This window comes from Stenotrophomonas sp. MMGLT7 (assembly GCF_021168555.1).
In the GTDB taxonomy this organism is placed as follows: Bacteria; Pseudomonadota; Gammaproteobacteria; order Xanthomonadales; family Xanthomonadaceae; genus MMGLT7.
In genome coordinates, this window is record NZ_JAJOZS010000016.1 from 51,734 (window position 1) to 106,253 (window position 54,520).

A 54,520-nucleotide genomic window follows, 5' to 3' on the forward strand; every position below is an offset into this window, starting at 1 on the left:
TTATGCAAGGGCGGGGGTGGCGGGGCGGTTGTATCCGCTACGGGGGGGGGGGGCAGCGGCCGCCGATGGCGGCCGCTGCCCCGCGAGGCTTCAGTTGCGGGCCGAAGCCGACACCGTCAGGCCGGAGGCATCGACGCTCTTCACGCCCTTGATGCCCTTGGCGACCTGTACCGCCTTGTCGTGCTCGGCCTTGCTCGGCACCACGCCGCTCAGCGATACCACGCCATTGACGGTCTCGACCTTCACGTCCGTGCCGGGGACGTTCTTGGTCGCCACCAGGTCGGCCTTCACCTTGGTGGTGATCCAGGTGTCGCTTACCGGCTCCTGCGACTCGGCCTTGGCGTCATGGTGACGCGGCGGGTCAGCCGCGAATGCCTGGCCCGCGCCGAGCGCGATGCCCAGGCCCAGCGCGATGGCGATCGGAGTACGGAAAATACGGTTGTGCTTGTTCATGTGGAATCCTCCCGTTGGGTGTGCGTGGAGTCTGTCCGTCTGCACGTACAAGCAGCGTGACCGGCGGATGGGCGGTCGGTGAAAGGAAAATGTCGCTGCGCCGACGCATCGGCAACAAGCGCGATCGGACCGATGCTAAAGCCATCTCCGCAGCGCCGGCAGAGCGAGGCTCATCGCTGCAACGGCGGTTCCTGCATCGCTCGCGATGGGCCGGCGTCGCCGCCCGCGCACTGTTGCAGCCGGTGCTCGACCCAGCGTCGGTACAGCGTCGTGTGCAGGTTGTGCAGTGCCAGTTCGAAGGCATACGGGGTACGCGGATTGCGGTCCAGCAGCCGCGCGATGTGATAGCCCACCGGTCGCGTCCCGCGTGGATGCACGTAGACGACGAAGCCCTGGTAGAACGGATCGGCTAGCAGGGCATCGATCTGCTCCAGCAGCGGCCGGTACTGCGCCGGCAACGCCGCGCGCAGCCGCGGGTCGCGCTCGTACAGCAGCCGTTCGAAGCGGCGCCGCGCATGGCCCGGCATCTGCCGCGCCAGCTCCCAGACGCGCCGGTTGACGCGGTCGTAGTGGGCAAAGCCGCCGTGCATCGCCAGCGCCTGCGCCGCGGCCTCGCTCACGTCGACCACGACGAAGTTCTCGGCCTGGTTGTTGATGTCGTCCAGATACGAACGATCGAACACGTGCTCGATGAAGCCAGGCGCCCCCATGAACGCCTGCCGTCCCATCTCCGAGGTGCGCACCGCCTTGCCGTCGGCCAGGAACTCGCCGGCGCTGCTGCCCAGCAGGATGCTGGCGGTGCCGTGCAGGGTGAGGAAGGTGCCGATGGACAGTTCGTCGGCGCTGAACTCCTGGTCGAAACCGGCGTCGCCGTAGAGTTCGCGCTGCGTCGCCAGTTGCGCCACCTGCCGACCCACCCCGCACTCGGAACGCACGTGGCCTACATAGAACGCATCCAGCGCCGCGGCGTTGCCTGCGGCCGGCCGGTAGCCGCGGCCGAAGCTCCTGAAGCGCTGCCATCCCTGCTGCGCGGCGCCGCGCGGGCCGAAGCCGATCCAGCCCAGCTGCAGCGCGGAAAATCGATAGCCCGGATTCCCCTCCAGGCGCGCGGCGGCGCGGCGGCTGGCGTCGCCCAGCTGGAAGGCGTAGGCGCAGATGCTGGCCGGATCCTCCAGCAATTCCCGCAGCAACTCCCGGCGCTGGGCCTCGTCGTAGTGGTCCGGGATCGCAAGGCGCAGGTCGCCGAGATCCTGCGCCTCGGCCAGCGAGGCGCGCGTGCATGGCTGGCCGCGGTGATACTGCGGGTCAGCACCACTGCTGCGGGAAAAGCGCCAACCCAGCTGCTCGAGGAACTGCTGCAGGCAATCGGCCGATGCCGGTGTCGATGCCTGCAGCGGCGCCGAGGACAGGACCAGCGCCAGACAGGCCGCGGCCAGCCACAGGGCCAGGCGCGGCCTGCGGGAACCTGCGCGGCGTGGCCCCGCAGGCCTCACGCCGGTCAGCGGCGCTCGCAGACCGTTTCGACGACGCGGTCGCCCTTGGTCTGTTGCTGCTGGCCCTGCACGTAGCGCCCGGTGGCACCGCCTGCGACCGCGCCGCCCACGGTGGCCAGCTTGCGGCCGTTGCCCTTGCCGATCTGGTTGCCCAGCAGGCCGCCGACCACCGCACCGGCGGCCGTGCCGGTGACGCGATTCGGGTCGCGGCTGTTCTTCTGCACCTCGACCTTGTGGCACTTCACCTGGGTACCATCGTTGAAGCGGCGGCCTTCGTCCTGCGGGCCGTAGGTCTGCGCAGAAGCCAGCGGCGCGACGAGCATCAGCGCCAATGCCATGCCGCAAACGGTATGGGTGTTCTTCATGTAGCACCTCCGGGTTGCCTGCGGCCCGCGCATATGGATGCACGGGCCTCGTAGCGGAGGATGCTGCTACCGACGCCGGGAACGGCCCGTGAAACGCAGCGCCGGCCATTCAGCAGGGAGCATGGCCCCGGCGTCACTGCTGCGGCGGCACCGGCGGCGCGGCGCCGGATTCGGCCGACGCCCCCGCCTGCGCGGCCGGCAGGTAGGACCGCAGCCGCTCGAAGAAATGCTCGTAGAACGTCCCGTCCTGGACGGTGCTGCTGGCAACGCGCACCAGCGAATCGTCGCTGCTGCCGAACGGCAGCGACACCGAACCGAAGGCGCCTACGCCCACGCTGGCCGAGTTGGCGCTCTTCTTCAATGCGTAGCGGTCCTGCAGCGCGCTGACGAACACCCAGCTCCTGTCCGCCCCCTGCGCCACGCAGGAAACGCGCAGGACGAGCTGCTCGTGCTCGTCGTCCTTGGGCTGGAAGTTCTTGCTCGCCTCCACGCTGCCGGCATCGGCCTTGGCGACGATGTAGCCCTGGCTCAGCAAGGCCTGGCGCGCTGCCTCGCACGCCTGCGTCGACGGCACGTCGATGCTGCGCGAGTAGGTGTCGCCGGAGTTGAAGGACTCGCGCGACAGCATGCTGTCGCCCTTGGCGCCGCCGCAGCCGGCGAGCGCGGTGACCGCGGCCGCGAGCAGGCCCGCGCGGATACAGCGTGAAGAAACCATGATCGTATCCATATGCCTGTAAGACATCGCCACGAGAATATCGCCAACCCCACCCATGCACGCGCTTGCGACCATTCCCCGCTTATCCGCCGGTTAGCCTATTCTCGCCTCCAACGGCGCGGCACCGGTCGCCTGCCAGCATCCCGCCGATGGATCCCGAAATGTCCACGACACCCCGTCTCCCCGCATGCAGGCCCTCGGTACGGCTCCTGCTCGCGGCCCTGCTGCTGTGCGCGACCCCGGCGATGGCCGCCGATGCGCTGCAGGTGATGTCGTTCAATGTCCGCACGCCGGTCGATCGCGACGGCGACAAGCGCTGGGAAGTCCGGCGCGAGGCGATGGTGGCGCTGCTGCGCGAGCGGCGCCCGGACGTGGTCGGCACCCAGGAACTGGTCCGCGAACAGGCCGACTATCTGGTCCGGCACCTGCCCGGCTACCGCTGGTTCGGCACCGGTCGCAGCGGCGACGACAGCGACGAGCACATGGGCGTGCTGTACGACCCGGCCAGGCTGGAGGTGATCGAATCGGGCGACTTCTGGCTGTCCGACACCCCGGACACGGCCGGCAGCATCAGCTGGGGCAACATCATGCCGCGCATGGTGACCTGGGCACTGTTCGAGCGCCGCAGCGATCGCCGGCGCTTCTATCTGTTCAATACCCACCTGCCCTACCGCGACCAGGACGAGCCGGCCCGCGTGCGCAGCGCCGGGCTGATCCTGTCGCGGCTGCACGCGCTCCCGGCCGGCATCCCGGTGGTGGTCACCGGCGATTTCAACACGATGCCGGCATCGCCGACCCACCGCGCCTTCACCGCGCAGTTGGCCGACGCACGCGAAAGCGCACGCCGTCGCGAGGGGCCGGCGGCGACGTTCAACGGCTTCGGCGACGAGGCACGCAACCGGATCGACTGGATCCTGGTGCGCGGCTTCCGCGTCGAACGCTTCGCCACGCTTGCCGACCGCCCGCACGGCATCCTGCCTTCGGACCACTTCCCGGTAGTGGCCGAGCTGCACTGGCCGGATTGAACCCTGCCACGCACAGGCTCGCCGCGCAGCCCGTTTTCCCTGCAGCTTATTGGAGCCGATACCGCCTCCTGTAGGAGCGACTTCAGTCGCGATGGGGCTCTACCGGCAAAGCCCCATCGCGACTGAAGTCGCTCCTACGTCGCTCCTGCACGGAATCGTGAGCAGCTTCCTAGCCTCGGGCCTGCGGCGCCATCGACACCGGGCCCAAACGAAAACGCGCCACCGTTGCCGATGGCGCGCCTGTCAGGGCCCAGGTCGAGGCGATCAACCACGTAGCCGGGTAAGCGCAGTGCACCTTGGGACAGCCGGCGCGTCCCCGCGATGCGGGGGCGGCCTTTGACCTAGCCAGGGCCAGGGCTTGCCGCCCCACGCGTCCGACGCGACGCGCCGTCTACGCGCCGACGCGCCGGAGCGGACGAAGCCGATCAGTCGGCCCAGCGGCCCGGTGCAGTGGACTGCGGCAGCACCTGCGCCGACAGCGGACGATCGTGCTCCAGCAGGTTCACCGCATCGGCCAGGATCGAGGCCGACTCGCGCAGCAGCGGATCCGGGCGCTTGTCGGCCAGCTTCTCGCGCGCGGCGTCCTTGACGATGTCGCGCTCGCTCAGCGCCAGGCCGTCGTCGCTGCTGTCGTCGGCCAGCGGATCCAGCGGCAGGCCCAGCTGCTTGCGGACCTCCTGGCGCTGCTTGCGCTGGTCGTCCTGCTTCTGCCGCTCGGCGCGGCGCTCGGCCTCGTTGAGCACGACGTACTTCTTGGCCGCTTCCTCGCGGAACTGGCGCACGTCCTGCTCCCACCACTGGAATTCCTTGTCCGAGGCGATGCGGCTTTCGTGCAGCGCGTCGAGCCGGGGCAGCAGCGGGGCGAAGTTGCCGTACTGGGTGTGCGGCACCGAGGCGATGCGGGTCCACGGCAGCGCGTTGTCGTAGGTGCTCTCGCCGAACTCGGTGGCATCGACGCTGGCCGGGAAGGCGATGTCCGGCACCACGCCCTTGTGCTGGGTGCTGGAGCCGCTGACGCGGAAGAACTGGGCGATGGTCAGCTTGACCTGGCCGAAGCGCGCGCCCTCGCTGCCCGGCCAGCGGTCCAGGTCGACGATGTTCTGCACCGTGCCCTTGCCGAAGCTGGTCTCGCCGATGACCAGGCCGCGGCCGTAGTCCTGGATGGCGCCGGCGAAGATCTCCGAGGCCGAGGCCGAACCGCGGTTGATCAGCACCGCCAGCGGGCCGTCCCACGCCACTTCCTGGCTGCGGTCGCCGTTGACGGTGACGCGGCCGCCGGACTCGCGCACCTGCACCACCGGTCCCTGCTCGATGAACAGGCCGGTCAGCTCGATCGCCTCGTCCAGCGAGCCGCCGCCGTTGTTGCGCAGGTCCAGCACCACGCCGTCGAGCTTGTCGGCCTTGAACCCGGCCAGCAGCTTGGCGACGTCGCGGGTGGCCGAGGCGTAGTCGGTCGCGTTGCGGCGGCGGCCCTCGAAGTCCTGGTAGAAGCCCGGCAGCTTGATGATGCCGATGCGGCGTGCGGGCTCGCCGTTCTGCCCGGGGATCTCCATGGTCTCGCCCTTGGCCGCCTGCTCGGCCAGGCGTACCTTCTGCCGGGTCAGGGTCAGGGTGCGGTGCGGGCCGTCCACGCCGGCCTCGGCTGGGATGTACTCCAGCCGCACCAGGGTGTCGGCCTTGCCGCGGATCTTGGCCACCACGTCGTCGATGCGCCAGCCGATCACGTCCTCGACCGGGCCGGACTTGTCCTGGCCGACGCCGACGATGCGGTCGCCCGGCTTGAGCACGCCGTTGACCGCGGCCGGACCGCCCGGGATGACCTCGCGGATCACCACCATGTCGTCCTGCTTCTGCAGCTGCGCGCCGATGCCTTCCAGCGACAGCGACATCTGCTGGTTGAAGTTCTCGGCAGTGCGCGGTGTGAAGTAGTCGGTATGCGGATCGACCGCGTTGGTGTAGGCGTTGAGGAAGAACTGGAACACGTCCTCGCTCTTGAGCTCGCCCACCGACTTGGCCAGGTTGGCGTAGCGCTTGTCCAGGGTCTTGCGGATGTCGGCCGACTGCTTGCCGGCCAGCTTCAGCCGCAGCCAGTCGTTCATCACCGACTTGCGCCACAGATCGTCGAGCTCGGCGCTGTTGGCCGGCCACGCCGCGTCCTTGCGGTCGTACTCGAACTTCTCGTCGCCGTCGAAGGCGAAATCCTGGTTCAGCAGCTTGCGCGCGAAGGCGATGCGATCGTTCACGCGCTGCTTGTAGATGGCGAACACCTCGAACGCCGGGTCCAGCTCGCCGTTGCGGATCGCCGTGCCGACCTGCGCCTGGAACGGCGCGAAGCGGTCGATGTCGGCCTGGGTGAAGAACTGCTTGCCGCCGTCCAGCGTCTCCAGGTAGCGCTTGAACACGTCCTTCTGCATCGCCTCGTCCATCGGCCGCGGGCGATAGGCATAGCGGCTGTCCGACAGCAGGCCGTAGACCAGCTTGGAGGTGGTGGACTGGTCGGCGGTGGCGGCCGACGGCAGCGGCGCGTCTGCGCGCGCCAGCAGCGCCAGGGGCGCCGTCAACGCGAGGGCGAGCAGGAACGCGGGGGCTTTGTATTTCATCGGGTTACTCTCGGCTACCGGCCGTGGGGAGGCTGTGCTGCATATGGACAACATGACAGTGCCTAAAGTTGCCGCACTTGTCATCTGCCGTTGCAGCCCAGCCTAGCGGCGTGCCTGTAGCGAAATGTGAACGGGTCCCGGCCGGAGTTCCTGCCCGCCGGCCACAAGGCAGGAACGAGCAGCTCCCTTCTCCCGCTTGCGGGGGAAGGTGGCGCGTAGCGCCGGATGGGGGAGCTTTTGCCGTGGCTCTCCCATGCTCCGAATAGCCCCCATCCGCCCTTCGGGCACCTTCCCCCGCAAGCGGGAGAAGGCGATCCCAGGATCGGATGCAGGTCAATGCGGCCGATGCTTCGGCCGCGCTCGCGACGCCGCCTCAGGCCACCACGCCCGCCCCGGCTGCCTGCCGGTCTGCGTGGTAGGACGAGCGCACCATCGGCCCGGAGGCGACGTGGTGGAAGCCCAGCTCGTTGCCGTAGACCTCCAGCTCCTTGTACTCGTCCGGCGTCCAGTAGCGCATCACCGGGTGGTGGTGCGGGGTCGGCTGCAGGTACTGGCCGATGGTGACCATCTCCACGTCGTGCTCGCGCAGGTCGCGCAGCGTGGCCCGCACCTGCTCCATCGTCTCGCCCAGGCCGAGCATGATGCCGGACTTGGTGGCGATGTCCGGGTGCTGGGCCTTGAACTTCTGCAGCAGGGTCAGCGACCACTTGTAGTCGGCGCCCGGACGCACGTTCGGGTACAGGTCCGGCACCGTCTCGATGTTGTGGTTGAACACGTCCGGCGGGTTGCTGGCCAGGATCTCCAGCGCCCGCTCCATGCGTCCCTTGCCGCGGAAATCCGGGGTCAGGATCTCGATGCGGGTCCCCGGCGAGCTGGCCCGGACCGCGCCGATGCAGTCGGCGAAATGCTGGGCACCGCCATCGCGCAGGTCGTCGCGGTCGACGCTGGTCACCACCACGTACTTGAGCCGCATGGCCGCCACGGTGGCCGCCAGGCTGGCCGGCTCGCCGGCATCGGGCGGCTTCGGACGGCCGTGGGCGACGTCGCAGAACGAGCAGCGGCGAGTGCAGACCTCGCCCAGGATCATGAAGGTGGCGGTGCCGTGGCCGAAGCACTCGTGGATGTTCGGGCAGCTGGCCTCCTCGCACACCGTGACCAGGCGGTTCTCGCGCAGCTTGGCCTTGAGGTTCTGCACCGCGTTGCCCGAGGGGATGCGCACGCGGATCCAGGTGGGCTTGCGCAGCACCGGGGCGTCGGCGAACTGCACCGGCGAGCGCCCGATCTTGTCCCCGCCGAGCTGTTTCACGCCCTGCTGGAGCTGGCCCTGCTGGAGCTGGCCGGCCGGCGCCGGGGCCGGCTCGGGAACGACCTGCAGGGGGATGGAACGTGCGCTGGGCTGGTTCATGGCGGTATCGGCTCGTTTCAGGCCCCGGCGTCGAGCCCGGGCAGTTCGGAAAGGGGTTGCAGGCGCAGGCCGAACTGGCGCGCCAGCTGTTCAAGCAGGACGGGCTTGACCGCTTCCATGCCGGAGGGACCGCCCAAGTCTAGCAGCGAGGTCACCCGCAATCCGGCGTAGCCGCACGGATTGATGCGCTGGAACGGCTCCAGGTCCATCGAGACGTTGAACGCCAGGCCGTGGAAGGTGCAGCCGTGGCGCACGCGGATGCCGAGCGCGGCGATCTTGGCGTCGGCCACGTACACCCCGGGCGCGCCCTCGCGGCGCGCGGCGGCGATGTTCCACTCGTCCAGCGTATCGATCACCGCCTGCTCGATGCGGCACACGTAGTCGCGCACGCCGACCTTCAGCCGGCGCAGGTCGAGCAGCGGGTAGACCACGATCTGGCCGGGGCCGTGGTAGGTCACCTGGCCGCCGCGGTCGACATGGATCACCGGGATCTCGCCCGGCGCGAGCACGTGCTCGGGCTTGCCGGCCTGGCCGAGGGTGAACACCGGATCGTGCTCGACCACCCACAGCTCGTCGGCGGCGGCCTCGTCGCGCGCGTCGGTGAAGCGCTGCATCGCGTGCCACACCGGCTCGTAGGCCTGGCGTCCCAGGTCGCGCACGAGGGCCGGATGCAGCGCCGGCACGGCCGTCACAGCGTCCACTTGACCTCTGGATGGTTGCGCAGGACTTCGTGGGCGGCGTCGTACTGCTCGCGGCTTTCGGCCCGGAAGCCGATCTTCACCGAGACGTACTTGCCGCTGGAGGAATGCCGCCAGCTCACGCGTTCCTCCAGCACGTCCACGCCGGAAGCGGCCAGCAGCCGCGGCAGTTCGTTCTCCAGCCCGATGCCGGCCGCGCCCATCGCGCTGAGCTCGAAGGTGCCGGGGAACTGGAAGCCATGCTCGGGGTTGTCGGATTTGATTTCCATCGCGTCATTATCGGGGTGCTCCGCGGCAAACCCAAGCGCAGCAGCGCCTGTGCTGGACCATGCGGGGCCATCGTCGCCGCCGGCCGGAGCCGCGGCAATGATCCGCATCAAATCCCCGTCGAAGGATGCCTCGCCAGCGCCGCGCGGGACCGGCACGCGGCGCCTGCACCGCTGCCCGGATCGCCCACGGCACCGGCGGCCTGTGCCGTGGAACACATCGATGCGATCATCTGCGCAGCATTCACCTCCCCAGGCCCCCGGGTTCTGGCACGATTCCCGCCCCGCGCACCGGCCGGCCGCCATGCGTCCGCCCCGCCTCGTCATCCGGAGAGATCCATGCGTCCCAAGCCCCGCCTGCCGCTCGCCCTGTTCGCTCTGCTGGCCGGCCCCAGCTGGACGGCCCTGGCGGCCGACCGCTGCGAACAGAGCACGCTGAACCAGCAGCCCCCGGCGGTGGCCTTCCGCGTGGACAACGACCTGTTCGGCGGCGAGCACCAGGACCAGGGCTACACCAACGGCGCCTCCCTGACCTTTGTCTCGCCCAACCTCACCGACTACACCGACGATCCGTGCCTGCCGCGGCTGGCGCGCGCGGTCAACCGCTACCTCGAGCGGCTGCACCCGGGACAGTTCCAGCAGCAGAACATGGTGTTCTCGATCGGCCAGGGCCTGTTCACCCCGACCGACTACACCCGCAAGGACCTGATCGAGGACGATCGCCCCTATGCCGGCGTGCTGCTGGCCAGCTTCGGCTACAACGTGCGCAACGAGACCCAGCTGCGCACCACCCAGCTGCAGCTGGGCGTGGTCGGGCCGGCGGCGCTGGGCAGGCAGGTGCAGAACGCCGTCCACGACCTGCTGGGCGACGACAAGTTCCAGGGCTGGGACAACCAGCTGCACAACGAGCCGGTGGTGCGCCTGGTGCACGAGCGCATGCGCCGCTGGCCCGGGGACTCGACGGTCAATGCCAGTGGCTGGGGATGGGACGCGATCACCCACTGGGGCGGCGCCGTCGGCAACCTGTCCACCCACGCCAACGGCGGCTTCGAGGTCCGCTTCGGCTGGAGGCTGCCGGACGACTTCGGCAGCTCGCCGCTGCGCCCGGCCGGCGAGAACACCGCGCCATCGAGCCAGAGCTGGGCGCCGGGCTGGTCGACCCACCTGTTCCTGACCACCGACGCACGCTGGGTGCTGCGCGACATCACCCTGGACGGCAACACCTTCCGCAACAGCCACAGCGTGGACAAGCGCCCGTTCGTGGCCGACATCGGCTACGGCCTGGCGCTGCGCCGCGGCCACTGGAAGTTCGCGCTGGCCCGCTACCACCGCACCCGCGAGTTCGACGGGCAGAAGGAGACCCCGGTGTTCGGCAGCTTCACCATCTCCCGCGCACTTTAGAAGTCGCAGCACGCGGACGCAGAAGAGCCGGCCCGCGGGCCGGCTCTTCTCGTTCGTGCCACCACCGGGGGATCAACGCCCGTTGAGCACCAGGTCGGCGATGATGCCGGTGGCGACGGCCACCATCAGGAAATCGCCGCGATCGTCGCGTATCCAGTGGTAGCCGCGCGGCGGCTGGCGCAGGCGATAGCCGCGGTAGTCGTTCACCACGTAGACAGGGCCGCGGTAATGGTCGTTGTAGCGCTGGCCGCGCGCCCAGCGCGGCGGCGGCGCCGGACGATAGTGGGCCACCGGCGGCCGCGCCGGGCGATAGGCCGGGCGCTGCGAAGAGTAGTGGCGCCGGTCGTCGCGGCCGCGCGAATCGCCACGGCGGTCATGGCCGCGGTCGTGGCCGCGCTCATAGCGGCGATGATCGCGATCGCGATCATTGTCGGCGAAGGCGGGCGCGGCCGCGCCCAGCGCCAGCAGCGAGCAAAGGACAACGAGGGGAAGGCGGTGGCTGCGCATATCGGCTCCGGCATCTGTGAGGTGACGATTGCCATGATGCGGTTGCTCACTGAACGCCTTCCGGCTGGAAACGGTTCCCTGGGCGCCGCGCCACCCCCTATTCATAATCCGCTTAGCCGGCCCTCCGGCGACTCAGGCCGGCAGGCGTTGCCGCTATAATCGCCCATCCCCTTTTCCCGGCCTTCCGTCCGTCTTCGCGGACGGGAGGCTGCGCCACGGAGTCTCCATGTCTTCGCAATACATCTACACCATGAACGGCGTCAGCAAGGTCGTGCCGCCGAAGCGCCAGATCATCAAGGACATCTCGCTGTCGTTCTTCCCCGGCGCCAAGATCGGCTTGCTGGGCCTGAACGGCGCCGGCAAGTCCACGGTGCTGAGGATCATGGCCGGCGTGGACACCGACTTCGAGGGCGAGGCCCGCCCGCAGCCGGGCATCAAGGTCGGCTACCTGGCGCAGGAGCCGCAGCTAGATCCCGAGCACACCGTGCGCGAGGCGGTGGAGGAAGGCGTCGGCGACGTGCTGCAGGCGCAGGCCGCGCTGGACAAGGTCTACGAGGCCTATGCCGAGGAAGGCGCCGACTTCGACAAGCTCGCCGCCGAGCAGGCGCGGCTGGAGGCGATCCTGGCCGCAGGCGATGCGCACACGCTGGAGCAGCAGCTGGACGTGGCCGCAGACGCGCTGCGCCTGCCGCCGTGGGACGCCAAGGTGGGCACCCTGTCCGGCGGCGAGAAAAGGCGCGTGGCGCTGTGCCGGCTGCTGCTGCAGAAGCCGGACATGCTGCTGCTCGACGAGCCGACCAACCACCTCGACGCCGAGTCGGTGGAATGGCTGGAGCAGTTCCTGCACCGCTACACCGGCACCGTGGTGGCGGTCACCCATGACCGCTACTTCCTCGACAACGCCGCCGAGTGGATCCTCGAACTGGACCGCGGCCGCGGCATCCCGTGGAAGGGCAACTACACCGACTGGCTGATGCAGAAGGAAGAGCGCCTGAAACAGGAGGACAACCAGGAGAAGGCCCGGCAGAAGGCCATCCAGAAGGAGCTGGAGTGGTCGCGGCAGAACGCCAAGGGCGGCCGCACCAAGGGCAAGGCACGCCTGGCGCGGCTGGAGGAGCTGCAGTCGGTGGACTACCAGCGCCGCAACGAGACCAACGAGATCTTCATCCCGCCGGGCGAGCGCCTGGGCAACAACGTCATCGAGTTCCGCAACGTCTCCAAGAAGTTCGGCGAGCGCCTGCTGATCGACGACCTGAGCTTCATCGTGCCGCCGGGCGCGATCGTCGGCATCATCGGCCCCAACGGCGCCGGCAAGTCGACCCTGTTCAAGATGATCACCGGGCAGGAAACGCCGGACTCGGGCGAGATCGTGATCGGGCCGACGGTCAAGCTGTCCTACGTCGACCAGAGCCGCGACAAGCTCGAAGGCAACCACAACGTGTTCCAGGAAGTCTCCGGCGGGCTGGACATCCTCAACATCAACGGCGTGGAGATCCAGTCGCGCGCCTACATCGGCCGCTTCAACTTCAAGGGCCAGGACCAGCAGAAGATGGTCGGCTCGCTGTCCGGCGGCGAGCGCGGCCGCCTGCACATGGCCAAGACCCTGCTGCAGGGCGGCAACGTGCTGCTGCTCGACGAACCGTCCAACGACCTGGACATCGAGACCCTGCGCGCGCTCGAGGACGCGCTGCTGGAGTTCCCGGGCAACACCTTCGTGATCAGCCACGACCGCTGGTTCCTGGACCGCATCGCCACCCACATCCTCGCCTTCGAGGGCGACTCGCACGTGGAGTTCTTCCAGGGCAACTACCGCGAGTACGAGGAAGACAAGAAGCGCCGCCTGGGCGACGACGCCGGCCCGAAGCGGCTGCGGTTCAAGGCGCTGAAGTAACGGCGCGGCGCGCCCGCACACCACGCGGGCGCCCTTTGCCAGGTCGTCGTCTCCGGGGGATCCATGGACGTCCATCCCGGTCACGGCACTGACCCGAGGCTTCGACCTGCACGGGAACGACTACCCCGCAGGTCATCGGCGGATAAAGAAGGGCGCCTCGCGGCGCCCTTCTTGTTTTCCAGCCGTCGCCTCGCGGAACCCTCCTTACTGAGCGTAAGGGGAAACCAGTACCTTCGGCTCGCGGCCCAGCGCGGCACCCAGTCGGTCCAGCACGAACCGCACGTAGATGTTGGCGCTGAACTGGTTGTAGTCACGCGCATTGTTGAGCAACAGCCGACCGCCCAGGAACAGCTGTGGCGCGATCTGCCACTCGGCCGCTCCGCTCAGGTTGTAGGACACCCCGGTCTTGCTCGACCCGCGATAGACCGGGTCGGTGTAGGACGAGGACAATCCGAGCAGCGCCGCCAGCGAAGCCGCGTCGTAGGCCGCCGCCTGCATCTGCGCGCTGGTCGGGAAGTAGTTGCTGTCGTCGGTGCTGAAATGCTGCACGCCGATGCTGGCGTCCACCTTCCAGTTGACCGTCTGGCTGGAGGAACGCCCGCTCCAGTGCACCGGGAAACCGACGTCGACATACTCCTGCGGGCTGAAATAACCGCCCTGCCCGTAGGTGAAGCCGGCCAGATTCTTGTCGTACTGCATCGCGGTGACGTTGAGTCCGGCAGTCAACGACTGGTTCTCGGTCTCCAGCGCATGTACGTACACGCCCAGGTCGACCTGGCGGTAGTCGTTGTCGGCCACGTTGTGGCCGACCAGGCGTGCAGCGGCCAGGTTGGCATAGCCACCCATTAAGCCGTTGTCCAGCGTCGCCGAGAGGCGTCCGCCGTTGCTGGTCACGCCACCCCATTGCAGGCCGCTGCGCGCATCCTCGGCACCGGCGAACGACAGCACGCTGTCGGTTACCGCACGCCGATACACCTGGCCGCCGTAGGTAAGGTGGTCGCCCAGTTCGCCCTTGTAGCCGATCCCGCCCACCACGCGCTGTTCCGGGAAACCCAGCGGCGTGCTACCGATGTCGGCGCTGAGCCCGCCATTGTTGTAGCCGACCGCCACGCCGACACCGCTGGCATTCTGGTCGAGCCGGCGCGACGCCGAGCCGGTAGCGGCCATCGAGTAGAGCGTTGAGGACAGCTCGGTCGCGGTTAGCGCGGTCGCCGCAGTGCTGCTGGCCAAGGCCTTGAGCGCCGCCAGGTCGGCCGAGGACAGGTCCTCGATCATCGCGTTGTTGTTGAGGATCGCCGTGGCGATGTCGCCGATCTTGGTGTTCGAGGCATTGATGCCCAGCAGATAGGAGAACAGCGGCTGCTCGTAGAGCGCTGCCAGAGTATCGTCGGCGTTGCCGTACTCCGAATAGAGTTCGCTGTAGAGACCGGTGTTGACCGCGTACTTGTAGAACAGGTTCCTGGTGGCATTGGTACTGCCTTCGGTCGTCAGCAGCTGATACAGGCTGCTGCTGACGTAATCGTCGACGACGGTCCTGTCGGCGGCCAGAGCATCGTTGAGCGCCGCAGCAGGTCCGGAACCGAACCTGCTGGCAGTGGCGTAGTCGGTGCGGACATCGCCCGCATCCACCAGCGTCGGCGTCACGTCGACCACGATCTTGCCTTCCCCGGCCGAGAACACCCCGTGCAGCAATGTCTGGATTTCGTCGAGCCGGCTCAGGCCGGCCTCGCCGTCGCGCGAACGGTAGGCCACGCCGGCGGACAACTCGTTGCTGTTGTCCGACTGTACCTGGCGCAACTCGTCGAGCAGACCGTTACCCGAACGCACTGCCGGCAGCGGCTGCGAACTCGCCGTCCGCGTGGCCGGCATGCTGGCCGACACATCAGCCGGCGCGGCCACGCGACGGCTCTGGCCGGGAATCGGCAGCGCGGCCGGCGCGGCGCTCACCGGTGCCGGCAAGCCATCGTCGCTGGCGACATAGCTCGGCGGCGCCACGGCAGGCATCGGCGTGGTCGCCGCTGCATAGGCAGGGGCCGGCGAAGCGGTGCCTTCGTAAGCCGGGAGCACAGCCGCCGACAATACCGCGCGCGAGCCACGGATCGGGCCGCTCATGCCGGCAAAGGGATTCAATGGTCGCGCCGCGGACGCATAGGCGGCACTTCCCTGTGCGGCGGGGAAACCATTGTCCAGTTGGCCGGCCTGGCGCTGCTGCGCTGCCAGCGCGGCGCGGAAATACTGTTCGGCCTTGCGATTCTTGCCGGCGCTGCGGTAGACGCGGCCGGCGGCTGCCAGCACGTCGGGCGAATCCGGCGCCTGCGAAAGCGCGCGCTGCAGATAGTTCTCGGCGTTGGACAGGTCGGACTGCGCCGCCGCGCTGTTGGCGGCGGCGACCAGCGCGTCCAGGTCGTCCGGGCTGCGCTGCAGGATCTGCTGGTAGAGCGCCAATGCCTGGCGCTGGTCGCCGGCGGCAGCGTACATGCGTGCCAACGCCGACAGCGCCTGCGGATTCTGCGGCTGCTGCACCAGGATCGGCGCGAGCGCGTCGTAGGCCCCCTCCAGGTTGCCCAACTCGCGCAACGCATCGACCTGGCGCAGGGTGTAGCCAATACGCAGCGATTGGTAACGCTGCAGCTGCTCGGGGGTCATCGTCACGTCGTGCAGCTGGCGCAGCACCGCCGACAGCTCCGCGTCCTGCTGCGCGCGCAGCAACACCCCGGCGTACTGCAGCCGGTCCTCGGTGCTCGGCGAGGACCCGGTCACGAGCCGCTGCGCCAGCGTCAGCGCGCGCGGTGCATTGCCGACATCGGCATAGGCGCCGGCCAGGGCCGCAAGCAGTTGCGGCTGGTCGAGCTGGTCGCCCAGCGCGGCCTCGGTGCGCGAAAGCAACATCTGCGCCTCGCCGGCACGTCCCTGCTGCTGCAGCAGTCTGGCCTGCCTGGCCTGCTGCTCCACCCAGGCGGTGTTGCGCAGCAGGGTCATCTCCGCAGTGCGGGAAGCCGGGGGGATGCGCTCCAGGCTGGTGTAGGCAGTGGCCCAGTCTCCGCTCTCCTGCGCCAGCAGCGCATTGGCGTACAGCGCCTCGGGCATGTCCCCGTGCACCGCGAGCAGCCCGTCCATCACGTTGCGTGCCTGGTCCGGACGCCCTGCCTGCTGGTACAGGCGTGCCAGGTCCAGGCGAATCCAGGGATCGCCAGGGCGTTCGACCATCGCCGACTCCAGTTCGGTCTGCGCGGTCACCGCATCGCCCGATTCCAACGCCTGGCGCGCCCGCGCGCGCTGCACGTTGGAACGCAGCATCGCCTCGCCGCCGGCCTGCTCCCGCTGCGCCGGGGACAGTCGGTTGAACAGTTCGCTGGCCTCCTGCATGCGGCCCTGGCGGCTGTACAGCGCCACCATTCCCTGCAGCGCGCTGGCGTTGTCCGCATCCAGCGCCAACGCCTTGCGATAGCTCGCCTCGGCGGCGCTGGCGTCGCTGGCCGACTGCAGCGCCCCGAGCGCGGCATAACCGGCCGGCTCGTTCGGCAGCAATCCCAGGGCCTGCTGCACCAGCCGCGTCGCTTCCGCCAGATCGCCGCTCTGCCCGGCGGCATTGGCCTGCTGCAACTGGTGCCAGTAGCGTGCCGAGTCGTAGGCCGACTTCCACTTGCCGCTGGCCGCGGCGGCCGGGCGCAGCAGTTCCACCGCCTCGGAGAAGCGCTGCTGGCGCAGCCGCACCGACCCCAATCCGCCCATCGCCTCGCTATTGCGTGGACTGGCCCTGAGCACCTGGGTGAAGCGGCGCTCCGCACCGGCCGTATCGCCGCCGTTGAGCGCCTTGAAGGCCTCGCCGAGCAACTCGCCGGTAGGATCGCGATTGGCGGCATTGCGCAACTGCTCGCTCAACGACTCCTGCTTGGCCTTGACCTCGGCATCGTTGGGATTGGCCGCCAGATAGTCCTGATACAACGCCGCATCGGCCGGGCCGGCGTTTAGCCACAGCAGCGCCTGGCGCAGGCTGGCGCGTGCCGGCCCGCCCACGGTGGCGTGCTGGCCCAGCGCTCGCAATTGCGCGATGCCTTCACGGCGCGTGGGCTCGCGATAAGTGAGCACCTGCGCCAGGGCCAGCGCCACCGCCGTGTCGTTGCCGTTGGCGGCCTACAGGCGGCGCAGGCCATCGCGCGCCTTCTCCCAGCCCTGCGGCGTCCCCGCCAGTGCCTGGTAGTACTCCAATGCCAGGTTGGCCGGCGGCTGATCGCCGCTGAACAAGGCCTCGTAGCTGCGCACCGCCTCGGGGTAGCGTCCGTTCGAGGCGGCACGACGCGCATTGCGCAGGTTGGCATCACCACTGCTGTCGCCGCCTTCCAGCGCGATGCGCAAACGCTGCGTCTGCGGTGCGTTGGGATAGCGCGACTGCAGGACCTGCAGACGCCTGCGTGCCTCCTGCAGCCGTCCCTGGGCCAGATCGACCATGCCCAGGCCGAGCAGCGCATCAGGCTGGGTGGGATCCACTGCCAGCAACTTGCGCCAGGCATCGGCGGCAAGGTCGTCGCGCCCCTGATCGTGCCAGTAGTTGCCCTGGTTGATCAGTTGCTCCGTGGCATTGGATTGCGCGTAGGCCGGAGCCAGTACGCACAGATCCAGCATGCCGGCCAGGTAGAGCGGTGTCAGTTTCTTGCGGAACATAGACTTCTCCAGGCGGGAACCAATTGCCCGTCTGCGGTAAAGCGATAGCGCCCCTCGTGCCAGCCCTTGCCGAACAGGACCAGGGTACGTTCGTAATACGGCAATTTCTCGGCGGCTGCGCTGCGCGCGGCCGGGATTAGCTGGGCTTGCGCCTTCGCCAGCGCATTCTCTCCCAGCGCGTCCAGATACGGCAGCAAGGCACCGGCGAAGCCGGTCGGGGCAGCACCCGTGCCCACGCCACGCTGGGTGTCCACCTTTTCGGCAAAGCTGCCCTGCGCGTTGAGCAGTTGCAGCGGTCCGGAAAGATCGTCCAGCAGCCGCTTGCGCAGCGGGTCGCGTGCATGGGTCATGCCGGCCCATAGGTACACGCGGATGGCATCGTAGCTGCCGACGTTGCCGCGTGCCGGATCCGGCAGGAACCGCTTGCCGTCCCATGCGATCCAGTCCGGGGCGAACCCCAGCGGGGCGCTGTCGTGGATCATGGCCGCAGTGCGGTCGGCCAGCTGCGTCCAGTTGCCTTGCGGATCGACCGTGGCGAAACGGCGCAGCAACGGCAGCGGCAGGTAGCTGGGATTGAGCGTCCAGCGGTTCTTGCCGGCGAAACCTTGCCGGCCCGGCAGCAGCATGGGCCCGAACCCGGGCAACTCGACCATCTCTTGCGCTCGCACCAGTGCCAGCATCTGCAGGCCCGAGCGCAGATAGCCCGGCCGGTTCCACAGGCGCCCGGCCTCGATCAGGCAATAGGCGATCCACAGGTCGGCGTCGGAGGCGCTGTTCTCGTCCAGCACCCGCCAGCTTCCATCCTCGGCCCGCCCCCACAGCCAGGCCGGCAGGGAACGGTCCGGGCGGCCGCCAGCGAGCTGGTGGCGAGCCCAGCCCAGCAGCTTGTCGAACAGCACTGGATCGTTGGCCACCAGCGCGAAGAACAGCGCGTACGACTGCCCCTCCGAGGTCGAGCGCTGGTCGGGCGTGGCGAAGTCGACGACGCGGCCATCTTCCTGGATGTGCCGGGCCAGGAACGACTTCCATTCCGCCCACGGCGTACAGGCAGGGGAAGCCGCGCCGGCACAGCCGCTACCGAACGCCGAAGCGATCGCCGTCGCAGCAATGGCCTGCAACAGCCGGCGGCGCCCTGGCAGCATGTGTTCGTCCATCGGCATGCTCATCGCTTCCTTCCCTCCTGCATCCGGGCCGAGGAGTGTCGGCGCAGCACCACCCGCGCGGCCAACGCCAACAGCAGGCTCAAGCCGATCACCAACAGCGCCAGCAGCAGCGGATGATCGGAGAAATACCAACGTATCCAGGTCGGCAGCGGCAGCTCGCCGACATAGTAGGTCTGGTTGCCGGCCAGGCTGGTGACCTTCTTGCCCTGCAGCAGCACCACGCTGCCCTGGAAATCCTTCAGCAGCTCGGGATCGGCCAGTGCGGTCTCCAGTCCGGAGACACGCTCGGCGTGTTCGGCCAGCACCGCGACCACGCTACGCCCGGGCTTGAGCGGGGATTCGAAGCCCATCAGCACCACGTCGCCGGGACTCGGCCTGACGCTCACCTCCGCGGTGGTCGGCAGATCGGTACGCCGTGCATCGAAGGACAGGAAAGGCGGAAGCCGGTCCAGCAACCAATCGCTGATCCGGAAGCCGCGCGCATCGGCCGTATCGGTGATCGGCAGCTTGTCCTCCCATTGCCGGAACAGCGGCTGCGAGCTGCGCGATCCGAACACCATCAGGTCGCGGTCGGCATGGCGGGCAACATCGGCGGGGCGGATGATCGTCGCATTCAGCGCGGGATAGCCACTGGCCGCGCCCAGCCGCCCCAGCGCGGTCAGTACGTTGGACACGTCCTGCTCACGGTACTGGTCCGGCAGCACCATCGCCGATTCGGACAGGTCTGCCAGGCGGGTAAAGGGATAGCCGGCGTTGGCGAAGGCCGCCAGGTTCGGCATCGCGATGTAGTGGTGGAACGAACTCAGGTCGATGCTCGAATCAGGATCGATGGCGCCTGACACGTCCGGGAACGTGTTCTTGCATTCATCGGCCTGCGGGCGGTCGAAGAAGAAATGGAACCGCAGCTGGCTGTTGGAGGAAAACGGCCCGGTCGGCAGGGTCAGCTTCTGCTCCACCGGCATCTTGCCGCGGGTGGCGAGGCTGTTCCACCAGCGCCGTGGCAGCGACTCGGCATAGGGCCGGCCATTGAGCGGCAGCGTGGCGACGAAGGATTCGTTGATGCTGATGTTGAGCGCGGACTTGTTGTTGGTTTCCGGCACCGTGTAGCGGTACTTCAGGGTCACCGGGATACCGTCACGGCGCCAGATGAAAAGGTCCGGCGGCAGTTGCAGGCCGATGCGGATCAGATCCGGGTGGTAGCCGCTCACGCTGAGCTGGCCGCTTTCCGGAACTAGGTCGCCGAAGCGCACAGGACGTTCGCTGGAGATCCAGCGCGGCGCGTCGTAGGGCTTGCGCTGGGTGGGCTGGTCCAGGTGGTCGATGGTGGCCATGCTGCCATCCATGGGCGTACTCAGCGCCAGCGCCGTCGCCGCAGTGCGCAGTTCGGCGGCATTGCGCCCGATCACCAGCAACAGCTTGCCGAAGCGGTCGTTCGGATTGGTCACGACGGCGACGCTGGGCCCGCTCACCGACCCCAGGCCCTCATCCGCAGCCAAAAGTTCCGGCGACAGTGTAGAGGGGGTGACAAACATCACCGCGTTGCCGCTGCCCGGCAGTCCGCCCACGGCAACCGGGAACGCGGCACCGCGATAGCTGGCGAGCGTGCCCAACCAGGACGAGACGATTCCGGCGGCCTGCACCGTATCGAGGTCGGGAATCCGGGGGAAATAGAAAGGAAGCTGCAGCGACCGGGTATCGCGCACGTCGAAGAAGGGGTTGGGCAGCAGCGACAGATCGTTGGCCAGCTGCAGCGGCGTCGCATCCAGCGAGAGGCTGCTGTCGCGATCGATGTTGGCCCACAGGCTGCTGTGGTCCGGATCCTCGCAATCGCGCGTGTAGTGGCCGATCAGCTGCATGTCCAACTGGTTGTAGGCAGTAACCAGCAGCGGATTGATCTGGATGTCGGTTTCCAGCAGCCGCCCGGCCGTTTCCTTCGGCGTGGGGATGGTCGCCACGGCGACACCGTTGACGCTGATCTTCAGGTGCGACAGGTCCGGCAGCAGCGCCGGCGAATAACTGTACTTCAGGCGCAGCGTCGCGGCCTGCACCACCTCGTCCGAGCGGGTACTGAAGGGCACACCGACGCTGGCCTGGACCCCACGCAATGTAACTTCGTAGTTGATCCCAAGCTGGCGCAAGGTCGCCGAGCGCAGCTGGGCGGGCGCTGCCAGTTCCGCCCCTGCCGTCTCCGGAGCGGCGCCGGCGGCGGGAACGGTACTAGCGGCCGGAGCGGCGGCATCCTGGGCCTGTGCGAGACCGACCAGGGAAGTGAGGCAGAAGGCCATGCAGGCAACGAGAAGGCGCATCGATAGCATTCGCTCGACAGAAACTGGGGAAAGTGACTTCACGAGGACGACTCCCCGTTGCGGGAACGCGCAGGGCGAAAACCCTGCGTCAGGGTTTCGGAAACGTAGCCGCCCAGACGCCGGAACCCGTTCAGGCTGGCGAGCGTCACCTCGCCCAGCGAGCGCCAGAACGAATCGTGCCCGTGTTGGCCCCATTGCGATATCCAGATGTCGGCCCGTGCGAACGTGGACGCCACCAGCCAACGCTCCTGCTCCACGTCCATCTCGTCGAACTGGATGCTCACGCCGGACTCGTCGCGATCCTGACGCACGATCGCCGGCAAGCGCCGCTCCACACCATGGTGGGTCAATCCGATCTGCACCGGCGTGCCCGGCTCCATCGGCTGGCTGTGTTCCAGCATCAAGGCCATGCCGCCGGTGGAGAAGTTGCGCGTACGGCACGGCAACGCCTGGCCGTCAGGCAGGTAGAGAGTGGCAGCGATGTCCAGCGGCACGCGCGGGGAGCGCCGCACCTGGCGCCTCTCGCTGGCAGTGGCGATGGTCGCCCCCAGCATCAGCACGTTGTAGAACGTCCACGCCAGGTTGAACCAGATCGTCTGTATCTCGCCGGTCGAATCCGGATTCAGCAGGCGCAACACGCCGGCGGCGATCCCGCACAGATTGAGCAGCAGGATCAACAGGTAGGGCTTGGCGATCTGCGCATCGAAATAGCCGCGCTCCACCAGCCCCCCCTTCGGCGTGACGTTGAACTTGCCTAGCCTGGGATTGATCACCGCCATCAGCGTCGGACGCAGGATGTACCAGGCCAGCGTGGTCTCGTAGACCTCGTTCCACAGGGGATGGCGGAACTTGCCCTGTACTCGCAGATTGGTGACGTTGGCCTGCAGCACGTGCGGCAATGCGTAGGCCAGGATCATCAGCGCCGAGGCATGGATCACGTGCGCACCGAAGAACAGATAGGCCAGCGGCGCGGTGAGGTAGATGATGCGCGGCAAGCCATAGAAGAAGTGCAGCATCGCGTTGAAGTAGCAAAGCCGCTGCGACAGCCGCAGGCCGCGCCCCAGCAGCGGATTGTCCACGCGGAAGATCTGCGCCATGCCGCGCGCCCAGCGCACCCGCTGCGCCACGTGCGCCGACAGGCTCTCGGTGGCCAGTCCCGCCGCCTGCGGAATGGCGATGTAGCCGCTGCGGTAGCCGGCGCGATGCAGCTTCAATGCGGTGTGGGCGTCCTCGGTGACGGTTTCCGTGGCCACCCCGCCCACTTCCAGCAGGGGCGCACGCTTGATGACGGCACACGAACCGCAGAAGAAGGTCGCGTTCCACTGGTCGTTGCCGTCCTGCAGCAGCCCGTAGAACAGCTCGCCCTCATTGGGTACGCGTCCATAGGTACCGAGGTTGCGCTCGAAAGGATCGGCCGAGAAGAAGTAGTGCGGCATCTGCACGACCGCCAGCAGTGGATCGCGCAGGAACCAGCCCATGGTCACCTGCAGGAACGAGCGGGTCGGCACGTGGTCACAGTCGAAGATCACCACGTATTCGCCGTCGGTGCGCTTGAGCGCGGCATTGATGTTGCCGGCCTTGGCACCGATGTTGTTGGTGCGGGTCAGGTAGCCGATGCCCACTTCCTCGCAGAAGTCGCGGAATTCGTCGCGACGCCCGTCGTCGAGCAGGTAGATGTTGATCTTGTCGGCCGGCCAGTCGATGACGCTGGCCGCCAGCACCGTGGTGCGTACCACCGACAACGGCTCGTTGTAGGTGGGGATCAGCACGTCGACGCTGGGCCAGTCGTCCTGGTTGGCCGGCAGCGGCACCGGCTTGCGGTTCAGTGGCCACAGCACCTGGAAGTAGCCGAACACCAGGATCAGGAAGGCATACAGCTCGGCACCCAGCAGGCCCAGTCCCAGGGTAAGGTCGACAAAGCTGCCCATGCCCATCGTCTGCGTGAGCCGCCACCAGATGTAGCGGCAAGAGACCGCAAGCGAAAGGGCCATCATCACCAGTGCGGACACCCGCCCCCCGCGCCGCCGCAGGATCAGCGCGACGATGAACAGCACCAGCGAGAACACGACCTGCTGGGTTACCTCCATCGGCACCGCCACCACGAACGCCAGCAGCAGCGCGCCGAGTATCCACAGCGACCATGTCGCCGCCCTGCTCGGCAACTTGCCGGATTTCAACTGCTGATCTGCGCTCATCTCACCTTCCTGATGCAAATGGCGGCGTTTCGGGATGCACGCAAAGCGACAGGAAACCGACAGCCCGCTACGTATGGGTTCAGTGCCTGCCGACGATCCGCTTGAGCGGACTGGCCGCCTCTGCTCTCACGGCCGGCTCGGCTTCGAGCAATCGATGGAACAGCTCCTTGAGCGGCGTCCCCTTCGCTGCCGGCACTGGTTTCTTGCGCACCGTGCCCGTGGCCACAGACGTAGTCAGGGGCAATGGAAGCGGTGCGACAGGGGCGGGCGCCGGCTCGGGCGGCGTCACCTGCGCCTCGGACGCTACATCCGCCGCGACGACGTCGTCCCTCCTTGCAGCGACACGATCCTTCGCAGCGGCGCGCTTGGTGGTCTCCGGCACCGGCCGTACCACCTGGAAATCCTGGTAGCCCGAAGCCGCTGCCGTCGCGCCGAATCGCGCGAACAGGCCGCTGATGTCGTCTTCGGTCGACGGCGCGTCTTTCTTGTCTTTTTTGTCCGCCATGAAGCTATTCCACCTCGAAATGGATCAGAAGACGCGCGACAGCACGAAGCATCGAACATCTTCCGACCGCGGTGTGCAGGTCCTCACCGCCAGCCCGGACAACATGCCCGATTGCTGGAACCACGATTGATAAACGCCTTGCAGGAACCCGTCCGCCCATGGCGCCAAGTCCAGCGCAACATTGATCGGCGGGGCCAGGTGTTCGATCTCCACCCGATCCGGATACTCGCCGAACCGGCAGCTTCCCCACTCGACCCGATCCCAAAGATCGTTGGCCGCCCTCTCCACGTCCTGCAGAGTCAGGCAATCGCCGAGCGAATGATTGTCGGCAAAACGACGACCGATGCGGCCGAACAACGCCCGCAACTCGTCGTCGGACAACTCGGCCGAGAACTCCTGTCCCATGGCCCGCACGACCCCCAGCCACTGCCGGGAACAGGCACGGACACGCAAATGCTCAAGCAATTCCTGCGAGCCCATTCCGCTACGCTCTGTAGGTCTTCAAGTGGAGGGGAAGGACACGAACCGAAGGTATTGCCAACCGTGCTCGCCGTCGATGTTCCACAAAAATTTAATGAGATGCAAGTCTCATTTTTCAAGTTTGTGACGGCAAGCGTGAAGCCCTCTTGACATCTTGCTTGCCGACATTCGCCTTCACGCCACCCCGAACACCTGCCGCAGGTACGTCAGGTAGCCGGGATCGTCGCACATGCTCTTGCCCGGCGAGTCGCTGAGCTTGGCCACCGGCTGGCCGTTGCAGCGCACCATCTTGATGACGATGTTCAGCGGCGTCGGCCCCAGGTCGTTGGTCAGGTTGGTGCCGACCCCGAAGGCGACCTGGCAGCGGTCGCGGAAGCGGGCGTACAGGTGCATGACCTTCTCGATGTCCAGCCCGTCGCTGAACACCAGCACCTTGTTGCGCGGGTCCACGCGATAGCCCTGCAGGTGCGCCAGGATGCGCTCGCCCCACTCGAACGGGTCGCCGGAGTCGTGGCGCATGCCGTCGAACAGCTTGCAGAAGTACAGGTCGAAGTCGCGCAGGAACGCGTCCAGCCCGACCACGTCCGACAGCGCGATGCCAAGGTCGCCGCGATACTCGCGCGCCCAGGCCTCCAGCGCGGCCGCCTGCGAGTCGCGCAGGCGCGGGCCCAGCGCCTGGAACGCCTGCAGCCACTCGTGCGCCATCGTGCCCAGCGGGGTGAGCCCGAAGCGGCGGGCGAAATGCACGTTGCTGGTCCCCACGAACTGGCTGCCCAGCTGCTGCTGCAGGACCTGCAGCAGCTCGCCGTGCCAGTGGCGGGAATAGCGGCGGCGGGTGCCGTAGTCGGCGATCCGGCATTCGGAATAGCCCTGCGCGTCGCGCAGCAGGGCGATCTTGGCCTCCAGTCGGCGCCTGCCCTCGGCGTGGTCGGCACCGGCGCCGGTGCGGCGGAACCAGACCTCGCTGATGATCGCCAGCAGCGGCACCTCGAACAGGATCGTGTACAGCCAAGGCCCCTTGATCTCCAGCTCGATCTCGCCGGGGACGCTGTCCGAGGCGCGCAGCGTCACGTACTTGCGGTCCAGGTGGAACAGGCCGAGGAAATCGACGAAATCGGGCTTGATGAAGCGCAGCCCGCGCAGGTAGTCCAGCTCCTCGGGGCGGAAGTGCAGCGAGCACAGCAGGTCGATCTGCGCGGAGATCTCGTCCAGGCAGCCGGCCAGGTCGATGCCGGGGGTGCGACACTTGAAGCGGTACTCGACCTGCGCCCCCGGGTGCTGATGCAATACCGCCTGCATCATCGTGAACTTGTACAGGTCGGTGTCGAGCAGGGAATCGATGATCATCGGGAACCGGCAGGAGGGGAGCGCAAATTGGCCCACAGGATAGACGCAAGCCGCACGGCCAGATGCGCGGCGATGGCCGTGGCCACCCCGGCCCGCACCGGCGGGCTGCGCACCGGCGCCTCGAACCGGCGGAAATAGCGCCACAGCCCGCGGTGCTTGTGCCATTCGACGAAGAACGGGCGCGAGCGGCTGGAGACCCCGCGCACGTGCATCACCCGCAGGTCGTTGGCCACCGCCACCACCGCGCCGGATTCGCGCGCGCGGCGGCACAGGTCCAGGTCCTCGGCATGCAGGCGGTAGCCCTCGTCCCAGCCGCCGATCCGCTCGAACAGGTCGCGCGGCATCAGCATCAGCGCCCCGGAGAGCGCCGGCACCGGCTGCAGCGGCTGCGCCGGATCGGCCGGCACGGACAGGTCCGAGCCACGGCCGGGCGAGCGCAGCATCGCCAGGAAATCCGGATCGCGGCGGCGCACCGCCGGATCCGCGCGGCCGCGCTCGTCCACCTGCTCCACGCCCAGCAGCGCCGGCCCCAGTTCGCGGGCGCGGTCGCGCAGCCGGGCGAGCGTGTCCGCCTCGACCATCAGGTCGGGATTGACGAAGGCCAGCCAGGACGCGGTCGAATCCGCCGCGCCCTGGTTGCAGGCGGTGGCGAAGCCGGGATTGTCCGGGTTGGCGATGAAGCGTACGCGCGCGTCCTCGATGGCGTGGCGCTGGGCGATCTCCACGCTGCCATCGCGCGAGGCGTTGTCCACGACCCGGATCTGCGCCACGTCCTGCGCGGCGCGCAGCCGCCGCAGGCAGTCGTCGAGGGTGCTGCCGCTGTTGAACGTCACAACGACCGCGGCGATCTGCTGCTGTTGTCTCATGCGGGGATTATCCGCGCCGGGTCAAACACGCGATAGCCGTCGCCGTCCGCAGGACAGCCAGCCCGCCCGGACACCCTCGCGCATCAGCCATGTGGCGCCGACTTGCGGGCTTGTCGCCCTGGAGGCCGGGAGCATCGGGGCCACGCCCCCGACCTGCATCGAGCCAGGACAGCGTGCGCGGCGGGCCGGGGCACGCCTACGCCGCAACGGAGGCCGGCACAGGCCGGACAAGGCCCGCTGTACTCCAGCCATGCGATGTCGCGCGAAAGCTCACGAAAGGTCGGGCCACGCCCCGCCCGGACACCCTGCGCGTCAGCCCCGCTTCCCTGCCGAATCGCTGCGGCGGAGGCGCGCAGCTGGTGCGGAGCGCCACCGACCCCGCATAATGCGCCGTGCATGGCGTGCGGCCGGTTCTGGAAGCGGTCGCCGCCATCCCCGCGAAGCGGATTCCGCCTCGCGGCCCGCTCCTTCGATGTGCGAGATGACGGCCAGCGCCTTTTCAGGTTCCACGCTGCCTTCCAATTCCAGACGTCGCATCCGCCCTTCCGGCGCCTGCGCGTACCGACGGCCCGGCAGTACCGTCGCCCGTTTTGCCGATATATCGATCGGACGTATCCATAGGACCCGGGGCCATTGGTCTAGACCAGTAGCCGGCGCAAGCATGCGCGTCCCGTCCCTGGTCATTGCCGCCATGCGTCCACTGCGCGTCATGCTCGAGTATTTCCACCCCTGGCCGAACTCGGCCGGCTTCTACCTTGCGCGCGAGCGCGGCTGGTACCGGCAGCACGGCCTGGAGCTGGCCCTGCTGCTGCCCGACCCCTGGCACGGCGATGGCCTGGCCCACCTGCTGCGCGGCGACTGCGACTTCGCGGTGTTCCCCAGCAACCGCCTGCTGGTGCGCCGCGCCGGCGGCGAGCCGCTGCGCGCCATCGCCGCCATCAACCAGTGCGGGCTGGAGGCGATCCAGACCCTGACCGACACCGGCATCGCCCGCCCGCGCGACCTGGCCGGGCGGCGGCTGGCGATGAACCCCACCCCGCGCGGGCTGGCGATGGTGCGCCACCTGGTGGCCGGCGACGGCGGCGACCCGGACGCGGTGATCGTGGTCGATGCCGGCACCCGCGAACTGCGCCCGGAGGACCTGGCCGCCGGTGTCGCCGATGCCAGCTTCGGCGGCTACTGGGCCTGGGAAGCGCTGATGGACAGCCGCATCGACGCCGCGCGGCGGGTGACGTGGCCGGTCGACACGCTCGGCGCGCCGGCCTACCACAGCTACCTGCTCGGCGCGCACGAGCGCACCCTGGCCGAGCGGCCGCAGCAAGTGCGCGACTTCCTCGCCGCCACCGCGCGCGGCTTCCTCGCCGCGGCGGCCGAGCCGCTGGCCGCGCTCGACGCCTACGAGCGCGCCACGCCGTACTTCCCGCGCGAGCTGCTGGCCGCCTCGCTGCGCGCGATCGCACCGACCTGGCTGCATGGCGGACGCTGGGGACAGCTGCGCCAGCCGCTGCTGCAGGGCTATGCGCAATGGCTGGCGCAATACGGCGTGCTCGCCGACGCAGATGCCTGGCGCGGCGCCGCCGACGGCCGTTTCCTGGCGGAGATCCCGGCATGAGCGCGGTCCACCAGATGCACGGCCTGGCCGCCGGTGCCATCGGCGCCGACTGGCCGGCGCTGCGCGAGGACGAGGTCCACGCCCTGCTGCGGCACTTCGGCCTGCCCACGTCCGCGCACGCGCTGGAATGGCACAGCCCGCGCCCGTTCTCGGCGGCGGCGCGGGTGCGCACCGGCGGCGGGCCGGTGTTCGTCAAGCGCCACCACCGCCGCCTGCGCGATGCGCGCACGCTGGCCGAGGAGCACCGCTTCATCGAGTACCTGCGCGGCCGCGGCGCGCCGGTGCCGGAACTGCTGCGCGACCGCACCGGAAACAGCGTGCTCGAACTCGGCGCATGGACCTACGAGGTACAGCGCGCGGCCGCGGGCGAGGACCTGTACCGCGATGCGCAATCGTGGACGGCGTTCGCCGCCACCGCCCACGCTGGCGCCGCCGGCCGCGCGCTGGCGGCACTGCATCGCGCCGCCGCCGGCCATGCCGCCGCGCCGCGCAGCACCACGCTGCTGGTCGCCAATTTCCGCCTGTTCGGCCAGGACGATCCGCTGCAGGCGCTGGCGCAGGACCTGCCGCGGCGGCCGGCGCTGGCGGCCTGGCTGCGCGAGCGCGACTGGCAGGCCGACCTGCGCGCGCACCTGCTGCCGTGGCATGCGCAGGCCTGGCCGCTGCTGCAACGACAGGCACCGCTGTGGACGCATGGCGACTGGCACGCCTCCAACCTGCTGTGGCGCGGCGACGGCACGGAGGTCAGCGGCGTGTTCGACTTCGGCCTGTCCGACCGCACCTTCGCGCTGTTCGACCTGGCCACCGCGATCGAGCGCAACCTGGTGCCGTGGCTGGAACTGGATGATGGCGGCCGTGCCGTCGCCGAACTCGACCAGCTCGACGCGCTGCTGGACGGCTACGCCAGCGTGCTGCCGCTGGACGCCGCGCAGCTGCGGGCGCTGGCGGCGCTGCTGCCGCTGGTGCATGCCGACTTCGCCCTCAGCGAGGTCGAGTACTACGCCGGCATCACCGGTTCGGCCGCGCACGCGGCCATCGCCTACGGGCGCTACCTGCTCGGGCATGCCGACTGGTTCGGCGGCGACGAGGGCCAGCGCCTGCTCCGCCACCTGCGGCGCCGCGCGGAGGCAGCGCCATGAACGCACGCCTGCCACCGCTGATCGACGTCCACGCATTGGCCGCGCGCCTGCACGATCCGCGCCTGCGCGTGCTCGACGCCAGCGTCGAGCTGCCGCCGCCGCGCTTCGATGGCGACTACCGCCCCGCCAGCGGCGCCGACGGCTGGCGCGCCGCGCACATCCCCGGCTCGCGCCATGCCGACCTGCTGCAGGCGCTGGCCGACCCGCACGCGGGTTTCAGCTTCGCGCTGCCGGACTGGCCGGCGCTGGTCGCGGCGCTGGAGGCGCTGGGCATCGGCGACGGCAGCCTGCCGGTGCTGTACGACCGCGGCGACGGCTTCTGGGCCGCACGGCTGTGGTGGATGCTGCGCAGCGTCGGCATCGACGCGCAGGTGCTGGACGGCGGCTGGCGGGCCTGGCGCGCCGGCGGCCTGCCCGAGGCCAGTGGCGACGCCGCTGCGGCCACCGCCGCCACGATCACGCCCAAACCGCGCCCCGAACTGTGGGCCGGCCGCGGCCGCATCGAGGACGTGGTGGCCGGCCGCGCGCCCGGAACGCTGGTGTGCGCGCTGTCGACGCAGTTGTTCGCCGGCAGCGTGCCGACCCGCTACGCGCGGCGCGGGCATATCCCCGGCAGCCGCAACCTGCCGGCGCGCGAGCTGTTCGACCCGACCGGCCGCTACCTGCCGCCAGCGCGGCTGGCGCAGGTGCTGGCGCCGCTGCGCAGGACCGCGCCGCGGCCGCTGCTGCTGTACTGCGGCGGCGGCGTCAGCGCGGCCGCGCTGGCACTGGCGCTGACCGTGCTCGGCGAGACCGGGGTGGCGATCTACGACGGCTCGCTGCAGGAGTGGGCCGCCGATCCGTCGCTGCCGCTGGAACCGCGGCCGCAAGACACCGGCACTGCCCCTGTAGGAGCGGGGGGGGGCCCCCCCGGGGCGGAGAGGGGCAACCCCCCCGCGGGGGGCCGCTGCACCGGCGGCCGCAACCCCCCGGCACTGCCCCTGTAGGAGCGGCTTCAGCCGCGAAGGGGCCTTCCCGCGAAAGCCCCATCGCGGCTGAAGCCGCTCCTACGGAAGAACAGGGCGGGGAGCGCCGATGAATCCGCTTTCCCGCTGCCGCGGCCGCCGATGCCGCGCGAACCCGGACACCACGCGCGCCGGCCCCGCCGGGCCGGCCCGCCGATCCCCCGGAATCCAAGAACACCCCGTCCTTCCCATCTCCATCCACCCGAGGTCCATCGCCATGTCCCATCCACGTCCCCCCTTCGCGCCGCTGGCGCTCGCCCTCGCGCTGGTGCTCGCCGCACCGGCGCGGGCCGCCGACGACGGCGCCGAAGCGGCCCCGCAGAACACCCAGACCCCGGTGCAGCTGGACGCGATCAACGTGCACGAGCAGCGCCCGCGCAACCGCTCCAGCCTGGGCGGCTACGGCGATGCGGCGCTGCTGGACACGCCCGCCTCGATCGGCTCGATCGATCGCGAGCAGCTCGCCGACCGCCAGGTGCGCACGCTCGACGAAGTGCTGCGCGCCGACGCCTCCACCGGCGACAGCTACGCGGCGATCGGCTACTACCAGAACTTCAGCGTGCGCGGCTACCCGCTCAACCCCGCCAACAGCTACCGCATCAACGGCCTGACCCTGGTCGGCGAGCAGCAGGTGGCGCTGGAGAACAAGGAACAGGTGCAGGTGCTCAAGGGCCTGTCCGGGCTGCAGTCCGGCGTCAACGAGCCGGGCGGGCTGATCGGCTTCGTCACCAAGCGCCCGCAGCAGGTGCGCTCGCTTACCCTGGGCACCGACGACGAGGGCAGCCGCTACGCCGCCGCCGACCTGGGCGGCTGGTTCGGCCGCGACAGGCAGTTCGGCCTGCGCGTCAACGCCGCGCACGAGAGCATCCGCAGCTACGTCGACCATACCGACGGCAACCGCAACTTCCTGTCGCTGGCGGCGGACTGGAAGATCAATACCCAGTCGCTGCTGCAGCTGGACGTGGAATACCAGGACAAGCAGCAGCGCTCGGTGCCCGGCTACCAGCTGCTGGGCGGCACCACGGTGCCGCACGACGTGTCGGTGCACCGGCTGCTGGCCTACCAGCCCTGGGGCAAGCCGGTCGGGATCGACTCGCTCAACACCCAGGCGCGCTACCTGTACCGCTTCAACGACACCTGGAGCGCGGAGCTGGCCGCCGCGCACAGCCGCGCGGTGATCGACGACTACTCCATCTTCCCGTGGGGCTGCTACGGCGTGGCCAGCTGCGCCGACGACGCGCTGCCCAACCACTTCGGCAGCGACGGCGGCTACGACATCAGCGACTACCGCAGCCCGGACGACACCCGCCGCAACGACCAGGCCAAGGCGACCGTGTCCGGCACCTTCGCCACCGGGCCGCTGCAGCACCAGCTCACCGCCGGCGTGGACTACCTGCGCCGCACCATCGACCGCCACGGCTCGATCAACGAATGGATCGGCACCGGCAACATCTACGCCGACCCGGAACTGCTGGCACCGGCCACCGGGGTCGAGCTGGGTCCGAAGCAGCGGCGCTTCGACAGCACGCAGAAGGCGCTGCTGGCCAGCGACCGCATCGACTTCGGCACTGCCTGGCAGCTGCTGCTGGGCGCGCGCCAGGTGCGCTACCAGGAGCGCGTGCGCGACCGCGACGGCGTGCTGACCCGCAGCACCCGCCTGTCCGAGCTGCTGCCGCAGGCGGCGCTGCTGTTCAAGCCGCGCCAGGACGTGTCCACCTACGCCAGCTTCGCCAAGGGCCTGTCGCCGGGCGCGACCGCGCCGTGGTTCACCGAGAACGCCGACGAGATCCTCGAGCCCACCTTCTCCTACCAGACCGAGGTCGGCGCCAAGTACGAACGCGACGGCCTGCGCCTGGGCGCGGCGCTGTTCGACATCCGCCAGGCCTACCAGTACACCCAGCCGCAGGCCGACGGCAGCCTGCTGTTCGTGCAGCAGGGCCGCCAGCACAACCGCGGCATCGAGCTGTCGGCCGATGGCGCGATCGCCGAGCGGCTGCGGCTGTGGGCCAGCGTCGCCGCCATCCGCGCGCGCGCCGAGGACACCGGCACGCCGGCCTACGAGGGCCACCAGTCGCTGAACGTGCCCAAGCTGCGCGCCAGCGTGCAGGCCAGCTGGGAGGTGCCCGGGGTGGAAGGCCTGGCGCTGCTCGGCGGCGCCCAGTACAGCGGCGGCAAGTACGCCGACCGCGACGGCCTGATCGAGGTCGGCGGCTACACCGTGTACAACCTGGGCGCGCGCTACGCGACCCGCTTCGGCGCGCTGCCGGCCACGCTGCGGCTGAGCGTGGACAACGTCGGCGACAAGCTGTACTGGCGCGACGTCGGCGAGTCCGCCGGCGACGGCTACCTGTTCCTGGGTGCGCCGCGCACGGCGCGGCTGTCGCTGCAGCTGGATTTCTGAGCGATGGCATCGCCCTTCGTTCGCGGCGCCTGCCGCGGCCTGCTCGCCGCCGCGCTGGCGGCGGGCATGGCCGCGTGCACGCACCTGCCGCGCGGCCACGACCAGCTCGACGCGGTACTGTGGATGCAGACTTCGGCGGAGAAGCGCTTGATCTTCGAGCAGACCTACGCCCAGGCCGCCCGGCAACTGCCGGCGGCACTGGCCGACCCGCGGTGGGACGCGCTGGCGCAGCCGCCGCGCCCGCTCGCCGGACTGCCGCCGGCGCTGATCGTGGACATCGACGAGACCGTGCTCGACAACATGCCGGTGAACGCGCGCGACGTGCGTGCGGGCCGCGGCTACGCCATGTCACGCTGGGACGCATGGGTGGCCGAACGCAGCGCGCGCGCCCTGCCCGGCGCGGTGGACTTCCTGCGGCAGGCGCAGGCGCTGGGCATCGCTGTGTTCTACGTCAGCAACCGCAGCCAGGCGCAGCTGCGCGACACCGCCGCCAACCTGCGCGCGGCCGGCTTCCCGCTCGACGACGACGCACGGCTGCTGCTGGCCGGCACCGCGGTCGGCGGCTGCGCAGGCAGCGGCAGCGACAAGAGCTGCCGCCGGCAGTGGATCGGCCGGCACTACCGGGTACTGATGCTGGTCGGCGATGCGCTCGGCGACTTCGTGCAGCCGGCCGCCAACACCCCGGCCGCCTGGGACACGGCGCTCGCGCCGTATCGGAGCTGGCTGGGCACGCGCTGGTTCGTGCTGCCCAACCCGGCCTACGGCGCCTGGTACAGCGCGCCCTACGGCGACGACGAACGCCTGCCCGCCGCGCGCAGGCGCGAACTCAAGCAGCGCGCGCTGGAGTTGCGGCCATGAGCCTGTCGCCGCTGGAACTGCTGGCCGTGGTGCTCAACGTGCTGGGCGTGTGGCTGACCGCGCGGCGGATACACTGGTGCTGGCCGGTCGGGATCGTGGCGGTGCTGCTGTATGCGTGGTTGTTCTTTCACTGGAAGCTGTACTCGGACATGCTGCTGCAGGGCGTCTACGCCGTGCTGCAGGGCTACGGCTGGTGGCGCTGGCGCCAGGGCCTGCACGAGGACGGCACCGTCCGCGTCGGGCCGCTGCCGCTGCGCGAGGGCGCGGTTTCGCTGGCGCTCGGTGCGGCCGGCGCGCTCGGGCTGGGCTGGCTGATGCATCGCCATACCGACGCCGCGCTGCCGTGGCTGGATGCCTCGCTGACCTGCTTCAGCCTGGTCGCCAGCTTCTGGGCCGCACGCAAGCGCATCGCCAGCTGGGGGCTGTGGATCGTGCTCGACTGCCTCTACGTGGGCATGTTCGCCTACAAGCAGCTGTACCCGACCGCGCTGCTGTATGCCGCCTTCGTGGTGCTGGCGGTGTACGGCCTGCGCCTGTGGCAGGCCGACCTGCGCCGGTCGCTGGCCGGCGGGGCGACGCCGTGAATCCCGCGCACCCGGCGACGCCCGCCGCGCAAGCGGGGGAAGCCGCCGCGCGGCCCGGCGCCGGCGCGTCGCTGGGCCAGCGCATCAGCGACGCGCTGGCCCAGCGCATCGTCGACGGCGAATGGGGCCCGGACCAGCGCCTGCCGGTGGAACGCGAACTGGCCGAGCGCTTCGGCTGCACCCGCATCACCCTGCGCGAGGCGCTGCAGCAACTGGAGGCGGAGGGCCGCGTGTACCGCGAGAACCGCCGCGGCTGGTTCGCCAGCCCGCCGCGCATCCGCTACGACCCCACAAGCATCGCCGGCTTCATGCGCTACGTGGCCGAGCAGGGGCGGACACCGCGCACCGAACTGCTGGAGGCGGTCCGCTCCGGCGACGGCCTGGCGCTGGCGCGGCGGCTGCAGCTGCCCGATGCCGGCGCGGAGGTGTTCGTGCTGCGCCGGCGGCGCTGGATCGATCGCCGCGCGGTGCTGCTGGAGACCAACATCCTGCGCGCGTCGTGGGCGCCGACCCTGCTCGAGCACGACCTGGCCGGCTCGCTGAGCCGGGTACTGACCGGCACGCTGGGCCTGCATCTGGCGCGCAGCCGGCTGTCGATCCACCCGGCCAGCCTGGACCCGGCGCAGGCGGCGCTGCTGCAATCCACCGTCGGCACGCCCTGCCTGCGCTTGCGCCGCGTCAACTACGACGACGCCGGCCAGGTGGTGGAGCTGGACGTGGAATCCTGGCGCCACGACGCGCTGGCGGTGACGGTGGAGGTGACGGCGCCCTCCGCTGCGTAGAGCCGGGCCTGTGCTCGCATCCCTTTTCGGGGCTCGGCTGAAGCGTTCCCCGGTAAGCCCCAGCCGAGCAAGCTCGGTTCTACGACGGAATTGGCAACCGGGCAAGCCCGGCTCTACACACCCATCTCGAAGCGCGGGACGCCGTAGGCGCTCCAGGCATCGTTGCGGGCATCGAGCGCCTTGCGCTCCACCCCGGCGTGGACCGGCTCCGGCAGTCCCACATCGAGCAGCAGCGGGAATCCGCCGTAGTCCCGGTCCTCCCAGCGGAACTTGCCGGGCCTGTCGTTGAACAGCCATCGCGCCACACTCATCGCGTTCAGCAAGGCATCGAGCGGATCGCGGCCAGGGAATGCACCGAACGTGTCGAAACGCTCGACACGCAACGGGCAGACCCAGCCGCCGTTGTCCAGCTGCACCGGGTTCCACATCTCCACCACGATCTCCTCGGCCTGCCCGCAACCCAGCACGTGCGTCACCGCCCTGCGGTAGGCCGGACGGTCCAGGTCGATCCGGGCGGCAGCCGGATGCCGGTACAGGTTCTCGCTCATCATGGTCGGACTCCTCCGCGGACTGGGCGTTACCGTAGCCGCGCAGGCCGGGCAAGGCCAGCCGCAGCCGGGTCGTGGGCACCGTTCTCGTCCCGGCTGCGCCGCACTCGCCCGCGCCACGGGTTGTCCGGCAGACATTCGTCCAGCGCGAACGGAAGCCGTAAGGTTCTGGCGATGGCCGAGCGCGCCTCGTTGGAGCCGGTCGCGCATGGCGGGCCGGGGCCCGCCCCATGCCTCGAAGATGGCGAAGCATGGGCGGAGCGGAATCCGCGGCCGGGAGCTACGCCGCCGGCTCGCCGAACAGCGGCCGCTGCGGGTCGGGCGGCGGCAGTTCGGCGTACAGCCGCTGCAGTTGCTCGCGCTCGCCGCGCAGGGGATCGTCCATCAGGAAGCCGGCCAGGCGCGCGTGCCAGGCCGGCCAGCGCGTGGCCAGCGCGTCCATGTCGCCATCGGCGGGGACGCCCTCGTACTGGCGCGCGACGAAGGCGGTCTCGCACAGCGCGTTGCGCCAGCCCAGCCCGGCCATGCGCAGGCTCAGGTCGATCAGCGCCGCGTACCAGGAACCGTAGCTGCTGGCATCGAGCCCGCCGGCCTTGCGGCGGGCACTGCCGCGCAGGACCACGGCATGGCCGATGGCCGCCGGCAGCTCGGGGTGCAGCGGCGGCATCGCCGCGCAGGCGGCGGCCAGCCGTGCGGGCTGGTCGGGCAGCGATTCGAGCACGCCCAGGCGCGGCCACGACGCCGCCTCGCCGGCGTTGCTCCACGGCGTGGCGCTGGCGATGGACGGATCGCGCGCCAGGCATTCGGCCAGGCGCGGCAGCCAGCCCGGCAGCGGCTGCGCGTCGGCGGCAAGCACGGCGACGTCGGCATCGGCGCAGGCGGCCAGCATCTGCTCCAGGTGCGCGACCTCGCCGATCGGGCGCTCGCGCCGGGTGTAGTCGGCCTGCAGGCCGGTACGCGCCAGCCAGTGCTCGACCACCGCCTGCGCGCGCGGACCGGCCTGCGCATCGTCGGCCAGCCACACGCGGGTGCCCGCCGGGGTGGAGGCCTCCAGCGCGCCGAGGCAGGCGTCCAGCAGCGCATCGTCGACGCACACCGGCAGCAGCACGATGGGCAGGGCAGCGCTCACTAGGGACGCTTGGCCGGGATCGGATCCATGGCGCGGAAGCGGCGGCCGTACTCGTCGGTGAGATCGCGCGCTTCCTGCGGATTGCGCACGATGGTCGGGGTGAGCAGGATGATGACCTCGTTGCGGCGATGGCTCTGGGTCTTCTGCCCGAACAGCGCGCCGATCACCGGCAGGCGGCTCAGGCCGGGAATGCCGGAGGATCCATCGGTGGTGCTGTCGTCGATCAGGCCGGCCAGCATCACCGTGTCGCCGGCGCGCACCGCCGCCTCGGTCTGCATGCGCCGGGTGTTGATGCGCACGTTGCCATTGCCATCCCTCTCTCCCTCCGGTGCGCTCACTTCCTGCACGATGTCCAGGAACACCATGCCGTCGCGGGTCACGCGCGGGCGCACCTTGAGGATGGTGCCGGTCTCCAGGTACTGCACGCTCGAATACTGGTTGTCGCTGATTCCGGACACGGACACCGAGTAGATCGGGATGCGGCTGCCGACGTTGAGCTGGGCCACCGCGTTGTTGCGCACGAACAGCGACGGTGTCTGCAGCAGGCGTACGTTGGAGACCGTGTCCAAGGCGCTGATGATCGCCGCGGCGTTCTTGCCGAGGAAGGTCCATGTCAGGCCGTCGCCGGTGGCCTTGCCGGCGATGTCTCCCCATATGCTCCGTCCTGCTGCCGACGCCAGTCCCGCGCCTGTCATGCCGATACCCGTATCGACGCCTTCGGCGACCGTACTGGGTGCGTTGACCGCCTGCTCGAAGAACCAGTTGACGCCGTACTTGAGGTCGCCGGTCAGCGCCACCTCGGCCACCTGCGCCTCGATGTGCACCTGCATCGGCATCACGTCCAGCTTCTCGACCACCTCGCGGATCGAGCGCCAGGCCTGCGGGGTGGCACGCACCAGCAGGGTATTGGTCTCGTCCACCGCCGAGACGCCGACGCGGTCGCCCTCCACCTCCAGGGTCACGCTGCCGTTGCCGCCTTCGCGCTGCGGCAGCTGCAGCTGGCCGCTGCCCAGGCCGCCGCTGCCAGTACCGGTGCCGGTGCCGGTCGTCCCCAGCGTCGAGCTGCTGTCCAGGCCGCGGCCCGAATCGGCGCCGAAGCCGCCGGCATCGCCGCCGCTTCCCAGCTGCACCGAGGTCGCCCCCGGCGCCAGCGAGGCCTGCGAGCCGTCGCCGCCGCGCCCGCCGCCGCTGCCGAACACCTCGGCCAGGCGGTCGGCCAGGTCCTTGGCCTTGACGTACTTGAGCTCGTAGGAGAACAGCCGGCTGTCGCCGCCGGCACTGTCGATGCGGTCCAGCCATTCGCGGATCTGGTCCAGGTAGCTGGGCTGGGCGGTGATGACCATCACCGCGTTGGCGTTCTCCAGCGGCATGAAGCGCAGCATGCCGGCGCTGGGGGTCTTGCTCTCCTCGCCGAACACCTTCTCCAGGTCGGCGGCGACCTGGTCGGCGCGCCCGGACTGCAGCGGGAACACGCCCACCGACATGCTCGACATCCAGTCCACGTCGAAGATCTCGATGGTGCGCAGGTAGTTCTCCAGCTCGGCGCGGGTGCCGGCCACGGTGATGACATTGCGGCCGTTGTCGACGTTGACGATGGCGTTGGGACGCGCGTACGGCTCCAGCACCTTCTTCATCTCGCTGGCGGAGATGTACCTGAGCGGCACCACCCGCGCCTCGAAGCCGCGCGCGCTGGCCGCCGGGGCGGTGCTGGGGGCGACGCTGCCGGCCAGCGCCTGGTCGGCGGGGACGATGTTGTAGCGGCCGCCGCTGTAGACCATGCGCGCGTTGTTCCAGCCCAGCACCATCTCCAGCAGGTTCAGCGCCTGCGACGGCGACACCGGGTTGGGCGTGGCCAGCGTCACCGTGCCCTGCACGCCCGGGGCGATCACGTAGTTCTGCCCGAGCATGTCGCCGAGGATGGCCTTGACCACCGCGGCCAGCGATTCGCCCTCGAAGTTGAAGGTGGCGCTGCCGCTGCCGGCCGCGCCCAGCGACGGCGGCCGCTCGGCGGCCACGCCGCGGTTGATGGTGGGGCCGGTGCCGCGGCGGATCAGCGGCTGGGTACGGACCTGCTCGTCCTGCGCATCGCCCTGCTGTTGCGCGGCGGCCGCGGGCGGCACCGGCGCGGCATTGCGCTGGACCTGGGGCGAGGGCGTGCTGGCGCAACCGGCGAGCAGGCCGATCAGGAGCGGGACTAGAAGGCGAGGCGTCATGCGGTCACTCTAAGGTTTGTTTCCAGGGGTGGTGCCGTTCTGGTTCTGGTTCTGGTTCTGCTGCTGCAGTTGCCGGCGGCGCGCCTCGATGCGTTCGCGGATGGCGCGGATCTGCTGTTCCTCGGTCGGCGCGGGCGCGGCCGATGCCGCCGGGGCTGCCGGCGTATGCGGCGGTGCGGGCGGTGTCCGCTGCGGGTTGCCGTTGCCCGGCGCAGCAGGTGCGGGCGCGTTGCCCGGTGGCGGCCGCACGGCATCGGCGCGAGCGGACGCGGCGCCGGCCAGCACCGTCGGGGGCTCGCCGCCGTTGCCGTCGAACACGCGCAGTTCCAGCGTCTGCACCCCGCCGGGGCCTTCGATGGTGGCTCCCCGCGGTTCCAGCGCCAGCAGCCGCCAGCCGCCGACGCTGTCGCCTTCCAGCCGCAGCCGGATCGACTGGCCCTGCTCGGTGGTCAGCGTCGCCATCTTCAGCTGCGGGGTGATCAGCACGCCGGTCAGGCGCAGCACCGAGGCCGGCGCCTCGGCTTCGTTGCCGCCGAGGAAGAACGGGTGCGGGCGGCGGTCCTCGGCCATCAGCGGGCGCGCGGCGATCTCGGAATAGCGGGACGGGTCCTGCAGGCGCTCGCGCGCCGGCGGCGGCAGCGCCGGCAGCCGCTGCACCAGCGCCGGGTCGTCCGGCAGCGGCTCGATGCGTCCGCCGAGCCCGGCCAGGGCCATCATCCACACCAGCAGCGCCCAGGCGGCGATGCCGCCCAGCCACCAGGTGCGCAGGCCGATCGCGTCAATCCGCATCGGCCGCTCCCGCAGGGTCGGCGACGGCGCCGGGGCGCAGGAAGCCGGCCAGCTCGAACGCCACGTCCAGGCCGCTGCCGCTCTCGCCGGGCGAGAGCTGGAAGCGCTGCGCCATGACGTTGAGGTTGTCCACGAACAACCGCGGCGAGCCGCTCTCTAGCGTGTACAGCACCTGCGCCAGCTCCGGCGTGCCGCAGCGCAGGCGCACCTGCACCGCCACCCGCACGAAACGCTCGCGCGTGTCGGCCGCCAGCGGCGAGCGGTTGCTGATCGCGCAGCTGCGGTTGCCCGGGCTGGCCTGGCTCACCGCCGCCTCCAGCCGCTGCACCAGCCCGGCCGAGGCCAGCTCGGCCGACGGTTCGGGCAGGAAGCCCGGGCGCGCGGCGAGCGCGGCCTGCGCCTGCTGCAGCCGCTGCGCCACCTGCGGCGCCTGCTGCAGCTGCGTGCGCACGCGCAGCTCGCGCTCGCGCTGGGCCTGGATCTGCGCTTCGGCCGCGCGCAGCGGCACGGTGAACCACGGATGCACCAGCAGCAGGTAGGCCAGCGCCAGCAGCGCCAGCAGCACGCCCAGCGCCAGCCAGCGGTCGCGCTCAGTGGTTGCCGGCGCCATCGGCGGCCTCCTTGTCCGTCGCCGGCGCGGTGGCCAGCTGCGCGGTGAGGGTGAAGCGTTCGCCACGGCTGGCGCTGTCGCCCTGCAGCACCCCGGTCAGCGACGGCGTGTGCCACAGCGGCGAGCCTTCCAGCTTGCCGACCAGCGAGGACGCCTCGCGGCTCAGGCCGATCAGCTGCAGCTGGTCGCCCTCGATGGCGAACTTCTCCAGGTAGCTGCCGTCGGGCAGGCGCCGGCTCAGTTCGTCCCACACCTCGGTGGCGGTCGGCCGCGCGGCGCGCCTGCGCTCGAAGAACGCCGCGCCTTCCACCATGTCCACCAGCTGCTGGCGCTGCGCGGCGACGCCGCGGGCGCGCTGGGCGCTGGCATCGACCTGCGCGCGCAGCGCCTCGGCGGCCTGGCGGCGGTTGTCCAGCAACTGCCCGCCCGCCAGCACCAGGGCCAGCAGCGCCAGCGCCGCCAACGCCCACTGCCAGCGCCGCAGCGGACTGCCGCGATGCTGGCGCCGCGCCGGCGGCAGCAGGTTCACCTGCAGCGGCGGCGCATCGACGCCGGCGACGTCGATGCCGGCCAGGGTGGCCGCCCAGCCGTCGATCGACGCCAGCAGTTCCTCCACCGTGCGATGCGGCACCACCACCAGCTCGACCTCGAGCTGGCCGTCGCCGCGGCGCTCCAGCACGCGCACGTCGAAATCCACCTGGTCGGCGGCGAACGGCGTCTGCCGGTCGATCTCGAACCGCACCACGTCGCGCAGGCGCTCGGCGGCGGCGGCCGGCAGGCGCAGCGTGCGCCGCAGCACCGCGGCCTGCGCCAGCAGCCAGGTGCGCGGCAGCGCCGACAGCCGCGGCCCGAGCAGCGCCTCGATGTCGCCCGGCGACTGCGGCCACGGCAGCTGCGCGATGTCTTCCGTGCGCGTGTCCAGCTGCCGCGCCAGGTGCAGGTCGTCGCCGGCGCGCCACAGCAGCAGCCGCGCCGGCGCCAGGCCCAGCTGCGCACGCCAGCGCGGCGGCAGCCAGGCCAGCAGCGATCGCCGCCACCAGGCCAGCAGGCCTTCCGCGCCCGGGGCCAGGCGAACGCCTATCCGGCCCAGGTTTTCGCGCCACCCGCTCATCTTCGCGACATGCCCTCCTCCCAACGCAATACCGTGTAGGCCGTGCCCGGCACCGGCGACGGCCCCAGCCGCACCACTGCCCGCAAGACCGCTTCCCTGCCCCGCTCCAGGCGTGCGCGGCTCTCGATACTATAGGTGCCGCCCGCCGGTTCGACGATGGCCGCGGCCGCATCGGGCGATCCGGGTCCCGCTTCGGCCTCGCGGCGGGCGACGATATCGGCCGCATCCAGGCCCAGCGCGGTGAGCACCGGCGCCGGCGCGAACGCCGCTTCCGGCCGCGAGCGGCCGCCGAACAGGGTCACGTTGGGCGCCAGCTGCCGGTACAGCCCGGCATCCATGCCGAGCACGCGCTGCAATTCGGCCACGCTTTCGAACGGGGCGTCCTTGGCGCCGTAGGGCAGGCCGGCGGCGGCGTAGTCGCGGTCCTCGGCGGCGCCGACCGGCTGGCCCAGGTCGTCGGCGTCGCGCCAGTCGACGATCGCCCCGGCCAGGCGCTCGGCCTGGCCCTGCTCGGTGCCGAGCGCACGCAGCAGCGCCGCCAGCAGCGCGGCGTCGGCCAGGTTCAGGTCGACCTTGCCGCTCTCGGCGACGATGCGCACGTCCACCTGCGAACCGTCGAACTGCCAGCGGTAGCGGCGGCCATCGGGGCGCCAGCCCGGCTGCAGCGGCGTGCCGGCCAGCCGCGACAGCGCATATTCCAGGCCGGCGCGGGCATGCTCCTGCGCCTGCGTGCCCTCGCCGAGCACGCGCCCCTGCAGCGCCTCCACCCGCGCGGTCAGCGCGAACGCGCCGACCAGCGCGGCCAGCAGCGCGATCAGCCACAGCACCAGTACCAGCGCGGCGCCGCGTGCCTTCATGAGCGCGCGCCCACGTTGCCGGCCTGCGGCAGCGCCACCACCAGCGTCGGCCAGGCGCTGCCGTCGGCCGCACGGATCGCCACCGACACCAGCAGCGGCAGGGTGCCCGGATCCTCCCATTGCTCGACCCACGGCCCCAGCTCGCCACTGCGCGGGTCCAGGCCGCGATAGCGCAGGTGCACCTCGCGCAGGTCGTCGGCCAGCGTTTCCGCCGGCAGCGGCCGCGCCTCCTCGATGGTCTGCCCGGCCTGCAGCATCGTCAGCTGCAGTTGCAGCCGCTGCCGGCCGGGGCTGCCGGACAGGGTCAGCTCGTGCACGTAGGGCCCGCCGCGGCCGAGGTAGTCGGGCACGTCGGCGACGAAGCGCATGCGCTGCGGCTCGCCGAGGAAGCGCTGCACCTGCAGCGTGGCCGGATCGGCCTCGATCGCCAGCGGCAGCGCCCCTGCCAGGCGCTGCCGCAGGAAGCCCTCGACCGCACGGACGCGTTCGCTGCGCTCGGCCATCGCCTCGCCGCGGCTGCTCACCGCCATCGCCGAGCGCACCGTGGCGAACGCCAGCGTCAGCCCGCCGGCCAGCAGCACCGTGGCCAGCAGCACCTCGATCAGGGTGAAGCCGGCCTGCCGGCGCGGGAGCGGGCAGGCCCGGCTCACGGCTGCATCTCGGCGGCCGCCAGCCGCAGCGTGCGCCATTGCAGCCGCTGCGCCGGGCCCTCGCCCCACTGCACCGCCAGGTCCAGCTGCAGCAGCTGCGCGGCGCCGGCCGCGGCCGCATCGCGCGCACGATGCGGATCGGCATACGGCGTCACCTGCAGGGTCCAGCGATAGCGGCCCTGGTCGAACTCGCCGCTGCTGCGCTGCGGCTGCAGCGGCTGCTCGACGCCGATGCCGGCCAGCAGCGACTGCGCATGCAGCGCCGCGCGGCTGGCGTCGTCGGCCGCGCGCACCTGCCGCGCCGCGCCGGAAAGCGAGCCCAGCAGCAGCGTCAGCGCCAGCGCCAGCAGCGCGAAGGCGACGATCACCTCGATCAGGGTGTAGCCACGCTGCCGCTTCATGGCGCCGCCACCGGTCCGGAGCGGACCTCGCCGGTCATCCAGGCCACGTCGATGCGCCACACCGCCTGGCGTACCTGCAACTCGATGCGGCCGCCGCTGGAGGCGCCGTCCTCGAAGAACTGCACCGCGCCCTCGCCCTCGCGCGGCTGCACCTGGCGGGCGCCGGTGAAACGGATCTCCAGCGCCTTCGGAATCTCGCCATGGCGCCCGTTGGCGCCCTGCCAGCGGTGCCCGCGCGGATCGATGACGAAGCGCTGCGGCTGTCCGCCGGCCAGCGCCTGGGTGCGGGCGAAGCGCAGTTCGGCGGCGATCTGCTTGCCGGCCGAGCGCAGCCGCATGCCGTCGACGCCGCCGCCCATCGCCGCGGCCGCCAGCACCCCGACCAGGGCGATCAACGCCACCACCAGCAGCATCTCCAGCAGCGAGACGCCGCGCGCGCGCGCAGCGGGTGCCGGCAGGGAGCGGGACTGCGTCATCGCCGCGGCCGGTCACTCGTAGCGGATGTCGGCATCGTAGCTGCTGCCGCCGGGCTGGCCGTCCTTGCCCAGGCTCACCAGCTCGAACGGCTGGCCCTCGCCGGGCACGCGGTACTCGATCGGGTGGCCCCACGGGTCGTTGAGCTCGGCCGACTTGGCATACGGGCCCAGCCAGCCGCTGGCGCCGCCGGGCTGGGTGACCAGGTCGTCGAGCTTGGCCGGCAGCCGGCCGGTATCGAGCTGGTAGTTCTCGATCTTGCCGGCCAGGGTCTGGATCTGCGACTTGGCCAGGTTGGCCTTGCCGCGGTCGGCGCCGCCGAGCACGCGGCTGCCGACCAGGGTCAGCACCGCGCCGATCAGCACGATGACGATGATGATCTCCAGCAGGCTCATGCCGGACTGGCGCGAGGGCGAGGGGGAGCGGGTCAGGGAACGCGGGTTGGTCATTGCGGGATTCCTTGGGGTTGCGTGTTTCGGAATGTTGCCGAATTCGTCTGCTTCACGTCGCCATCCATGGCGTCACGTCACCGGCTCCGGGACGCCCGGCCCGGCCATCCATGGCCGGGCGTTCGGCGCCGCATGCGCCATGGCGCATGAGCGCGGCACCTCACCCAATCGCATTGGTCAGGTCGTACAGCGGCACCAGCACCGCCACGATCACCGCGCCGACCACCGAGGCCAGCACCAGGGTGATCGCCGGCACCATCGCCGCCAGCAGCCGGTCGATCGCCTGCGCGGTCTCCTGCTCGAAGGTGTCGGCGGTCTTGAGCAGCATGGTGTCCAGCGCGCCGGACTCCTCGCCGACCTGGATCATCTGCAGCGCCAGCCGCGGGAAGCGCTTGCCGCGCGCCAGCGATGCCGACAGGCCATGGCCGTTCCTGACTTCGTCGGCCGCCTCGCCGACGTCCCCGCTCAGCGCCAGGTTGCCGAGTACGTTGCGGGCGATGCCCAGCGCTGCCAGCAGCGGCACGCCGTTGCGCAGCAGGGTGCCGAGCGTGCGGCTCAGCCGCGCGGTCTCCAGCCGTGCCACCAGCGGACCGACGAAGCGCTGGCGCAGCAGCCAGTCGTCGAAGCCGGTACGGAAGGCCGGATCGCGGCGCTTGCGCTCGATCCCCACCAGCACCAGCGCCGGCACCGCCAGCAGCACGAACCACCAGTCGCGCACGAACAGGCCCAGCACCAGCACCGCCTGGGTGAACCAGGGCAGCTGCACGTCCAGGCTCTCGTACATCTGCGCGAACTGCGGCACCACGTAGCCGAGCAGGAACAGCAGCGCCAGGCCGACCACCACCAGCAGGATCGCCGGGTAGATAAGCGCGTTGACCACGCGCCCGCGCAGTTCGCGGCTGCGCTCCAGGTACTCGGCCAGTCGCTTGAGCGTGTCGTGCAGGCTGCCGCCGGCCTCGCCGGCGCGCACCATGTTGACGTACAGCTTGGAGAACACCCCGGACTGGCGTTCCAGTGCGGTGGACAGCGGCGAGCCGCCGCGCACCGCGTCGCGGATGTCGGCGATGGTGCGCCGCGACTTCTCGTCCTCCGGCAGTTCCAGCAGGATCGACAGCGCGCGGTCCAGCGGCTGGCCGGCGCCGAGCAGCGTCGCCAGCTGCTGGGTGAACTGCACCAGCGCGGCGCCGTCGAACGGCTTGCGCCGCAACAGCGTGCGCAGCGAGACGGCACCGCCCTCGCTGGCCAGCCGGGTCTCGACCGGCAGGTGCCCCTGTTCCTGCAGGCGCTGCGCCACCTCGGCATCGCTGGCGGCCTCGATCTGGCCTTCCAGCATCTCGCCGTGGGCGTCGATGGCTTTGTAGCGGTACAGGGGCATGTGTCGGGTGTCGATCAGGATGAATAATCGTCATTCCCGCGAAAGCGGGAATCCATGGACGTCGGCTCTTGGCAGCTGACCCATAACATCAGGCCAAAGATCTCGCCATGATGGGTTGCTCGCGTCGATCAGCTGCATCTTCCATGCACGCCTCCACTTCTTGATCCGTTTCTCCCGAAGGATCGCCGACTCCATCGTTTCGTGCATCTCGTACCGAACCAATCGGGTGACCCCGTAGCGTTTGGTGAATCCATCGACCACATGTTCCCTGTGCTGCCAGGTTCTGCCCGCCAGATCGCTGGTCACGCCGACATAAAGCGTGCCATTGAGGCCGCTCGCCAAGACGTACACGCACGGTAACTTGTCCATCGTTTTCTTCCTTCCCTGAAGCCTTCCCTGCAACGTCCATGGGTGATCGACTCTCCGGCCGCCGCAGAAGCCCTCCCCCGCTTTCGCTAGTGGTCCGGACAAACTCCGATCGTCCCTCCCACAAAAGCAGGAGCTCATTGCCGCGATCGGTCCGAAAGTCCTTGGACCCCCGCTTTCGCGGGGATGACGGGAAGAAGGTTCGGCGGACAAGCTTCGATCCAGGTTCCACCCGGATCCTGACCAGCCGGCCGGCCCGCATCTCAGGCACTCGCTGGCACATTAGCCAAGTTCCCCACGGATAACAGTGAGCTTTCGCGGAAACATACTGGTTTGGAGAAACCGCGATCGGCAATTCATCCCTCCTCCGTCACCCGCAGCACTTCCTCGATGGTGGTCTGCCCGGCCAGCGCCTTGGACAGGCCGTCCTCGTACATGGTGCGCATGCCGGCGGCGCGGGCGATCTGCTCGATCTCGCCCATGCCGGCGTGGCGCATCACCGCGCGGCGCAGCTCGTCGTTCATCACCAGGAACTCCATGATCGTGGTGCGTCCCAGGTAGCCGGTCGGCGCGACCGCCGAGGGCTGCGGCCGGTACAGGAAGATCTCGCCTTGCGGCTGCAGCCGGCGCAGGCCGAACCGCTCGATCTGCTCGGGCGTGGCGGGATAGCGCTGCGCATGCACGGGCTCGAGCCTGCGCACCAGGCGCTGGCCGAGGATGCCGTTGACGGTAGAGGTCAGCAGGTAGTCCTCCACGCCCATGTCGAGCAGGCGGGTGATGCCGCCGGCGGCGTTGTTGGTGTGTAGGGTGGACAGCACCAGGTGGCCGGTGAGTGCGGACTGGATGGCGATGCGCGCGGTCTCCAGGTCGCGCATCTCGCCGATCATGATGATGTCCGGGTCCTGGCGCACGATGCTGCGCAGGGCGTTGGCGAAGTCCAGTCCGATCTGCGGCTTGGCCTGGATCTGGTTGATGCCCTCGATCTGGTACTCGACCGGGTCCTCGACGGTGATGATCTTCACGTCGGTGGTATTGAGCTGGCTCAGCGCGGTGTACAGCGTGGTGGTCTTGCCCGAGCCGGTGGGGCCGGTGACCAGCAGGATGCCGTGCGGCAGCTCCAGCACCTTGCGGAACTGCGGCAGGAACGCATCGGTGAAGCCCAACCGCTCGAAGTCGAACACCACCGTCTCGCGGTCGAGCAGGCGCATCACCACGCTCTCGCCGTGCGCGGTGGGCACCGTGCTCACGCGCAGGTCCAGCTCCTTGCCCTGCACCCGCAGCATGATGCGGCCGTCCTGCGGCAGGCGGCGCTCGGCGATGTTGAGCTTGGCCATGATCTTGACGCGGCTGATCACCGCCGCGGTCAGGTTCGCCGGCGGGCTCTCGCCGTCGACCAGCACCCCATCGACGCGGTAGCGCACCTTGAGCCGGCTCTCGAACGGCTCGATGTGGATGTCCGAGGCGCGCAGTTCCACCGCACGCTGGATGACCAGGTTGACCAGGCGGATCACCGGCGCCTCGGAAGCGAGGTCGCGCAGGTGCTCGATGTCGTCGATCGCCCCGCTCTCGCCGTCGGCGGTCTCGACGATGGCACCCATCGCGCTGCGGCCCTGGCCGTACCAGCGCTCGATCAGGTCGTCGATCTCCGAGCGCAGCCCGACCATCGCCCGCACCTGCAGCCCGGTGGCCAGGCGCACCGCGTCGAGCGCGTACGGGTCGTGGGCGTCGGCCATCCACAGTTCGAGGGTATCGCCGTCCAGCGCCAGCGGGCACAGGTGGAACTGCTTCATGAAGCGCAGCGACAGCGTCGCCGCTTCGGGCAGCGATTCCGGCGCCTCGGCGGGCACCTGCCGTGCATCCAGCAACGCGATGCCCAGCACCTGCGCGGTGGCCTCGGCCTGGTCGCGCTCGGACAGCAGCCCCAGCCGCACCAGCAGCGGCAGCAGGTCGCCGGCGGCCTCGCGCTGCAGTTGCCGCGCGCGGGCGAGGTCGCCGGGCTTGAGCCGGCCATTGGCCAGCAAGGCGTCGAGGATGCCGGCCTCGGCGGTGTGTTCGGCAGTGGCGTCTTGCACGAGCGCGTTCACGTGTGTCTCCCGCATCAGAGCCCGACTTTAGCAGTTCGCCATGGCCGGTCCGTGTCGCCCGCGCGGAGTCTTGGGTGCGGCGACCACGGGAAAACAAGGGTCCCTGGGTATCCCGGAGTGCCAGGGGAAACCCGGTCGTCCGGACAGGCAAAGCGCGGCCGGATGGTCGATGACCCGGGTGCGCTTCGCTTGCCCGGGCTTCACGTTCCACGCCGCGGGCAAGCATCGCCGTTGGACGCGGGTCGCCCGAACGGGCCGCCCAAAAAATGCGAGGCCCCGGCAACCGCCGGGGCCTCGCTTCCGGGTGCGCCCGGGACTACTGGCGCACGGTCAGGCTGACGCCGCTGTAGGACGACGCCCCCACCAGCTTGACGTAGTAGGTGCCGGCCTGCGGCGCGGTGAAGCGCACCGTCTCGCTGTTGCCCTGGCGGGTGGAGCGGGCGTCGGCGGTGCTGGTGCTCGGCTCGGCGCCGAAGCTCACGTACACCGACACGTCGCCGCTGCCGCCGAAGGTCAGGAAGCTGAGCACCTTGCCGGCCTCGGCCTGGAAGCTGTACAGCGTCTCGCTGCCGCTTGCACCGGCCAGGCCCGTCACCGTCGCCTTGTTCACCAGCGGCGTGGCGACCGGCCCCTCGCCGGGCTCCTGCAGCGCCAGGTCCAGCGCGGCCTTGGCATCGACGATGCCCGCACCGATGGGCGTGGTGCTCGGAATCGTGACCGGGAACGCGCGCGCGCTCTGCTTGAGCAGTGTCTCAACCTGCGCGGGCGTCAGCGGATCCTTGTCGGCGGCCACCAGCGCGCTCTGCACCAGGGCCACGGTACCCGCCACGTGCGGCGCCGCCTGCGAGGTGCCCGCATAGCCGGCGTAGTTGTAGCTGCCCGACTCGGGCGTGGTCGCCGCGTTGCTGGCGGCCTGGAACACGTAGCCGTCCCAGCCGCCGTTGCCGGTATCGTCGCTGCCGCCGCCGCCGGGAGCGGCGATGTCGACCTTGGCGCCGTAGTTGGAGTACCAGGCACGGCCGCCGGTGATGCGGTTGGAACCGACCGCGATCACGTTGTCGCAGCCGGCCGGGGAGTAGTTGGCGACGTCGGCGTTGCTGTTGCCCGCCGCGACCACGATGGTGCTGCCGTTGCCCACGGCGGTATCGATCGCGCTCTGCAGGTAGCTGCCGCAGGCGCCGGCGCCGCCCAGGCTGAGGTTGATGACCTCGGCCGGATTCTGGTTGGCCGGCAGCGGGGTGTCGTCGATGTCGTAGGCCGGGCCGCCGGAGGCCCAGACGATGGCATCGGCGATGTCGGAGGTGTAGCCGCCGCCGTGGCCCAGCACGCGCACCGGAAGCAGGCTGGCGTTGTAGGCCAGGCCGGCGCCGCCGAGGCTGTTGTTGGTGGTCTCGGCCACGGTGCCGGCGACGTGGGTGCCGTGCCAGGAGCTGTCCTCGGTGTCGTCCCAGTCGCCCGGGTCGTCGCCGCCGGGAACGCGGTTGTCGCTGTCGCGCCCGGACACTTCCGCGTCGCTGATGAAGTCGTAGCCCTCCAGCACGGTGGTGCCGGCGAAGTCGGGGTGGTCGCGCAGGATGCCGGTGTCGAGCACCGCCACCACCACGCCGTCTCCGCTGGAGATCTCCCAGGCGTCGGGCGCGTTCACCCCGCCCGGCGCGACGGAGGGCGCCTTGAAGTGCCACTGGTACTGCGCGTAGTAGGTGTCGTTGGGGGTCACCGCCGCCGGGGTGGCGAGCGCGGCCGGGGCGGCGAAGTCGTTGTGGCGAAGGATGCGGTCCACTTCCACCGAGCTGACCGCCGGATCGGCCTTGAGCTCGGCGACCAGCGCGTCCAGCTCGGTCTGCGAGACCTTGCGCGAAAGCCTGACCACATCGCCGCCGAGCGCGGTCTTGCGCAGGCGCTGCACGGCCAGCGCGGTGCCGGCGCGGCCGGCGGCGGCCGGCTGCGCCAGTCCGGCGCGGCGCGCCGCGCCTTCGATCGCGTTGGACCTGATCGAGTTCTGCGTGCCCGGCGAGGCGTAGGTCACGATCAGGCGATCGCCCGTGGCCGGTGCGGGCTGGGACCGGATGTTGTCCACGATCCGCGGCGCGGCTTCGTTGGCGGCATTGACGCCAGCGGCGGCGGACAGGCCCAGCACGATGCCGGCGACCGCCAGGCTGATTTTGCTTTTCTTCATTTCAAACTCCATGTCGATATGTGGAAAACGTCAAGAACTCGCCTTTCGTCTACATCGCCTCCGTGCCTGCGCTCCGGCGGCAGGGACTGCCGCGGAGCCGACAATGGCGGCCATCGCCTTCCCCTGTTCCCCACCTCCCGGTGCCCGTGGCGGCCGGGTTCCCGGAGGCATCCCGCTCACCAGCCAAAACCCGCGCCGACACCGACCGATCGCTCGTCGCCGCTGAAGGCACCGCCCAGGGTGATCGTGGCGCGCTCGCTCAAGGCACGCTGGTAGCCCACCGACAACGCGCGCTCGCCGCCCTGGAAGCCGACGCCGACGCCGACCCGGTTGTCGGTGCGGATGCCCGCCGCGCTGGTGGCCATGTTCAGCATCGCCGCGCTGATCGCGCCCTGGCGGTCCAGCCGCCGGTCCAGGTTGTGGAAGCGGCGGTCGGTCTGGTCGCGGTAGCGGGTGAAGTCGTCGTTCAACGCCGACACCGCCGTGTCGGTGTAGCCATTGGCCGAGGACAGCGTCTGCGCCGCGGCCTGGTCGGTATAGGTGTTGGCCGTGGACAGCGTGGCGGCGTCGCCGGCCCTGACCTGGGCGACGTTGGCCGCGTCGGTGTCCTCGACGCCGGCGGCGACGTTGGCGATCGCGCGCTCGTTGCCGGCAATGCCGACCGAGACCGTGCCGGCGCGGTCGGCCACCGAACCCTGGCCCAGCGCCACCGCGTTCTCCGCCGTCACCGCCGCACCCTGGCCCAGCGCAGTGCCGGAAGCGGCGCTCACGCTGCTGCCCTCGCCCACCGCCACCGCATTGGTGGCCTCGGCCGAGATCGTGGCATTGGCGCCCACCGCGGTGCTGCCGTCGGCGTTGACCTGTGCGTTGGCGCCGAGCGCGGTGTCGTTGGGTCCATGCGCATAGGAATCGGAACCCACCGCGGTGCCGTTGTCGGCATTGGCGGTAGCGCCGCCGCCCACCGCCACCGCATTGGTGCCCTCGCCGACGCTTGCCGCCGGAGCGTCCTCGGCGCCGCCCACGGCCAGGCCGGCGCCGCCAGGCGTGGCCTCGACCGTGGCCAGGCGGCCGTCGAGCGAAGTCACGGCGCCATCCAGCGCCTGGATCGCCTTGCCGATGTCGAAATAGCTGCTGCCCTGGACGACGTAGTCGGGACCGACCAGGGCCCCGCTGGCACCGACGTAGGCGCCGCCGCCCAGCGCGGTGGCGATGGAATCCAGCGCGCCGTGCAGCTGGCCGCCGTTGACCGCATCGGCGCTGCCGACGGCGATCGCACCGTCGGCGAGGTTGCCGATCACGGTGCCGTCGCGGCCGGACAGGGTGATCGCCGCATGGCCGTCGTCGTCGTAGCGCACCGCATTGCCGGCCAGTTCGGCCACGCCGCCGGCCACCGTCTCCAGCTGCGCCAGGTTGACCGCATCGGTGGCCTCGGTACCGGCGGCGACGTTGGTGATCTGGCGTTCGCTGCCGGCACTGCCGACCGAGACGGTGCCGGCACGCTCGGCCACGGCGCCGGCGCCGAGCGCGACGCTGCCGTCGGCCTCGGCGCTCGCCAGGTGGCCGAGCGCGAGGCTGTCGTCGCCGGTGGCCGACGACCACGCACCGAGCGCGGTGGCGTTGCTGCCGGTCACCCAGCTGTTGAAGCCGAGCGCGGTGGTGTCCACGCCGTTGGCGAAGGCCCAGCCGCCTGCCGCGGTGCTGCCGTCGCCGATCGCATAGGCCTCCGCGCCCAGCGCCACCGCGTCCGCGCCGTCGGCATAGCTGCGGTCGCCCACGGCGACGCTGCTCTGGCCGGACGCCGTGCTCTCGGTGCCGACCGCGGTGGCGTAGTCGCCGCTGGCATCGGCCACCGCGCCCAGCGCGGTGGCCTGCGCGCCGGCCGCATAGGCGCCGACGCCGAACGCCGATCCGGCAAAGCCGCCGGCATCGGCACTGGCGCCGACCGCGGTGCCGCCGAGGCCGGCGCTGGTGGCACCGGTCTCCACCGGCGCCCCGCCGCGCACCACCAGCGACTCCCCGGCCTCGTCCACCGCGTGGCCGCCCACCGCCACGCTGGCGGCGCCGGTGGCCTGCGCCTCGTTGCCGAAGGCCGCGCTGTTCAGGCCGGCGGCGAGGGCGTTGCTGCCCACCGCGGTGGCATTGTCGGCATAGGCCGTGGCCCCGCCGCCCAGCGCGGTGGCGCCGTTGCCGATCGCATTGGTGGCCTCGCCCGCCGCCAGCGCGTTGTCGCCCTCGACATAGGCGCCGGCGTCGCTGTCATCGCTGCCGCTGGCCTGGAAGTACCGGCTGGTGTTGCCGGCGACCTCGGCCACTTCCTGCAGCTGCCCCACGTTCGCCGCGTCGGTCGCCTCGGTACCGGCGGCGACGTTGGCGATCTGGCGCTCGCTGCCGATGTCGCCCACCGACACGGTGTTCTCGCGATCGGCCTGCGAGCCCGCGCCCAGCGCCACGCTGTTGGCCGCGGTGGCGAACGCGCTCTCGCCCAGCGCGGTGGCGCCGGCCGCATCGGCCCAGCTGTTCCAGCCGATCGCGGTGGTGTAGTCCTCGGTCGCCCAGGCCCCGGCACCGAAGGCCGCGGCGCCGGCCCCGGTGGCCTGCGCCGGAATGAAGCCGAAGAAGGTGGTGCCGCCCACCGCCACGCTCTCGTCGCCGGTGGCCACGCTGGATTCGCCCACCGCCACCGCCCCGGAGCCGGACGCCGTGGCCGAGGCGCCGACCGCGGTGGCGTAGTCGCTCGACGCCGCCGCGCCGTAGCCCAGCGCCGAGGACAGGAAGCCGCCCGCCTCGCTGTAGCCGCCCAGCGCGGTCGATCCCTGGCCGCTGGCCGCGCTGCGGAATCCGCTTGCCGTGGCCTGCGTCTGCGTGGCCACCGCCTCGCTGCCGGTGGCGGTGGCGTAGGCAGCGGAGGCCTCGGCCCCGGCACCGGTGGCGCTGGCGCCGATCTCGCTGGCCAGCGCGCCGGAACCCAGCGCGATGCTGTCCTCGCCCAGCGCCTGGCTGTCCAGGCCGAACGCCGATGCGCCGGCGCCCGCCGCCAGCGCGTTGAAGCCGACCGCGGTGGCGTTGTCGGCGAAGGCGCCGGCACCGCTGCCAAGCGCGGTGGCGCCGTCGCCGATCGCATTGGTCGCCTCGCCCGCCGCCAGCGCGTTGTCGCCCTCGACGTAGGCACCGGCGTCGCTGTCGTCGCTGCCGCTGGCCTTGAAGTAGGTGTCGGTGGCCTGCGCGACCTCGGCCACCTCCTGCAGCTGCGCCACGTTCACCGCATCGGTCGCCTCGGTACCGGCGGCGACGTTGACGATCTGGCGCTCGCTGCCGGCGTCGCCGACCGAGACGGTATCGGCGCGGCTGGCGGTGGAATTGCTGCCGAGCGCGACGCTGTTGGGCGCCAGCGCAGTGCTGTAGAAGCCGATGGCGGTGCTGTCGGCGCCGCTGGCCCAGGATTCGGCGCCCAGCGCGGTGGCGTTGGCGCCCGGCGCGTAGGCGAAGTAGCCCAGTGCGGTGCTCTCGCTGCCCGAGGCCTCGGCCAGGCTGCCGGCCACGGTGCTGTAGTCGCCGGAGGCGATCGCGCCGGCGCCGAAGGCCGACGAACTCTCGCCGCTGGCCTGGGTGGAGACCAGCAGCCCCCAGCCCGGGATCAGGTCGGCCGGGCCGCCGACGGCGACGCTGCTGCTGCCGGTGGCCGCGCTCTGCGTGCCGACCGCGGTCGAGTAGTCGCCCACGGCATTGGCCACCGCGCCGAAGGCCGAGGCCTGCGCACCGCTGGCATACGCCCCGACGCCGAGCGCGGACGCGGCAAAGCCCCCGGCCTCGGCGCTGGCGCCGACCGCGGTACCGCCGACGCCGGCGCTGGTGGCGCCGGTCTCCACCGCCACGCCGCCGCTGGTGATCAGCGGGTTGCCGTCCTCGTCCACCGCATTGCCGCCCACCGCCACGCTGCCGGGGCCGCTGGCCTGGGCGTTGTGGCCGAAGGCGGCGCTGTTCTGCCCGCTGGCCAGCGCATTGAAGCCCACCGCGGTGGCGTTGTCGGCATAGGCGCCCGCGCCGCTGCCCAGCGCGGTGGCGCCATTGCCGATGGCATTGGTGGCCTCGCCGGCGGCCAGCGCGTTGTCGCCTTCCACATACGCGCCGGCATCGCTGTCGCTGCTGCCGCTGGCCTTGAAGTAGGTGTCGGTGTTCGTAGCTACCGCGGCCACCGCATCGAGCTGGTCCAGGTTCACCGCGTCGGTGCCCTCGCTGCCGGCGGCGACGTTGGCGATCTGGCGCTCGCTGCCGACGTCGCCCACCGACACGGTGTTCTCGCGATCGGCCTGCGAACCCGCGCCCAGCGCCACGCTGTTGGCCGCGGTGGCGAACGCGCTCTCGCCCAGCGCGGTGGCGCCGGCCGCATCGGCCCAGCTGTTCCAGCCGATGGCGGTGGTGTAGTCCTCGGTCGCCCAGGCCCCGGCACCGAAGGCCGCGGCGCCGGCCCCGGTGGCCTGCGCCGGAATGAAGCCGAAGAAGGTGGTGCCGCCCACCGCCACGCTCTCGTCGCCGGTGGCCACGCTGGATTCGCCCACCGCCACCGC

At 70.5% G+C, this 54,520-nt stretch carries 41 protein-coding genes and 2 pseudogenes; 10 read left to right on the forward strand and 33 right to left on the reverse strand.

Going from position 1 to position 54,520, the window contains the following annotated elements:
- Positions 1 to 90 precede the first annotated feature (90 nt).
- From LRX76_RS16335 to LRX76_RS16350, 4 genes and pseudogenes are all read right to left on the reverse strand, one after another.
- A complete protein-coding gene (locus LRX76_RS16335) occupies positions 91 to 453 on the reverse strand; it encodes a BON domain-containing protein (RefSeq protein WP_231806691.1) in 363 nt (120 codons plus the stop codon).
- Positions 454 to 623: 170 nt separating this feature from the next.
- Positions 624 to 1,901, reverse strand: coding sequence for a hypothetical protein (locus tag LRX76_RS16340; RefSeq protein WP_231806729.1), 1,278 nt, complete (start codon positions 1,899 to 1,901; stop codon positions 624 to 626).
- A 50-nt stretch (positions 1,902 to 1,951) separates the two neighbouring features.
- On the reverse strand, positions 1,952 to 2,311 hold the full coding sequence (locus tag LRX76_RS16345; RefSeq protein WP_231806692.1) for a glycine zipper 2TM domain-containing protein: 360 nt from the start codon (positions 2,309 to 2,311) through the stop codon (positions 1,952 to 1,954).
- 196 nt (positions 2,312 to 2,507) lie between these two features.
- Positions 2,508 to 3,026 (reverse strand): annotated as a pseudogene (locus tag LRX76_RS16350) (DUF2242 domain-containing protein); the annotation flags it as partial.
- 161 nt (positions 3,027 to 3,187) lie between these two features.
- On the opposite strand from LRX76_RS16350, the gene LRX76_RS16355 reads away from it, so the two are divergent.
- Positions 3,188 to 4,051 (forward strand): endonuclease/exonuclease/phosphatase family protein, encoded by an 864-nt coding sequence (locus tag LRX76_RS16355; protein ID WP_231806693.1) that lies wholly within the window; start codon positions 3,188 to 3,190, stop codon positions 4,049 to 4,051.
- A gap of 425 nt (positions 4,052 to 4,476) precedes the next feature.
- Here LRX76_RS16355 and LRX76_RS16360 read toward each other — a convergent pair whose 3' ends face one another.
- The 4 genes from LRX76_RS16360 to LRX76_RS16375 all read right to left on the reverse strand — a co-directional run bounded on the left by LRX76_RS16360 (position 4,477) and on the right by LRX76_RS16375 (position 9,023).
- Positions 4,477 to 6,651 (reverse strand): carboxy terminal-processing peptidase, encoded by a 2,175-nt coding sequence (locus LRX76_RS16360; protein ID WP_231806694.1) that lies wholly within the window; start codon positions 6,649 to 6,651, stop codon positions 4,477 to 4,479.
- Between the two features lie 373 nt (positions 6,652 to 7,024).
- The gene (gene lipA / locus LRX76_RS16365; RefSeq protein WP_231806695.1) at positions 7,025 to 8,056 is read right to left on the reverse strand and encodes a lipoyl synthase; all 1,032 of its coding nucleotides are present in this window, start codon (positions 8,054 to 8,056) and stop codon (positions 7,025 to 7,027) included.
- A gap of 17 nt (positions 8,057 to 8,073) precedes the next feature.
- Complete coding sequence (gene lipB, locus LRX76_RS16370) at positions 8,074 to 8,757, reverse strand: lipoyl(octanoyl) transferase LipB (RefSeq protein ID WP_231806696.1); 684 nt, start codon at positions 8,755 to 8,757, stop codon at positions 8,074 to 8,076.
- Positions 8,745 to 9,023 (reverse strand): DUF493 family protein, encoded by a 279-nt coding sequence (locus tag LRX76_RS16375; protein ID WP_231806697.1) that lies wholly within the window; start codon positions 9,021 to 9,023, stop codon positions 8,745 to 8,747. The genes lipB and LRX76_RS16375 overlap by 13 nt, the downstream gene beginning before the upstream one ends.
- A gap of 336 nt (positions 9,024 to 9,359) precedes the next feature.
- Here LRX76_RS16375 and LRX76_RS16380 point away from each other — a divergent pair, with 336 nt between their 5' ends.
- A complete protein-coding gene (locus LRX76_RS16380) occupies positions 9,360 to 10,421 on the forward strand; it encodes a lipid A deacylase LpxR family protein (protein WP_231806698.1) in 1,062 nt (353 codons plus the stop codon).
- A 72-nt stretch (positions 10,422 to 10,493) separates the two neighbouring features.
- On the opposite strand, the gene LRX76_RS16385 is transcribed toward LRX76_RS16380, so the two are convergent.
- A complete protein-coding gene (locus LRX76_RS16385; protein ID WP_231806699.1) occupies positions 10,494 to 10,928 on the reverse strand; it encodes an RcnB family protein in 435 nt (144 codons plus the stop codon).
- A 226-nt stretch (positions 10,929 to 11,154) separates the two neighbouring features.
- On the opposite strand from LRX76_RS16385, the gene ettA reads away from it, so the two are divergent.
- On the forward strand, positions 11,155 to 12,819 hold the full coding sequence (gene ettA, locus LRX76_RS16390) for an energy-dependent translational throttle protein EttA (protein ID WP_231806700.1): 1,665 nt from the start codon (positions 11,155 to 11,157) through the stop codon (positions 12,817 to 12,819).
- Positions 12,820 to 13,023: 204 nt separating this feature from the next.
- Here the strand turns inward: ettA and LRX76_RS16395 are convergent.
- The 8 genes and pseudogenes from LRX76_RS16395 to LRX76_RS16430 form a co-directional block, all read right to left on the reverse strand.
- A pseudogene (locus tag LRX76_RS16395) lies at positions 13,024 to 17,481 on the reverse strand (cellulose synthase subunit BcsC-related outer membrane protein).
- Positions 17,463 to 18,647, reverse strand: a complete 1,185-nt coding sequence (gene bcsZ, locus LRX76_RS16400) for a cellulose synthase complex periplasmic endoglucanase BcsZ (RefSeq protein WP_231806701.1) — start codon at positions 18,645 to 18,647, stop codon at positions 17,463 to 17,465. The pseudogene LRX76_RS16395 and the gene bcsZ overlap by 19 nt, the downstream one beginning before the upstream one ends.
- Positions 18,644 to 20,950 (reverse strand): cellulose biosynthesis cyclic di-GMP-binding regulatory protein BcsB, encoded by a 2,307-nt coding sequence (gene bcsB / locus LRX76_RS16405; RefSeq protein WP_231806730.1) that lies wholly within the window; start codon positions 20,948 to 20,950, stop codon positions 18,644 to 18,646. Before bcsB ends, bcsZ begins: the two co-directional genes overlap by 4 nt.
- A 38-nt stretch (positions 20,951 to 20,988) precedes the next feature.
- Positions 20,989 to 23,145: a UDP-forming cellulose synthase catalytic subunit gene (bcsA, locus tag LRX76_RS16410; protein ID WP_231806702.1), complete on the reverse strand. Its 2,157-nt coding sequence runs from the start codon at positions 23,143 to 23,145 to the stop codon at positions 20,989 to 20,991.
- 79 nt (positions 23,146 to 23,224) lie between these two features.
- Positions 23,225 to 23,650, reverse strand: a complete 426-nt coding sequence (locus LRX76_RS16415) for a hypothetical protein (protein ID WP_231806703.1) — start codon at positions 23,648 to 23,650, stop codon at positions 23,225 to 23,227.
- A gap of 24 nt (positions 23,651 to 23,674) precedes the next feature.
- Positions 23,675 to 24,130, reverse strand: coding sequence for a hypothetical protein (locus LRX76_RS16420; protein ID WP_231806704.1), 456 nt, complete (start codon positions 24,128 to 24,130; stop codon positions 23,675 to 23,677).
- A gap of 174 nt (positions 24,131 to 24,304) precedes the next feature.
- The gene (gene pncB, locus LRX76_RS16425) at positions 24,305 to 25,477 is read right to left on the reverse strand and encodes a nicotinate phosphoribosyltransferase (protein ID WP_231806705.1); all 1,173 of its coding nucleotides are present in this window, start codon (positions 25,475 to 25,477) and stop codon (positions 24,305 to 24,307) included.
- Complete coding sequence (locus LRX76_RS16430; protein WP_231806706.1) at positions 25,474 to 26,343, reverse strand: glycosyltransferase family 2 protein; 870 nt, start codon at positions 26,341 to 26,343, stop codon at positions 25,474 to 25,476. Before LRX76_RS16430 ends, pncB begins: the two co-directional genes overlap by 4 nt.
- Before the next feature lie 691 nt (positions 26,344 to 27,034).
- Here LRX76_RS16430 and LRX76_RS16435 point away from each other — a divergent pair.
- From LRX76_RS16435 to LRX76_RS16465, 7 genes are all read left to right on the forward strand, one after another.
- Positions 27,035 to 27,955 carry an ABC transporter substrate-binding protein gene (locus LRX76_RS16435; RefSeq protein WP_231806707.1) on the forward strand — a complete coding sequence of 307 codons (921 nt, stop codon included), beginning with the start codon at positions 27,035 to 27,037 and terminating at the stop codon, positions 27,953 to 27,955.
- The gene (locus LRX76_RS16440; RefSeq protein WP_231806708.1) at positions 27,952 to 29,094 is read left to right on the forward strand and encodes a phosphotransferase; all 1,143 of its coding nucleotides are present in this window, start codon (positions 27,952 to 27,954) and stop codon (positions 29,092 to 29,094) included. The genes LRX76_RS16435 and LRX76_RS16440 overlap by 4 nt, the downstream gene beginning before the upstream one ends.
- A complete protein-coding gene (locus LRX76_RS16445) occupies positions 29,091 to 30,080 on the forward strand; it encodes a rhodanese-like domain-containing protein (protein WP_231806709.1) in 990 nt (329 codons plus the stop codon). The genes LRX76_RS16440 and LRX76_RS16445 overlap by 4 nt, the downstream gene beginning before the upstream one ends.
- 235 nt (positions 30,081 to 30,315) lie before the next feature.
- Entirely contained in the window at positions 30,316 to 32,499 is a 2,184-nt protein-coding gene (locus tag LRX76_RS16450; protein ID WP_231806710.1) for a TonB-dependent receptor, read from the forward strand.
- A gap of 3 nt (positions 32,500 to 32,502) precedes the next feature.
- Positions 32,503 to 33,357: an HAD family acid phosphatase gene (locus tag LRX76_RS16455; RefSeq protein ID WP_231806711.1), complete on the forward strand. Its 855-nt coding sequence runs from the start codon at positions 32,503 to 32,505 to the stop codon at positions 33,355 to 33,357.
- 2 nt (positions 33,358 to 33,359) lie between these two features.
- Positions 33,360 to 33,941, forward strand: a complete 582-nt coding sequence (gene pnuC, locus LRX76_RS16460; RefSeq protein ID WP_231806731.1) for a nicotinamide riboside transporter PnuC — start codon at positions 33,360 to 33,362, stop codon at positions 33,939 to 33,941.
- 71 nt (positions 33,942 to 34,012) lie between these two features.
- Complete coding sequence (locus tag LRX76_RS16465) at positions 34,013 to 34,723, forward strand: UTRA domain-containing protein (RefSeq protein WP_231806732.1); 711 nt, start codon at positions 34,013 to 34,015, stop codon at positions 34,721 to 34,723.
- A 113-nt stretch (positions 34,724 to 34,836) separates the two neighbouring features.
- Here LRX76_RS16465 and LRX76_RS16470 read toward each other — a convergent pair whose 3' ends face one another.
- The 16 genes from LRX76_RS16470 to LRX76_RS16545 form a co-directional block, all read right to left on the reverse strand.
- Positions 34,837 to 35,271, reverse strand: a complete 435-nt coding sequence (locus tag LRX76_RS16470; protein WP_231806712.1) for a hypothetical protein — start codon at positions 35,269 to 35,271, stop codon at positions 34,837 to 34,839.
- 280 nt (positions 35,272 to 35,551) lie between these two features.
- Positions 35,552 to 36,400 (reverse strand): glycosyltransferase, encoded by an 849-nt coding sequence (locus LRX76_RS16475; RefSeq protein ID WP_231806713.1) that lies wholly within the window; start codon positions 36,398 to 36,400, stop codon positions 35,552 to 35,554.
- The gene (gspD, locus tag LRX76_RS16480; protein WP_231806714.1) at positions 36,400 to 38,613 is read right to left on the reverse strand and encodes a type II secretion system secretin GspD; all 2,214 of its coding nucleotides are present in this window, start codon (positions 38,611 to 38,613) and stop codon (positions 36,400 to 36,402) included. The genes LRX76_RS16475 and gspD overlap by 1 nt, the downstream gene beginning before the upstream one ends.
- Before the next feature lie 9 nt (positions 38,614 to 38,622).
- Positions 38,623 to 39,402 (reverse strand): general secretion pathway protein GspN, encoded by a 780-nt coding sequence (locus tag LRX76_RS16485; RefSeq protein WP_231806715.1) that lies wholly within the window; start codon positions 39,400 to 39,402, stop codon positions 38,623 to 38,625.
- Positions 39,392 to 40,012, reverse strand: coding sequence for a type II secretion system protein GspM (gene gspM, locus LRX76_RS16490; RefSeq protein WP_231806716.1), 621 nt, complete (start codon positions 40,010 to 40,012; stop codon positions 39,392 to 39,394). The genes LRX76_RS16485 and gspM overlap by 11 nt, the downstream gene beginning before the upstream one ends.
- On the reverse strand, positions 39,993 to 41,123 hold the full coding sequence (locus LRX76_RS16495; RefSeq protein WP_231806717.1) for a PilN domain-containing protein: 1,131 nt from the start codon (positions 41,121 to 41,123) through the stop codon (positions 39,993 to 39,995). Before LRX76_RS16495 ends, gspM begins: the two co-directional genes overlap by 20 nt.
- Positions 41,120 to 41,980: a type II secretion system protein GspK gene (locus tag LRX76_RS16500; RefSeq protein WP_231806718.1), complete on the reverse strand. Its 861-nt coding sequence runs from the start codon at positions 41,978 to 41,980 to the stop codon at positions 41,120 to 41,122. Before LRX76_RS16500 ends, LRX76_RS16495 begins: the two co-directional genes overlap by 4 nt.
- Entirely contained in the window at positions 41,977 to 42,630 is a 654-nt protein-coding gene (locus LRX76_RS16505) for a type II secretion system protein J (protein ID WP_231806719.1), read from the reverse strand. The genes LRX76_RS16500 and LRX76_RS16505 overlap by 4 nt, the downstream gene beginning before the upstream one ends.
- Positions 42,627 to 43,031: a prepilin-type N-terminal cleavage/methylation domain-containing protein gene (locus LRX76_RS16510; protein WP_231806720.1), complete on the reverse strand. Its 405-nt coding sequence runs from the start codon at positions 43,029 to 43,031 to the stop codon at positions 42,627 to 42,629. The genes LRX76_RS16505 and LRX76_RS16510 overlap by 4 nt, the downstream gene beginning before the upstream one ends.
- A complete protein-coding gene (locus LRX76_RS16515; protein WP_231806721.1) occupies positions 43,028 to 43,507 on the reverse strand; it encodes a GspH/FimT family pseudopilin in 480 nt (159 codons plus the stop codon). Before LRX76_RS16515 ends, LRX76_RS16510 begins: the two co-directional genes overlap by 4 nt.
- Positions 43,508 to 43,519: 12 nt before the next feature.
- A complete protein-coding gene (gspG, locus tag LRX76_RS16520; RefSeq protein WP_231806722.1) occupies positions 43,520 to 43,954 on the reverse strand; it encodes a type II secretion system major pseudopilin GspG in 435 nt (144 codons plus the stop codon).
- 160 nt (positions 43,955 to 44,114) lie between these two features.
- A complete protein-coding gene (locus LRX76_RS16525) occupies positions 44,115 to 45,329 on the reverse strand; it encodes a type II secretion system F family protein (RefSeq protein WP_231806723.1) in 1,215 nt (404 codons plus the stop codon).
- Positions 45,330 to 45,359: 30 nt separating this feature from the next.
- Positions 45,360 to 45,698 (reverse strand): GIY-YIG nuclease family protein, encoded by a 339-nt coding sequence (locus LRX76_RS16530; RefSeq protein WP_231806724.1) that lies wholly within the window; start codon positions 45,696 to 45,698, stop codon positions 45,360 to 45,362.
- A 353-nt stretch (positions 45,699 to 46,051) separates the two neighbouring features.
- Positions 46,052 to 47,779, reverse strand: coding sequence for a type II secretion system ATPase GspE (gspE, locus tag LRX76_RS16535; protein WP_231806725.1), 1,728 nt, complete (start codon positions 47,777 to 47,779; stop codon positions 46,052 to 46,054).
- A 316-nt stretch (positions 47,780 to 48,095) separates the two neighbouring features.
- Positions 48,096 to 49,955, reverse strand: coding sequence for a S8 family serine peptidase (locus LRX76_RS16540; RefSeq protein ID WP_231806726.1), 1,860 nt, complete (start codon positions 49,953 to 49,955; stop codon positions 48,096 to 48,098).
- A 176-nt stretch (positions 49,956 to 50,131) separates the two neighbouring features.
- Positions 50,132 to 54,496, reverse strand: a complete 4,365-nt coding sequence (locus LRX76_RS16545; protein ID WP_331716789.1) for a YadA-like family protein — start codon at positions 54,494 to 54,496, stop codon at positions 50,132 to 50,134.
- Between the last annotated feature and the right edge of the window lie 24 nt (positions 54,497 to 54,520).

Excerpts from the sequence above, each read along its gene's own strand:
- LRX76_RS16335 (WP_231806691.1), bottom strand. The coding sequence starts at position 453 with ATGAACAAGCACAACCGTATTTTCCGTACTCCGATCGCCATCGCGCTG.
- LRX76_RS16345 (WP_231806692.1), bottom strand. The coding sequence starts at position 2,311 with ATGAAGAACACCCATACCGTTTGCGGCATGGCATTGGCGCTGATGCTC.
- LRX76_RS16355 (WP_231806693.1), top strand. The coding sequence starts at position 3,188 with ATGTCCACGACACCCCGTCTCCCCGCATGCAGGCCCTCGGTACGGCTC.
- LRX76_RS16360 (WP_231806694.1), bottom strand. The coding sequence starts at position 6,651 with ATGAAATACAAAGCCCCCGCGTTCCTGCTCGCCCTCGCGTTGACGGCG.
- lipA (WP_231806695.1), bottom strand. The coding sequence starts at position 8,056 with ATGAACCAGCCCAGCGCACGTTCCATCCCCCTGCAGGTCGTTCCCGAG.
- LRX76_RS16375 (WP_231806697.1), bottom strand. The coding sequence starts at position 9,023 with ATGGAAATCAAATCCGACAACCCCGAGCATGGCTTCCAGTTCCCCGGC.
- LRX76_RS16380 (WP_231806698.1), top strand. The coding sequence starts at position 9,360 with ATGCGTCCCAAGCCCCGCCTGCCGCTCGCCCTGTTCGCTCTGCTGGCC.
- LRX76_RS16385 (WP_231806699.1), bottom strand. The coding sequence starts at position 10,928 with ATGCGCAGCCACCGCCTTCCCCTCGTTGTCCTTTGCTCGCTGCTGGCG.
- ettA (WP_231806700.1), top strand. The coding sequence starts at position 11,155 with ATGTCTTCGCAATACATCTACACCATGAACGGCGTCAGCAAGGTCGTG.
- bcsZ (WP_231806701.1), bottom strand. The coding sequence starts at position 18,647 with ATGAGCATGCCGATGGACGAACACATGCTGCCAGGGCGCCGCCGGCTG.
- bcsB (WP_231806730.1), bottom strand. The coding sequence starts at position 20,950 with ATGCGCCTTCTCGTTGCCTGCATGGCCTTCTGCCTCACTTCCCTGGTC.
- bcsA (WP_231806702.1), bottom strand. The coding sequence starts at position 23,145 with ATGAGCGCAGATCAGCAGTTGAAATCCGGCAAGTTGCCGAGCAGGGCG.
- LRX76_RS16415 (WP_231806703.1), bottom strand. The coding sequence starts at position 23,650 with ATGGCGGACAAAAAAGACAAGAAAGACGCGCCGTCGACCGAAGACGAC.
- LRX76_RS16420 (WP_231806704.1), bottom strand. The coding sequence starts at position 24,130 with ATGGGCTCGCAGGAATTGCTTGAGCATTTGCGTGTCCGTGCCTGTTCC.
- pncB (WP_231806705.1), bottom strand. The coding sequence starts at position 25,477 with ATGATCATCGATTCCCTGCTCGACACCGACCTGTACAAGTTCACGATG.
- LRX76_RS16430 (WP_231806706.1), bottom strand. The coding sequence starts at position 26,343 with ATGAGACAACAGCAGCAGATCGCCGCGGTCGTTGTGACGTTCAACAGC.
- LRX76_RS16435 (WP_231806707.1), top strand. The coding sequence starts at position 27,035 with ATGCGTCCACTGCGCGTCATGCTCGAGTATTTCCACCCCTGGCCGAAC.
- LRX76_RS16440 (WP_231806708.1), top strand. The coding sequence starts at position 27,952 with ATGAGCGCGGTCCACCAGATGCACGGCCTGGCCGCCGGTGCCATCGGC.
- LRX76_RS16445 (WP_231806709.1), top strand. The coding sequence starts at position 29,091 with ATGAACGCACGCCTGCCACCGCTGATCGACGTCCACGCATTGGCCGCG.
- LRX76_RS16450 (WP_231806710.1), top strand. The coding sequence starts at position 30,316 with ATGTCCCATCCACGTCCCCCCTTCGCGCCGCTGGCGCTCGCCCTCGCG.
- LRX76_RS16455 (WP_231806711.1), top strand. The coding sequence starts at position 32,503 with ATGGCATCGCCCTTCGTTCGCGGCGCCTGCCGCGGCCTGCTCGCCGCC.
- LRX76_RS16470 (WP_231806712.1), bottom strand. The coding sequence starts at position 35,271 with ATGAGCGAGAACCTGTACCGGCATCCGGCTGCCGCCCGGATCGACCTG.
- gspD (WP_231806714.1), bottom strand. The coding sequence starts at position 38,613 with ATGACGCCTCGCCTTCTAGTCCCGCTCCTGATCGGCCTGCTCGCCGGT.
- LRX76_RS16485 (WP_231806715.1), bottom strand. The coding sequence starts at position 39,402 with ATGCGGATTGACGCGATCGGCCTGCGCACCTGGTGGCTGGGCGGCATC.
- gspM (WP_231806716.1), bottom strand. The coding sequence starts at position 40,012 with ATGGCGCCGGCAACCACTGAGCGCGACCGCTGGCTGGCGCTGGGCGTG.
- LRX76_RS16495 (WP_231806717.1), bottom strand. The coding sequence starts at position 41,123 with ATGAGCGGGTGGCGCGAAAACCTGGGCCGGATAGGCGTTCGCCTGGCC.
- LRX76_RS16500 (WP_231806718.1), bottom strand. The coding sequence starts at position 41,980 with ATGAAGGCACGCGGCGCCGCGCTGGTACTGGTGCTGTGGCTGATCGCG.
- LRX76_RS16510 (WP_231806720.1), bottom strand. The coding sequence starts at position 43,031 with ATGAAGCGGCAGCGTGGCTACACCCTGATCGAGGTGATCGTCGCCTTC.
- LRX76_RS16515 (WP_231806721.1), bottom strand. The coding sequence starts at position 43,507 with ATGACGCAGTCCCGCTCCCTGCCGGCACCCGCTGCGCGCGCGCGCGGC.
- gspG (WP_231806722.1), bottom strand. The coding sequence starts at position 43,954 with ATGACCAACCCGCGTTCCCTGACCCGCTCCCCCTCGCCCTCGCGCCAG.
- LRX76_RS16525 (WP_231806723.1), bottom strand. The coding sequence starts at position 45,329 with ATGCCCCTGTACCGCTACAAAGCCATCGACGCCCACGGCGAGATGCTG.
- LRX76_RS16530 (WP_231806724.1), bottom strand. The coding sequence starts at position 45,698 with ATGGACAAGTTACCGTGCGTGTACGTCTTGGCGAGCGGCCTCAATGGC.
- LRX76_RS16540 (WP_231806726.1), bottom strand. The coding sequence starts at position 49,955 with ATGAAGAAAAGCAAAATCAGCCTGGCGGTCGCCGGCATCGTGCTGGGC.